This is a genomic window from Pseudoxanthomonas sp. (assembly GCF_051953815.1).
Lineage (GTDB): Bacteria > Pseudomonadota > Gammaproteobacteria > Xanthomonadales > Xanthomonadaceae > Pseudoxanthomonas_A.
On record NZ_JBQCIJ010000014.1, the window covers coordinates 1 to 56005 of the forward strand.

The following is a 56005-nucleotide window of genomic DNA, read 5'->3' on the forward strand; positions in this document are numbered from 1 at the left end:
TTGCGCAGGAAGACCGGCAGCGGCGCGGAACCGGACGCCATCGAGATCGGGACCGCGGGCGTGTCCACGGTGACGTGCGCGATCGGTTCGAGCAGGTATGGTCCGGCACCAGCCAGCGCCTCGAACATCGCCATGCGTCCGGCAATCCGGAAGGCGAGTTCGGAACTGTCGACCGAATGGAACGAGCCATCGGTCAGCGTCACCGCCACGTCGACCACCGGGAAGCCCAGTGGTCCCCGCGCCAAGGCATCGCGCACGCCCATCTCGACCGCCGGGATATATTGCTTGGGAATCGCCCCTCCGGTGATCCGGTCGATGAACCGGAAGCCCTCGCCGCGGGCTAGCGGACGGATCTCGATCACGCAGTCGCCATACTGCCCGTGACCGCCCGACTGCTTCTTGTGCCGGCCGCGCTGCATCGCCGGCCTGCGGATGGACTCGCGGTAGGCGATGCGCGGCGGCCGGGTCTTCACCTCGACGCCGTGGCGATCCTTGAGCCGTTCCAGCATCACCCGCAGGTGCAGGTCGGACAGGCCGCGGATGACGGTTTCGTTGAGTTCGGCGGCATGCTCGACCGTGAAGGCCGGATCTTCCTCGGCCAGTTTCTGCAGCGCGGTGGACAGCTTCTGTTCCTGGCCCTTGCTGGCGGCCTCGATTGCCAGGCCGAACATCGGCCGGGGGAAATCCACCGGCGCCAGGTGGATGTGGTCCTCGTCGTGGCTGTCGTGCAGCACGGCGTCGAAATGCAGATCCTCGATCTTGGGAATGGCGGCGATGTCGCCGGGGACCGCCTGTTCGATCTCGGCGTGATCCTTGCCTTTGAGCTTGAACAGGTGCGCGACCTTGAACGCCTTCCTGCCGTCGTCGACGAACAGCGCGCCGTCCTTCTTCACCGTGCCCTGGTAGACCCGGAAGATGCCCAGCTTGCCGACGAAGGGGTCGTTGACGATCTTGAACACGTCGGCGATGACGTGGGCCTGCGGATCCGGGCGTGCCAGCACCGCCTCGGTGCCGGCGCCATTGGTGCGCTGGAACGGGGGAGGGTTGCCTTCGCCCGGATGCGGGAACAGGCGTTCGGCCACGTCCAGCAGTTCGGCGACGCCGGCGCCGGTGCGCGCGGAGACGAAGCAGACCGGCACCAGGTGGCCTTCGCGCAGGCATTGCTCGAAGGCGTCGTGCAGCTCGCTGCCGGACAGGCCGTTTTCGCCGACGTCCAGGAAGCGCTCCATGACGGTTTCATTGATCTCCACCACCTGGTCGATGATTTTCTGGTGCCATCCGGCGACCGGCCCCAGGTCGGATTCGCCCTGCGCCTGGCCGAAGCAGTCGACCACCCGGCGCCCGCCTTCGGCCGGCAGGTTCAGCGGCAGCACTTCCGGACCGAAGGATTCGCGCAGGTCGGCCAGCACGCGCGCGCAGTCGGCGCCGTCATGGTCGATCTTGTTCACCACGATGGCCCGGCACAGGTTGCGCTGGCGGGCACGTTCCATCAGCCGGCGGGTGCCATGGGCCACGCCGGTGTCGGCGTCGACCACGATCAGCGCGGTTTCCACCGCGGACAGCGCGGACAGCGCCTGACCCCGGAATTCCGGATAGCCGGGCGTATCGATGAGATTGAGGTGGATACGCTCGCCGGAGCTGGCCAGATGATCGGTGCTGGCGATGGCGGTATCGATGGAATGACCGCGGGTCTTTTCGATCGGGTCGTGATCGGACACGGTGGTGCCGCGTTCGATGGTGCCTGCCGTCTGGAGGGTGCCGCCGGCATGCAGCAGGGCTTCGAAGAGCGTTGTTTTGCCGGCGCCGGGGTGGCCTGCCAGGGCCACGTTGCGGATTTGGGGTGTGCTGTAGGACATGAGGCCGTTCCTCCCGGAAGTTGGGGTCGAAGGGCCGTCATGGCTGTCCGGGCCGGCGCGACCCGTGAGCGTGCGCTCGGCGGGCGGTCATGGCGGGGAGCCAGCATCGGTCGCGCTGGCGGCGGGGTCAAGTCGCATCGCGCAACCGGCGCTACACATGCCGGGGTGTAAGCTGCCGTTCCCCTGGACGAGGAGCGACAGCCATGGCTTTGAAACGTTACGCGGACGCGGTGTGGAAAGGCGACCTGCAGGCCGGAAAGGGCAACATCAGCACGCCGCAGAGCGGTCTGTTCGACGCCCAGAACTATTCGTTCAAGACCCGCTTCGGCGACGAGAAGGGCACCAATCCGGAAGAGCTGCTGGCGGCGGCGCATGCCGGCTGTTTCAGCATGGCGCTGTCGGCGGTGCTCGGAAAGGCCGGCTTCACTCCGGACATCATCCAGACGCGGGCCGAGGCGACGATGGAGCCGGGCATGGATCCCGGTCCGACGATCACCGGCATCAAGTTGATCGTGTCGGCCCGGGTGCCGGGCATCGCCGCCGCCCAGTTCGATGAAATCGCGCACCAGGCCAAGGCGGGTTGCCTGATCTCGCGCGCGCTGTCGGTGCCGGTTTCGCTGGAAGCGACCCTGCTTGCCTGAGGAGCGCGTGCCGGATGGGAGCGCGCGGGATTGGAACGCGTTGTTCCTGCACGGCGCCGGTGGCGGTGGCTGGGAATGGAACCGCTGGTGCGGGATCTGGCGCGCGCGCGGAGTCGCGGTGCATGCGCCGGATCTACGGCACGCACCGGCCGGTGCCGAGGCGACGGAATGGGAGGACTACCGTCGCCAGGTGACCGGATGGCTGCGGGCGCTGCCACGTCCGCGCGTGCTGGTCGGCGCCAGCCTGGGCGGTCTGCTCGCGCTGCAGGCCGCCGAGGGCGCGGATGCGCTGGTCGTGGTGAATCCGTTGCCGCCGGCCCCATGGCATCGCCAATTGCCGGCGCGCGAATGGCCGGAGCGGGTGCGCTGGCGGAGCGACGCGCGCCTGGCTTCGACCCGCCGGTCGATGCCGGAAGCCGACGCCGCGTCGGCGCTGTACGCATTGCGCCGGTGGCGCGACGAGTCCGGCGCAGTGCTGCGCGCGGCCCAGGCCGGCATCGCTGTCGACGCACCCCGATGTCCGGCCTTGTTCATCGCCTCGAGGGAGGACGAGGATGTGCCCGCCGATGCGGTCCGCGGGCTGGCCGGACGGACGGGAGGCGCGTTCGTGGAGGTGGCTGGCGGTCATCTGGCGCCGCTGCTGGGACGGGATGCGCAGCGCGTTGCCCGGTTAGCTGTCGAATGGTTAAACACCCCGGTCGGGGCCGTTTGAGTTCAGTCTGTTTTCACCCGTCCGACTCGACGATGCGCGCACGCCATCCCGGCGTGGGGAGCTCCACATGAACCGCCTGTCCACCTCTCTGCTTGCCTTCGGTCTGCTGGCGTCCGGCGCCGCTTCCGCGCAGTCCTACTCCGGTGGCTACGGCGACCGGGGCGATCGCTACGCCAATGGCGATTACGACTACGCGCGGGTGATCCGGGTGGATCCCATCATCGAAGGCGATCGCTACGGTGGCCGCACCGTCAGCACCGCGCAGCGCTGCTATTACCGCGATGCCGATGATCAGTACGTTTCCGACGACTACTATCGCGATGACGGCAGTTACCGCGACGACCGCTACGGTGATCGCTACGGCGACGATCGCTACCGTGGCAACGACACCGGGCGGACGGTGGCCACGGTGATCGGTGGCATCGCCGGCGCCGTGATCGGCAGCAAGATCGGCGACGGCAGCGGTCGCTACGTGGGTACCGCGGTGGGCTCGATGGTGGGCGGCATGGCGGGACGTTCGATCTACGACAATTCGCAGCGCAATCGCCAGGTCCGGCGTGGCACCGTGCGGGTCTGCGATCCGGAGCCGGTCAACGGTGGTTACAGCGGCTACGGCGGCGACGGCCGCGTGACCGGTTATGACGTGACCTACGAGTACGCCAACCGGACCTACCACACCCGGACCAGCTACCACCCCGGCGACCGCATCCGGGTGCGGGTGGACGTACGACCGGAGTAAGCGAGCGATACCGTGTAAAGGGGCCCGAAAGGGCCCCTTTCCGTTTTGCGACGCTTGAATGCACCGGCCATCGAACGCATAGTCGCCCGGTTCATTCACACGGGAGCGGGGAATGCGCGGGACTTTGCTGGCGATGGCGCTGGGCGCGATGGCGGTTTCGGGAGCGGTGCGGGCGAGCGAGGTCACCGTCCTGACCGCCGATCGGATCCATACCTCCGATCCGCAGCGGCCACAGGCGCAGGCGATGGCGTGGGATGAGGACGGACGGCTGCTCGCATTGGGCGATGCGTCCACGTTGCTGGCGAAGTATCCGCGGGCCGCGCGCATCGACGCTGCCGGCAAGACCGTGATTCCCGGACTCATCGACGCGCACGGGCACCTGATGGGCCTGGGCTTCGCGCTGATGCGCGTGGATTTGACCGGCACGCGCGGCAAGCAGGAGATCCTGGAGCGTCTGCGCGGCTATGCCGCCCAGTTGCCTGCGGAGGCATGGCTGCTCGGCGGTGGCTGGGACCAGAACGATTGGCCGGAAAAAGTGTTTCCTACGGCCGCGGATCTGGATGCCGCGTTTCCGGATCGACCGGTCTGGCTCGAACGCGTCGACGGTCACGCCGGCTGGGCGAATTCGGCGGCGTTGCGGGCGGTGGCGGCGAAATCGGGCAAGCCCCTGGCGGGGGACTGGCAGCCGGCCGGCGGCCGCATCGAGCGCGCCGGCGGCAAGCCCACGGGCGTGTTCGTCGACGGCGCGATGGCGCTGGTGTACGAGGTGATACCGCCGGCGGACGACGCGACCCGTGAGCAGGCCGCCGCCAAGGCGTTCGAGGCGGCGGTGCGGCACGGATTGACCGGTGTGCACGACATGGGCGTGTCGCGCGAGGATCTGGCGCTGTTCAAGCGCTTCGCCGATGCCGGCAAGTTGCCGCTGCGCGTGGACGCCTACGCCGATGGCGATGGCAACGCGCTGGCGGATCTGTGCGCGAACGGACTCTACCGCCACCCCGGCGGTCGCCTTGAGATGCGCGGGGTGAAGCTGTACATCGACGGCGCGCTGGGCAGCCGCGGCGCGGCCATGCTGGCGGACTACAGCGATGATCACGGCAACCGTGGATTGCTGGTCACCGATCCCGCCACCTATGAAGCATCGGTGCGCAAGGCATTGGGCTGCGGCGTGCAGGTGGCGACGCACGCGATCGGTGATCGCGGCAATCGCATCGTGCTGGACACCTACGCGAAGGTGCTGGGCGACAAGGCCGGCTCGGATCATCGCTGGCGGATCGAGCACTCGCAGATCGTGGCGCTGGAGGACATTCCGCGTTTCGCCCAACTGGGCGTGATCGCCTCGATGCAGCCCACCCATGCCACGTCCGACATGCCCTGGGCGGAGGACCGCGTGGGGCCGCAGCGGATTCTCGGCGCCTACGCCTGGCAGCGTTTCCTGCACAGTGGCGCGCGGCTGGCGCTGGGCTCGGATTTCCCGGTGGAATCGGTGGACCCGCGGCTAGGCCTGTACGCGGCGGTCACCCGCCAGGATCGCGAGGGCCAGCCGCCGGGCGGCTGGCAACCGGAGCAGCGGCTCAGCGCGGCCGAGGCCGTGCGCGGGTTCACCGCCGACGCGGCATGGGCGGGGCGCGATGAAAAGGACGTGGGCCGATTGGTGCCCGGCCTGCACGCCGATTTCGTGATCCTGGACGAGGACCCGCTGGCCGTGCCGGCCGCGCAGCTGGATGATCTGCACATCCGGTCGACCTGGGTGGACGGCAAGCCGGTCTACGAAACACGCTGAGCGTCGCCGGGGCCCGCGTTCGATGCACGCGGCGCCTCGGTCCCAGCGATGTCGGCGTCCGGCGCCACGACATCGCCCGCGGAACCTCACCAGTCCAGCGTGCCGCTCACCACGGTGCGCACGTGCCCGCCGGACCAGACATCGCCATCGGCATCGATATGCAACTGCAGGCGGGCGTCATGGCCGACTTCGCGGCCCTGGCTGACGGTGTAGCGGTCGCGATCGCCGGGCAGCGCGCCACGTTCGGCGAGCCAGGCGGCCAGGGTCGCGTTGGCGGCGCCGGAGGCGGCGTCCTCGAACACGGCGGGCGCGCCGACGAAGGCACGCACCACGAGATCGTAAGGCTGTCCCGCGTCCGCGCGGGCGAACGCGCACACGCCCATGCTGTCGGTGGCCTTCGCCAGCGCGGCGATGGCGTTCCAGTCGGGCGCGGCGGCGCGCAGCGCCTGTTCGTCGCGGATTTCCGCCAGCCACCAGCGACGCCCACCATCGACCAGGGCCGGCGGCAGGTCGCCCGTCGGCAGGCCGGAGAGGGCGGCCGACAGCGCGGTGTCGGCATCCGGCACGCCGATGCGCAGCACGCGGGCACGCGGCGTGCGCACGGCGATGCTGCGCGCCGCGCCTTCGCCATCCACCCGCAGCGGCAGACGGCCGGCGATGCCTTCCTGCACCAGCAGGCCATCGCGTGGCGCGGCCAGTCCCGCCTCCAGCACGACGTGCGCGGTGCCGACGCTGGGATGACCGGCGAACGGCACCTCGCGGCGCGGGCTGAAGATGCGCAGGCCGTAGCTGGCTTCCGGCGAGGGCGCGGGGAACACGAACGTGGTTTCCGGCAGGCGGGTCCAGCGGGCGATCGCCTGCATGGCGTCGTCGTCGAGGCCATCGGCATCCAGGACCACGGCGAGCGGATTGCCGGCGCCGGGGCGGTCGGCAAAGACGTCCAGTTGGACGTAGCGGCGAAGGGTCATCGTGGGAATCTCGGTGGGGGCGCGCAGCTTACCAAGTCGCGCTGCCGGCGATGACCGGCTGGACGCGTCCGCCGATCCAGATCGCGCCGGCTTCGTCGCGCTCGACCACGACCCTGCCATCGCGCCCGAGTTCGCGCCCCTGGCTGGCGACATACCGGCCCTGGCCGGGAAAGCGGCCGACGGCGTGCAGGGCGGCGCCGATGGCCGCGTTGGCGCTGCCGGTGACCGGGTCTTCCGGAACATCGTCGGCGGGGCAGAACGCACGCACCGCGAGCGCGTGGTCAGTCGCCGCCCCGGCCATGCCGAACACGGCCAGCCCGACCGCGCCGGTGGCCCGGGAGAGTGCGGCGATGGCGGCCAGATCCGGCACGAGCGCGCGCACGGCGGCAGCGTCCTCCAGTTCCACCAGCCACCAGCCGGGGCCGTTGTTCCAGAGCGCGGCGGGCAGGCAACCTTGTGGCAGCGTGGCGAGCACGCGCGCGAGCAATTCGCGGGCGTCCGTCGGTACCGGCTGCGGCCTAGCGTCGGGTGCGCGCAGGCACAGCAGGCGATCCGCGCCCCGACCCTCCACCCGCGCCGGCAGCAGGCCGGCCGCGCATTCCTGCACCAGCGCGCCGGTGTCGGGCGCCAGACCGGTCTCCAGCGCCGCCCAGGCCGCGCCGATGCTGGGATGTCCGGCGAAGGGCAGTTCCTGGCGAGGAGTGAAGATGCGGATGCGGTAGTCGGCCCCGGCCGAGGTCGGCGGCAGGAAGAAGATGGTTTCCGAGAGCCGGGTCCAGGCTGCGAAAGCCTGCATGGAGGCGGTATCCAGGTCTGCGGCGTCCAGCACCACGCCCAGTGGATTGCCGGCGCCGGGGCGGTCGGCGAAGACGTCGAGCTGCAGATAGCGGCGAGGGCGCATGGGTTGTCGTCCGGCGATGCCGGGCCGGGCCAATTCCGGCGGGGCGTTCGGCTAGAATCGAGGGTTCACGCCCGAATGTTTCGGGCATCTCCCCGCCATTCTATCCATGCCTTCCGCCCCTATCGCGCCTGATCCCTGGATCGTCCTCAAGTTCGGTGGCACTTCGGTGTCCCGTCGTCATCGCTGGGACACGATTGGTCGATTGGCGAAAAAACGGGCGGACGAGCAGGGCGCCCGCGTGCTGGTGGTGGTGTCGGCGCTCTCGGGCGTCACCAACGAACTGACCGCGATCGCCGACGGCGCGGCCGACAGCGCCGAGCGTGTCGCCAAACTGGAGCAGCGCCACCGCGAGTTCGTCGCCGAACTGGAATTGGACGCCGACGCGGTGCTCGGCACCCGGCTGGCGGCGCTGCGCGATCTGTTGACCGACCCGCGCGCGGCCACCCGCACGCTGGACTGGCAGGCCGAAGTGCTGGCGCAGGGCGAACTGCTGTCGTCCACGCTGGGCGCGGCCTACCTGAAATCGCAGGGTCTGGATTTCGGCTGGATGGACGCGCGCCACTGGCTGCAGGCCAGCATCCTGCCCAACCAGAGCGCGTGGGCGCAGCGGCTGTCGGTGTCCTGCGCGACCGCGCCGGACCAGGACTGGCGGCGCGCGTTCGCCGCGCAGGACAGCACGATGCTGCTGACCCAGGGCTTCATTGCCCGTCACGGCGACGGCGGCACCGCGATCCTGGGCCGTGGCGGCTCGGATACTTCCGCGGCGTACTTCGGCGCCCTGCTGGGCGCGCGCCGGGTGGAAATCTGGACCGACGTGCCCGGCATGTTCAGCGCCAATCCGCGCGAAGTGCCGGACGCGCGCCTGCTGACCCGGCTGGACTATTACGAAGCCCAGGAAATCGCCACCACCGGCGCCAAGGTGCTGCATCCGCGCTCGATCAAGCCGTGCCGCAACGCCGGCGTGCCGATGGCGATCCTGGACACCGAGCGTCCGGATCTGCCGGGCACCAGCATCGACGACAAGGCCGCGACGGTGCCCGGCGTCAAGGCGGTCAGCCGGCGCAACGGCATCGTGCTGGTGTCGATGGAAGGCATCGGCATGTGGCAGCAGGTCGGCTTCCTGGCCGACGTGTTCGCCCGCTTCAAGAAGCACGGCCTGTCGGTGGACCTGATCGGTTCGTCGGAAACCAACGTCACCGTGTCGCTGGATCCCAGCGAGAACCTGGTCAGCACCGACGTGCTGGCGGCACTGTCGGCGGATCTGGCCGAGGTGTGCCGGGTCAAGGTGATCGCGCCGTGCACCGCGATCACGCTGGTCGGCCGCGGCATGCGCTCGCTGCTGCACAAGCTGTCGGACGTATGGGCGATGTTCGGCCGCGAGCGCGTGCACCTGATCTCGCAGTCGTCGAACGACCTCAACCTGACCTTCGTCATCGACGAGGCCGCCGCCGACGGCATGCTGCCGGTGCTGCATGCCGCGCTGATCGACAGCGGCGCGATGCCGACCGACGAGACCAGCGTGTTCGGTCCCAGCTGGCGCGAGATCAATGGCGCCATCCGCCGTCGCGGCACGCAGTGGTGGCAGGGGCCCGGGGAGCGCGAGCGCCTGCTGTCGCTCGCGCAGGTGGGCACGCCGCGCTACGTCTACCACCTGCCGACTGTGCGGGCGCGCGCCCGCGCGCTGGCCGGGATTGCCGCCATCGATCGCCGCTTCTACGCGATCAAGGCCAATTCGCACCCGGCCGTGCTGCGCGCGATCGCCGGCGAAGGCTTCGGCCTGGAATGCGTCTCGCAGGGCGAACTGGAACGCGTGTTCGACGCGGTGCCGTCGCTCGCGCCCGCGAACGTGCTGTTCACCCCCAGCTTCGCGCCGCGTGGCGAGTACGAATTCGCCTTGTCGCGTGGCGTCATCGTCACCCTCGACAACGTGGAAGCGCTGCGGAACTGGCCCGAGGTATTCCGTGGCCGCAAGCTGTGGGTGCGCATCGACCTGGGCCGCGGCGATGGCCACCACGACAAGGTCAAGACTGGCGGCAAGACCTCCAAGTTCGGCCTGCCGCTGGCGCGCCTGGAGGAGTTCCTGGCCACCGCGCGCGCGCTCGACATCCGCATCGTCGGCCTGCATGCGCACCTGGGCAGCGGCGTGGAGACGCCGCTGCACTGGAAGCAGGTCAGCGACGAGCTGGGCGGGCTGGCGGACCAGATCGGCACCATCGAGAGCATCGACATCGGCGGTGGCCTGCCGATTCCCTACGCGGCCGAGGACGAGCCTTTCGATCTGGACGCGTGGGCGACCGGCCTGGCCGAGATCAAGGCCGCCTATCCGGCCTACCAGTTGATCATCGAGCCGGGTCGCTACCTGGTGGCCGAGTCGGGCGCGCTGCTCACCCATGTCACCCAGGTGGTGGAGAAGCAGGGCATCCGCCGGGTCGGTGCGGACGCGGGCATGAACGCGTTGATCCGTCCGGCGCTGTACGACGCCTGGCATGACGTGGCCAACCTGAGCCGGCTGGGCGATACGCTGGAGGACAGCTTCGACGTGGTCGGTCCGATCTGCGAATCCAGCGACGTGTTCGGCAAGCGCCGGCGCCTGCCGGCGGCGACCGCCGAAGGCGACGTGCTGGTGTTCGCCGATGCCGGCGCATACGGCTACTCGATGGCCAATACCTACAACCTCCGCGATCTGCCGGCGGAGGAAGTGCTCGACGAGGCCGTGGGCGATGAAACCGCGCGCTGAGTTCGTACTGACCAGCGCGATCATCGCACTGGTCCTGGCCATCGGTGCCTTCGTGGCGATGCTGCATCAGTGGAACGTTTCGCAGTGGCCCGCCGGTGCGCTGGAGGCGCTCAAATGGGCGCCGGCGGCGTTCCTGGCGGCGCTGCTGGGCGCGTGGGGAGCGACTGGCTGGCATCGCCGCGCGCAGGCGCGCCAGCGGCGCTGGTCGGCCGGCGGCATGACCCTGCGTACGCTGTTGTTGTCCTACCTGGCTTTCCCCCTTCTGCTGGGCGCCTGGGTCGCTGTCGTTTCCCGCAGCGATCAGCTCTGGGCCGCGAGCCCCGCGCCGGTGGAAGACAGCCTGTCCTGGCTGCCGTTGACCGTTCTGCTGTTCACCGCGTTCGCCATCGTGCTGGGCGCGGTGCCCGCTTTCATCCTCGAATACTTCGTCAGCCGCCGCTATCTGCGCCGGTTGGCCGCCGTCACCACAGGTTCCGCATGAGCAATTTCGATCGTTCCTCCATCCGCTGTTTCCGGTTCGTCCGTTGCACGCTCGATCCGGAAACCGGCATCGCGCGCCTGGTCTACGCTTTCGACGACGGCCCGGAACTGACCGAGACCGTCACCTTTCCCGGCGCGCCCTTCGCCCTGGACGCGCCGCGCGCGCAGGCGGCGGAACAGGCGCTGCGGCTGCTGCACCTGCTGACCGGCGTGAGCTACTACAAGGCGGCGGTGCCACCGGAAATCCGCATCGACGACTACGCCATCGACGCCGATACCACGGCGATGATGGAAGAAATCTATGTCAACGGCCTGGGCGAGTTCGCCTACCGCAACGGACTGGATCTGCGCGGCCGGGTGCGCTTCCCGGTCGGCAAGGCCACGGCCGATGCGCCCGCGCCGATGCTGGGCCTGCGCCGGCATGCACTGGTCGCCATCGGTGGCGGCAAGGACTCGCTGGTGAGCATCGAGGCGCTGCGCGGCGCAGGCGTCGCGCAGACCGTCACCTGGGTGGGTGGTTCGCAGCTGATCGCCGCGTGCGCCGCCCGCACGGGCCTGCCGACGTTCAACCTGGGCCGCGCGCTGGCGCCGGAACTGTTCGAATACAACCGCCAGGGGGCCTGGAACGGACATATCCCGGTCACCGCGATCAACTCGGCGATCATGGTGCTGGCGGCGCTCCTGCTGGACGCCGATCAGGTGGTGTTCTCCAACGAGCGTTCGGCCAGCTATGGCAGCGTGATTCCCGGCACCGGCGAAGTGAACCATCAGTGGTCCAAGGGGTGGCGCTGCGAGCAGTTGCTGGGCGAGCACGTGCAACGGCACATCGCCGCGGATCTGCACTACTACTCGCTGCTGCGGCCACTGTCGGAACTGGCTGTGGCGCGCCAGTTCGCCCGCACCGATCATTACGACGCGCATTTCTCCAGCTGCAACCGCAACTTCCACATCCTCGGCGAGCGGCCGGTGAACCGCTGGTGCGGTGTCTGCCCGAAGTGCCACTTCGTGTTCCTGGCGCTGGCGCCGTTCATGCCAAAACCACGCCTGGTCGGCATTTTCGGCCGTAACCTGCTCGACGATCCGGGCCAGATCGGTGGCTTCGACGCATTGCTGGAATACCAGGATCACAAGCCGTTCGAGTGCGTCGGCGAAGGCCAGGAGTCGCGCGCGGCGATGGCCGCGCTGGGGGAACGCCCGGAATGGCGCGAGGACGCGCTGGTGGCTCGCTTCAACCGCGAGATCCGGCCACAGCTCGACCCGGCGGAACTGGCGATCGCGCCGTTGCTGGAAGTCGGTGGCGAGCACCGCATCCCGGCCGCGCTGTGGGAGCGCCTGCGTGCGAATTTCGCAGCTTGAGGGACGCCGTGTCGCGCTGTGGGGCTGGGGCCGCGAAGGCCGTGCCGCCCACGGCGCGATCCGCGCGCGCCTGCCCGCGCTGCCGCTGACGCTGTTCTGCAATCAGACCGAGGCCGATGACGCCGTCGCGCTCGGCGACGGGCACCTGCGCATCGTCACCACCGTCGACGGGGATGCATTGTCCGCCTTCGAGGTCGTGGTGAAGTCGCCGGGCATCAGCCCCAACAAGCCCGAAGCCCTTGCGGCGGCCGAGAATGGAACCTGCTTCATCGGCGGTACCGCGCTGTGGTTCGCCGAGCATGCGGGAGCCGACGGCATCGCGGCGCGCACCCTCTGCGTGACCGGCACCAAGGGCAAGAGCACCACCACGTCGTTGCTGGCGCACCTGCTGCGCGCCGCCGGCCACCGCACCGCGCTGGCCGGCAACATCGGTTTGCCGCTGCTGGAAATACTCGATCCACATCCGGCGCCGGAGTATTGGGCCATCGAGCTGTCGAGCTACCAGACCGGTGATGTGGCCGCCAGCGGCGCGCGCCCGGATGTTGCGGTGGTGCTGAACCTGTTTCCCGAACACCTGGACTGGCATGGCAGTCAGGCCCGCTATGTCGAGGACAAGCTGGCGCTGGTGACGCGCGCCCATCCGCGCGTGGCCGTGCTCAACGCCGCCGATCCCGTGCTCGCGGCGTTGTCGCTGCCGCACAGCGAAATCCATTGGTTCAACACGCCGCGGGGTTGGCATTTGCGCGGCGACGAGCTGTATCGCGGCGAACAACGGGTGATGGACACCACCTCGGTTCCGGTGCCCGGACGGCACAACCGCAGCAATCTGTGCGCGGTCCTCACCGCGCTGGAAGCGGTGGGCATCGACGGCATCGCGGTCGCCTCCGCCGCGCGTGATTTCCGGCCGTTGCCCAATCGACTGCAGACGCTGGGCGAGCGGAAGGGCCATACCTACGTCAACGATTCGATCAGCACCACGCCGCATGCCAGCCTGGCGGCATTGGAGTGCTTCGCCGGGCGGCCCATCGCACTGCTGGTCGGCGGACATGACCGCGGGCTGGACTGGGCCGGTTTCGCCGAGCGGATGGCGACAGGGGCGCCCGAGGTGATCGTCACCATGGGCGCCAACGGACCGCGCATCCATGCCTTGCTGGCGCCCCTGGCGGCCGCGGGCAGGTTCGTGCTGCTCGCTGCGACCGATCTTGCGCAAGCGATCGAACAGGCCCGCACGCATCTTCCAGCCCCGGGGGTGATCCTGCTGTCGCCGGGCGCGCCGAGCTACGGGCCGTATCGTGATTACGTCGCGCGCGGGCGCCATTTCGCCGAGCTGGCCGGCTTCGATCCGGCGGTGATTTCCGCCATTCCCGGCATCGGCATCGCCTGATCCGCCGGGCGTGCGCGCCCGTGACGCCCGCAGTGCCCGGACCGGCGTACACTCCGCCGGTCTCCCGTCGCGAGGAAACGCCATGCGCCCGTTATCCGTGTTGGTGGCCCTGCTGGCCGCACTGTGGATGTCGCCGTTGTTCGCCGCCCCCCAGGCCAAACCCGTGGAGTGGAAGGTGGGCAAGCAGACCTTCTCCGGTTTCCTGGTGTATGACGATGCCAGCCGGGAAAAGCGGCCCGGTCTGTTGATGGTCCCGGACTGGCTGGGCGTGACCGATGACGCGGTCGCCAAGGCCAAGCAGATCGCCAGCGATGACTACGTGGTCCTGGTGGTCGACATGTACGGCAAGGGAGTGCGTCCCCAGAATCCGGACCAGGCGCTGGCGCAGGTGAAGCCGCTGTACGCGGATCCGGCGTTGATGCGCACGCGCATGGGCGCGGCGCTGGACGCTTTGAAGGCACAGGCGGGCAAGGCGCCGCTGGAACCGTCGAAGATCGCCGCGTTCGGATTCTGCTTCGGCGGCTCTTCGGTGCTGGAACTGGCGCGAAGCGGCGCCGACGTGGCTGGCGTGGTGAGCTTCCACGGTGGCCTGGATACGCAGTCACCCGCGCGGGCGGGCGCGGTGAAGGCGCCGGTACTGGTCCTCAACGGCGCGGAGGATCGCGGTACCGCGCCGCATATCGCGGCGTTCGAAAAGGAAATGAACGAGGCCGGCGCCGACTGGCAGTTCGTCAACTTCAGCGGCGCGGTGCATTGCTTCGCGCTGGAAAATGCCAACCGACCGCCGGGCTGCGTCTACAACGCGCGCGCGGCCAAGCGTGCCTATCGGATGATGGACGACTTCCTCGAGGAAGTATTCGGCGACTGAGCCTGCGCGACCGCGATCGCATTGGCGATCGCGGTGCGCGCCTGCGGGCTGTTGCGCCAGCAGGTCGTGCCGAGCAGGGCGGCGATCTGCGCATTGATGTCGTCCGCCGACGCCCGCGCCAGATCGGCCAGGCGCTCGAACCCGATCTGCTCCAGCCGCGCGATCACGGTCGGGCCCACGCCGTGCGTGGCCAGCAATTGCTCCCGCTCACTGGGCGTGAACGGCATCAGTGCGTGCGCTCCACCGCGTAGCGGGCCAGTCCGCGCAGCGCGGCGACGGCTTCGTTCTCCGTCAATCCATCCAGGCAGCGTTCGGCGGCGTCCGCGTACTCGCGCGCGCGTTGCTGGCTGTATTCAAGGCCGCCGGTCTGGCGGATGGCGGCCAGCACTTCCGGCATCGCGGTGGCGTCGCCTTCCTGCACGATGGCGCGCAGACGTGCGGCCAGCGCGGCGTCCGAATGGCGGATGGCATGGATCAGCGGCAGGGTCGCCTTGCCTTCGGCAAGATCGTCGCCGAGGTTCTTGCCCAGATCGGCGGCGTCGGCGGTGTAGTCCAGCACGTCGTCGGCGATCTGGAAGGCATAGCCCAGGTTCATGCCGTAGTCGTGGAGGCGCTGCTGGGTCACGGCGTCGACCTGTGACGCCAGCGCGCCGAGTTGGGTGCCGGCTGCGAACAGCACCGCGGTCTTGCGTTCGATGACCCGCAAGTACGCGGCCTCGTCGGTATCCGGGTTGTGGACGTGCAGCAACTGCAGCACCTCGCCCTCGGCGATGCGGTTGGTGGTATCTGCCAGGATCCGCATCACGTCCATCCGATCCAGTTCCACCATCAGCTGGAAGCTGCGCGAGTACAGGAAGTCGCCGACCAGCACGCTGGGTGCGTTGCCCCACAGCGCGTTGGCGGTGCTGCGGCCGCGACGCAGGTCGGACTCGTCCACCACGTCGTCATGCAGCAGGGTGGAGGTGTGGATGAACTCGACGATCGCGGCCAACTGGTGGTGCTGCGGCCCCACGGTGCCGGCGGCCCGGCCCGCCAGCGCCACCAGCATCGGGCGCAGGCGCTTGCCGCCGGCCGAAACGATATGGTCGGCAATCTGGTTGATCAGCACCACGTCCGACGCGAGCCGGCGCCGGATCAGGGCGTCGATGGCGGCCATGTCCCCGGCGGCGAGGGACTGGATCTGGGGCAGGGCCAGGGCAGGGCGCGGGGATTCGACGACGGACATGGGAAATCAGGCAGGGAAGTGCCTGAATTATAAGGCGGACGGGACGGGGAATTCCTACAGGATGTCACGAAGCCACCTGATGGTCAGGCGGGCGCGGGTATACTTCACTGGTCCATGCCCGCGTCCGGCGGGCGCTCACCTACGGAAATCAGCGCTATGGCCCGCGGCATCAACAAAGTCATCCTGGTCGGCAATCTCGGCAACGACCCTGAAACCAAGTACACCCAGGGAGGCATGGCCATCACCCGCATCAGCCTCGCCACCACCAGCGTCCGCAAGGATCGCGATGGCAACCAGCAGGAACGCACCGAATGGCACCGGGTGGTGTTCTTCGGCAAGCTGGGCGAGATCGCCGGGGAGTACCTGCGCAAGGGCAGCCAGGTGTATGTGGAAGGCTCGCTCCGTTACGACAAGTACACCGGCCAGGACGGCGTGGAGAAGTACTCCACGGACATCATCGCCGACGAGATGCAGATGCTGGGCGGCCGCGGTGAAGGCGGCGGCGGCGGTGGCATGGAGCGTTCGCAGCGCCCGCAGCGGCAGGAGTATTCCCAGCAGGCCCCGCGCCGGCAGGCACCGGCCCAGCAGCCCGCGCCGATGGACGACTTCGCCGACGACGACATTCCGTTCTGAGGCTCGTCCCGGATACCGGTTTCGCATGGAAACCCGCCGGCTGGCGGGTTTCTGGTTTTCCGGCGACCTTCATGGCCGGCACACGTTGATTCAGGCACTTTTCGCGCTTCTGGCCGTTACAATCAGCCTGTCACCGCCTTGGACGGTGGATGGCATGGTATTTCCCTGTTCGGTTGGCAGATGACGGATTGCAGGCCCGCTCCCGCGCAACACCTGACAGAACAACAAATATAGGACGAGGTGAGATGTGACAACTTGGCTAGTAACCGGCGGCGCCGGCTTCATCGGCGGAAACTTCGTATTGCGTGCCGTTGCCGATGGCATCAAGGTCATCAACCTGGATGCGCTGACCTACGCCGGCAATCTGGACACGTTGTCATCGCTGGAGGAAAACCCGAACCACATTTTCGTCCAAGGCGACATCGGTGATGCATCGCGCGTGTCCTCGCTGCTGGCGCAGCATCGTCCGGATGCCGTGGTGAATTTCGCCGCCGAAAGCCATGTGGATCGTTCCATCGACGGCCCGGGTGCCTTCATCCAGACCAACGTGGTGGGAACGCTGGGCCTGCTGGAAGCCGTCCGTGATCACTGGAAGTCGCTGCCACCCACGGAAAAGGAGCGCTTCCGCTTCCTTCATGTGTCCACCGACGAGGTCTATGGTTCGCTGGGGGACACGGGCAAGTTCACGGAAACCACCCCGTATGCCCCCAACTCCCCTTATTCGGCTTCCAAGGCAGCTTCCGATCATCTGGTGCGCGCTTTCCATCACACCTATGGACTGCCGACGCTGACCACCAACTGCTCCAACAACTATGGTCCTTTCCATTTCCCCGAAAAGCTGATTCCGCTGATCATCCAGCGCGCCCTGGCTGGCGAGGCACTGCCGGTATACGGCGACGGGAAGAATGTCCGGGACTGGTTGTTTGTCGGCGACCATTGCGCGGCCATCCGCAGCGTCCTGCAGAAGGGACGGGCAGGCGAAACCTACAACGTCGGTGGCAACGCGGAGCGCCAGAACATCGAGGTGGTGGAGACCATCTGCCGTCTGCTGGACGAACGCCGGCCGCGGTCCGATGGTCGGCCGCGCAGCAGCCAGATCACCTTCGTCGCCGATCGGCCCGGGCATGATCGCCGCTACGCCATCGATGCCTCCAAGCTGCGTGACGAACTGGGCTGGGAGCCGCAGTACACCTTCGAACAGGGCATCGCCGAAACCGTCGACTGGTATCTGGACAACCAGGAGTGGGTGAACCGGGTGCTGGACGGCAGCTATCGCCTGGAACGCATCGGCACGACGGTCTGAGCAGGGATTCCGCAATGAGCACACGCAAGGGCATCATCCTGGCCGGAGGCTCCGGCACGCGCCTGTACCCCATCACCCGCGCCATCAGCAAGCAGCTGTTGCCGGTCTATGACAAGCCGATGATCTACTACCCGCTCAGCGTTCTGATGCTGGCGGGGATCCGCGAGGTCCTGATCATCAATACGCCCCACGAGCAGGCACTGTTCCGCAACCTGCTGGGGGACGGTTCGCAGTGGGGCATGCGGATCGAGTACGCGGTGCAACCCAGCCCGGACGGCCTTGCCCAGGCGTTCCTGATCGGCAAGGAGTTCCTGGCCGGTGGGCCGAGCTGCCTGGTGCTGGGCGACAACATCTTCCATGGTCATGGCTTCAGCCAGACGCTCAAGCGCGCCGATCAACGTCAGGCAGGTGCGACCGTGTTCGGTTATTGGGTCAGTGATCCGGAGCGCTATGGCGTCGCCGAGTTCGATGCGCAAGGAAAGGTCATCGGCATCGAGGAAAAACCGGCAAAACCGCGATCCAACTACGCGGTGACCGGCCTGTATTTCTACGACGGTCGTGCAAGCGAGTATGCCGCGTCATTGAAGCCATCACCGCGCGGTGAACTGGAAATCACCGATCTCAATCGCCGCTATCTGGAAGACGGAAGCTTGCATCTGGAGCCACTGGGGCGCGGCTACGCCTGGCTGGACACCGGAACCCATCAGTCATTGCTGGAGGCCTCGACTTTCATCGAGACCATCGAAGCACGCCAAGGCTTGCGGGTCTGCTGTCCGGAGGAAATCGCATACGGCAACGGCTGGATTGATGGTGAACAATTGCGACGTCTGGCCGAGCCTTTGTCGAAGAACGGCTATGGCGAATATCTCCTGAGCCTCCTGCAGCGTGGAATCGTCCCTTGAAAGTAGTCGAGACCAACCTGCCAGGCTGCGCTGTGATTGAACCAGCCGTCTTCGGTGACGATCGGGGTTTCTTTTACGAAACCTGGAACGCCCAACGATTCAGCGAACGCGGTCTGCCGGCGCGATTCGTCCAGAGCAATGTCTCGTCATCCTCACGTGGTGTGCTGCGGGGTTTGCACTATCAATGGCCGAATCCGCAGGGCAAGCTGGTCAGCGTGCTGGAAGGCGAGGTGTACGACGTCGCGGTGGACATCCGTCGCGGGTCGCCGCATTTCGGGCGCTGGACGGCGGTCGTGCTGAGCGCGGAGAACAAGCGCCAGTTGTGGATTCCCGAAGGGTTCGCGCACGGTTTCGCGGTCCTGTCCGAGCGGGCCATTTTCAGCTATCTGTGCACCGCCGGCTACGACAAGGCCAGTGATGCCGGCATTCGCTGGAACGATGCCCGCATTGGCATCGACTGGCCTATCGGCGAACCCGTGCTGTCGGAGAAAGACGCGCGCGCGCCCTTCCTGGATGACGTGGATCCCGGGCGTCTGCCGACGTTCGACGCATGAAGATCCTGCTGCTGGGCGCCAATGGACAGGTTGGCCACGAACTCGGGCGCAGCCTGGCCGGACTTGGAACGGTCGTGTCCACCACCCGCACGGGGCGACTGCCGGACGGCACCTCCTGCGAGGTGGCCGATTTCGACCAGCCCCGTTCGCTGACCGGCCTGCTCGAGCGGCTACAGCCGGATCAGGTCGTGAATGCGGCCGCCTATACCGCCGTCGATCGTGCCGAGGATGATGTCGAGGCCGCGTACCGCGCCAATGCGGAGGCTCCCGCGGTGCTGGCGGCCTACTGCGCGGATCGGGGCGTCCCCCTGATTCACTACTCCACCGATTATGTCTTCGATGGTCGCGGTGAGCGCCCCTACCGCGAAGCGGATCCCACCGCTCCGTTGGGCGTGTATGGAGCGTCGAAGCGGGCGGGCGAAGAGGCCATCATCGCATCCGGCGCGCCGCACGTGATCTTCCGCACGGCATGGGTATATGGCGCGCGCGGCGGCAATTTCCTGTTGACGATGCTGCGGCTGGCGCGCGAACGCGACGAACTGCGGGTGGTGTCGGATCAGCGCGGGACGCCGACACCGGCCCACTTGATTGCCGATGTGACCGCGGAAGTGATGGCGCGGCACCCCGAAGCGCGGGGAATACTGCATCTGACAGCGGGCGGTGAAACCAGCTGGCACGGATTCGCCGAGGCGATCCTGACGGGCGCACACCGCCGCGGCCTGATTTCGAACCTGCCGCGGGTGCTCCCGATACCTTCGTCGGCCTATCCCACGCGCGCGTCGCGGCCGGCATATTCGCGCCTGGACAATGGCAGGCTGGAATCCCTGTTGGGTCATGCCATGCACACCTGGGAAGCCGGCCTGGAACAAGTACTGGATCACATTTCTCCCTAGTTTCGCTTAGACTCCCGTAATCCGGCTTATCAGCTGGAGCAACCATGGGGGATTTAATGAAAATGGGGAAACTGAAGTGGGCCGGTATCGCGGCCACGATAGGCATCTCGTGCGCGGCGCAGGCGGTTGAACTGATTCCGGTCCAGGATTTCGTCAAGCATCCGACCTACAGCAGCGTGAAGATTTCGCCGAACGGCGAGTACCTGGCGATGACCGTCGATCGCGGCGACCAGGATGTCCTGACCGTGCTGCGGACCAAGGACCTGAGCATCGTCAAGGTCAACCAGCTGCCCGAAGAGAAGAGCGTGGGCAGCTTCTACTGGACCTCGCCGGATCGCCTGCTGTTCAATTCGATCAAGAAGATTGGCAGCTACGCGCGGCCGTTCGGCACCGGCGAATGGTATGCCGTGAACGCCGATGGCTCGCAGCCGCGGCCGCTGATTTTCTACGGCACCCGCGATGCGACCCAGCGCGGCAAACAGGTCGGCAACGAGAGCTTCGGCCTGCTGGACACGCTGAAGAACGATCCCGACAACGTCATGATGACGGCCAACTACCAGCGGTCGTCGACCGGCGCGGGCACCGAAATCGTGCTCATGGACACCCTGAGTGGCCGCCGCAAGTCGCTCGCCCGCGCCCCGCGTGACGATTGCGGTATTGCACTGGATGCGAAGAAAGAACCCCGCTTCGCGGTCTGCTATGACCGTTACGACGAGGAGGGCAATTTCTCCGACGCCCACAACGAGGTTTATCGCCGCGACGACAATGGCAAGTGGACGCTGATCAACAGCTCCAAGTCCAGCGGCAAGCGCATCGACATCCTGGGGTCGGCCGAGGACGGTACCGTCTACGCCACCCAGGGCGATGGCAAGAAACCTTCGGCGTTCGGCACCCTGAACACCGCCGATGGCAGTTTCACCGTGCTGCATCAGGATCCCGTGTCGGAGATTTCGACGCTGATCCAGGCGGCCGACGGCGAGACCGTGATCGCGACGGTCACCGAAGCGGGCGCGCCGCAGGTGAAGCTGATCAACGAGGAACATCCGGACGCCGAGCTGTATGCTTCGCTGGCGGCGGCATTCCCCGGCCAGTTCGTCGATTTCGCCAGCGCGACCCAGGACGGCAAGAAGATCGTCGTCTCGGTGCGCAGCGACGCGAATCCGGGCGAGCTGTATCTGTACGACCGCGATACCGGCAAGGCGCGCTTCCTGATGAAGAATCGGCAGTGGATCGACGCCAGCAAGATGGCGTCGGTCAAGCCGATCAGCTTCAAGTCGCGCGATGGCCTGACCATCTATGGCTACCTGACCATTCCCAATGGTTCGGACGGCAAGAACCTGCCGATGATCGTCAACGTCCATGGTGGCCCGATGGGCCCGCGCGACAACTGGGGCTTCCAGTTCGAGAACCAGATGTTCGCCAATCGCGGCTACGCGGTGCTGCAGGTGAACTATCGCGGCTCGGGTGGTTTCGGCAAGGCATTCGAGGAAATGGCCTATGGCCAGTGGGCCGAGGGCATCATGAACGACGTCCTCGACGGCACGCACTGGGCCATCCAGCAGGGCTACGCCAACAAGGACCGCATCTGCATCTACGGCGGCAGCTTCGGTGGCTACGCCTCGATGATGGCGCCGGCCCGCGAGCCGGGGCTGTACAAATGCGCGTTCGGCTACGTGGGCAACTACAGCGCCGCGATCCAGATGAAACTCAGCGACACCAGCAAGCGCGAAGACGGCATGAAGTACCTGATCCGCGCCTATGGCAGCACCAAGGCCGAGCAGGACGCGATGTCGCCGATCAATCACGTCGACAAGCTGAAGCTGCCGATCTATCTGGCCGCCGGCGCGCGTGACGCCCGTTGCCCGCCGGAGCACACCGAGGCGATGGCCAAGGCGTTGACCGCCGCGGGCAATCCGCCGGTGGGCGTGATCATCCAGTCCGGCGAGGGACATGGTTTCTACAAGGAAGAGAACAACCTCAACCTATACAGCAAGATGCTCGACTTCTTCTCGCAGCACATTGGGGGCAAGGGCGCAACCCAATAGATCACGCTAGCTGGCTGCACAAATGAAACGCCGGCCTGAAGGACGGCGTTTCTTGATATCTCCCCAAAGGAAATGGAAGGCCGACATGCGTGTTCTAGTCATCGCCATTCTGTGGCTGTCCGGCATGAGTGCCGCTCTGGCCGGTCCGGACGTGGCTTCCTACATCAGGAAGGACAAGTTCCAGGACATCAAGCTGTCCCCATCGGGCGACTACCTGGCCGCCACGGTGCCATTGGAAGACAAGACCGTCCTGAGCATCATGCGGCGTTCGGACAACGCGATCACCGCACGGTTCGGGCTGGGACGGGATACCCACATATCAGATTTCTGGTGGGTCAGCCCGGAGCGGGTGGTCATTTCAATGGCGCAGAAATTCGGATCGCGGGACGAGCCCACGGCAACCGGCGAGTTGTTCGCGGTCAATGCGGATGGCTCCGAGCCGGAAATGCTGGTGGGATTCCGCGTGCAGGGGGCTGGCGCTGGCACCCGCATCCAACCCAAGAAGGTGGAGAACGCCGCGGCTTTTCTGGTCGATACGCTCGATCAGGACGATCGCAACGTCATCATCGCCGTGTGGCCGTTTGGCGATGAGCCTTATACCCGGGCCGAACGGTTGGACGTGAGGTCGGGGCGTCGATTCGTGGTGGCACGCGCTCCGGTCCAGCGCGCAGAGTTTCTCACCGACCGCGAAGGGGTGGTGCGGTTTGCTGATGGCGCCGGGACGGACAACAACAGAAAACTGTTCTACCGAGCGAGCGAAACCGACGACTGGAAACTCATCAACGACGAGAGCGTCAGCGGCAACGCGGAGCACGCGTTGGGATTCTCCGCGGATGGCCGGATTGCCTATCTGCAAGCCGAACAGACCGAGGGACCGGATGCCATCTTGGCGTTTCATGTGGAGGATGGACGGAAGGAACGAATCTTCAGCGATGAAGTCTCCGATCCCGGCGACCTGATGCGCGAGTTTGCCGCTGCCGGCAGCGAAGCCAGCGCGTTGATAGGCGTGGAGTTGCCGGCCGGAAAACCCAGGAGGACCTTCTTCGACCCGAAGTCTAAATCCGCGGCCCTGTACGCCATGCTGGACCAGGCGTTCCCGGAGGAAGTGGTGAGGGTGACGTCGACCACGGCCGACGGAAAACTGGCGCTGGTGCAGGTCAGCAGCGACAGGAATCCCGGCGACTACTACCTGTTCGAAACCGCGACCCGCAAGGCGGAGTACCTGCTGAGCCGTCGCGACTGGTTTGATCCGGCCGAAATGGCGGAAGTCAGGCCGTTCCTGCTCAAAGCCAGGGACGGGTTGTCACTGAATGGCTATCTCACAGTGCCGCCAGGCAAATCGGCCAAGGGACTGCCATTGATCGTGCTGCCACACGGTGGTCCGTTCGGAATCGTGGACCGTTGGAAGTTCGATGCCGAAACGCAGATGCTGGCCAAGGCCGGCTATGCGGTCCTGCAGGTGAACTTTCGCGGTTCGGGAGGGTACGGGCGTGCATTCCATGAGGCGGGCGCGCGCCAGTGGGGCGGGACGATGCAGGATGATCTGACCGACGCTACGCAGTGGGCCATACGCGAAGGTGTGGCCGATCCCGAGCGAATCTGTATCTACGGAGCCAGCTATGGCGCCTATGCGGCACTGATGGGAGTCGTCAGGGAACCCGATCTGTATCGCTGCGCGGCTGGATATGTCGGCGTCTATGAGCTGCCGATGCTCTACCGGACGGGAGACATCCAGGATGCCAAATCAGGGATGACCTATCTGCAGGAATGGGTCGGAGCCAAGGACGCGATCGGCGCGGTGTCACCGACCCAACTCGCCACGCGGGTCAAGGCGCCGGTTTTTCTCGCTGCCGGGGGACAGGATCGACGCGCGCCCATCGAGCACACCGAGTTGATGGAGAAAAAACTGAAGAGCGCGAATGTCCCGGTCGAGGCGCTCTACTATCCGACAGAAGGACATGGCTTCTACGACGAGGCGCACCAGCAGGAGTACTACACCCGGCTGCTTGCATTCTTCGCCAGGCATATCGGTGGGGACGTGGCGGAGCATCAGGTCAAGTCGAAGTAAGACAGACGAGAACGGCACCGCAGGTGCCATTCTTTTTCAATGCACCCCATGCATCATCCGCCGAAGCAGCGGTGAGCACAGGAAGGCGAGCAGGCCGCAGCCCACGCCGATGGCGGTCATCAGCCAGAACAGGTCGGCATAACGGGCGGCCGCATCGGCCACGACCAGGGTGCCGCCTTCGGGGATGTCGATGGCGGCGAGTTTGCCGAACAGCGCGGCCAGCGCTTCGGAGAAGGCGGTGGCCAGGAACCAGGTGCCCATCATCAGGCTGACCACGCGCGGGACCGACAACTGGGTCACCGCCGACAGTCCCACCGGCGACAGGCACATCTCGCCGATCTCCAGCACCAGGTAGGCCAGCACCAGCCACCATACGCTCGCCATTTGCCCGCTCTGGCCGGCCAGATGGGCAGCCCAGGCCAGCGGGATGAAGGACAGGCCGGCGATGACCAGGCCCAGCGACGACTTGAACGGCTTGGAGGGATCGCGGCCGCGCCGGCCCAGCCAGGCCCACAGCGCGGCGAACAGCGGTGCCAGCAGCACCAGGAACAGTGCGCCGAGATAGGTCAGGGATCCGGCGGTCTGCGGCAGTACCACGCAGTCGCGCAGCAGGAAAATCAGCATCAGCACCACCACCGCGATGAACACGGCGCGCGGCGCGGAGGAATCGGGATCGCGATCCGACAGGCGCGCGGCGATCACGAAGCCCAGCGGCGCCAGCAGCAGCGACCAGGTCGACCATGGCGCGCGCGCCAGCAGGGTGAGCGCATCGGTCCCCCACTGTCCGCTCCAGTTCACCGCGACGGGCGCCTGCACCAACGCGGGCACCACGTCCTTGGTCAACAGGCGATCGGTGAAGGTCACCCACGAGCCGTAGGTCTGCTCGTAGAGGGTGAAGAAGATCAGCGCCATGAAAATCAGCGCCATCAACGCCAGCATCTGCTGCCGCTGCACCGGCGTGCACTGGGTCGACAGGAACCAGCCGAACCAGGCCAGCACCGCCGCCAGCACCACCAGCATCAGCAGCAGCGCCAGCGAGATTTCGCCGCCCAGCGAGAACGTGCCGTTGGCGGCGGCCCACATCAGCCAGGCCACCGGCGCCACGCCCAGCAGCGCGCCGGCGTAGATCAGCCACTCGCGCGGAATGCCGGCGACGCGTTCGCGCAGGCGCTCCGGCGCGGCCGGTTCGGCATGGCCATGCAGGTACTTCTGGCCCCACAGGAACATGCACAGGCCCAGCAGCATGCCGATGCCCGCGGCGCCGAATCCGTAGCGCCAGCCCAGGGTCTCGCCCAGGTAGCCGCAGACCAGCGAGGCGAACAGCGCGCCGAGGTTGATGCCGGCGTAGAACAGGCTGAAGCCGGCGTCGCGGCGCGGATCGTTGTCGGCATACAGCCGGCCGACGATGGTGGAGATGTTGGGCTTGAGGAAACCCACGCCCATGATGATCAGCGCCAGCGACAGATAGGTGATGCGCAGCGAACCCTCGTCGCGGGCGACCACGCCGTCCACGTAGGCGGCGGCATGGCCCTCGAACGCCATGCCCGCATGCCCGGCCACCAGCAGCAGGCCGCCGAACAGCACCGCCTTGCGCATGCCCAGCCAGCGGTCCGCCAGCACGCCGCCGATGACGGGCAGGCAGTACACCAGCCCGCCGTAGGCACCCAGCAGGTCCAGGCCGGCCTTGTCGCCGAAGAGGTGGTACTTGGTCAGGTACAGCAGCAGCAGGGCCTTCATCCCGTAGAAGGAGAAGCGCTCCCACATCTCGGTGAAGAAGCAGATGTAGACGCCCTTGGGATGGCCGAGGAAGTCCTCGCGGGCGGGCAGGGGCGTGGCGAGGACGGAGGCTGTGGCCATGGGCGAGGTCGGCGATGCGGAACCGGCCGAGTATAGCCATGCCGGCCTTTCCGGCTGGACTTGCCGGGGCGTAGCCGATAGTTTGTCGGGCTTCTGTATTCCCGGAACCGCGTCATGAATCAGGCTGCGACGCCTCAACTTACTTTCCGCGCCGTACTGCTGGCCGTCGTGCTGGCGGTGGTCCTGTCCGCCGCCAATGCCTATCTGGGCCTGTTCGCCGGCCTGACCATCGCCACCGCCATCCCGGCCGCGGTGGTTTCCATGGGCGTGTTGCGGCTGCTGGGCGGCGGCTCCATCCTGGAGAACAACATCGTCCAGACCGGCGCCTCGGCCGGCTCGTCGATTGCCGCCGGCGTCATCTTCACCATCCCGGCGCTGGTCATCATGGGCTACTGGCCGGACTTCAAGTATTGGTGGGTGCTGGGCATCGCCGGCCTGGGGGGTCTGCTGGGCGTGCTGTTCTCGGTGCCGCTGCGCCGCTCGATGATCGTCGAGGATCCGCTGCCGTTCCCGGAAGGCAAGGCGGCCGCTGAAGTGCTGAAGGCCGGTGACAACCCCGGCCCGGGCCTGAAGATCCTGGCGCTGTCCGGCGTGATCGGCGCGGTGGTCAAGCTGGCCGCGGCCAGCGGCCTGCGCATGATTCCCGATACCTGGACCCAGTCGGCCTACGTCGGCAGCTCCAAGGTCACCGCCTTCCTCGGCACCAACCTGTCGCCGGCCCTGCTGGGCGTGGGCTACATCGTCGGCCTGAACGTCGGCATCGTGGTGCTGTCCGGCGCGGTGCTGTCCTGGCACATCGCCATCCCGCTGTACCAGGCGTTCTTCACCGGTTCGGATCCGGCGCTGGCCGCTTCGATCGCCAATGCCTCCTCGGCCGACGCTGCCTTCGCCATCTGGGGTGCCAAGGTCCGCTACCTGGGCGTGGGCGCGATGCTGGTCGGTGGCGTCTGGACCCTGTTCTCGCTGCGCAAGTCGCTGCTCAAGGGCATCAAGAGCGGCTTCGCCGCCGCGCGCAGCAGCAACACCGGCGGCCAGGTGCTGCTGGAGACCGAGCGCGATCTGCCGATGAAGTGGATGCTGGTGGCGCTGGTGGTGTTCACCCTGCCGTTGCTGGGCCTGTACCAGGCCATCGTCAACCAGTGGCACGTCAGCGTGCCGATGACCCTGATCATGATCGCCGCCGGCTTCCTGTTCGTGTCGGTCTCGGCCTATCTGGCCGGCCTGATCGGTTCCTCCAACAATCCGGTCTCGGGCATCACCATCTCCACCATCCTGTTCGCCTCGGCGGTGCTGGTGCTGCTGCTGGGCAAGAGCGGCATGTCGCCGGTCGGCGCCGGCGGCGCCCCGCTGGGCGCGGTCGCGGCCATCATGATTGGCGCGGTGGTGTGCTGCGCCGCAGCGGTGGGCGGCGACAACCTGCAGGATCTCAAGGCCGGCTATCTGGTCGGCGCGACCCCGTGGAAGCAGCAGCTGATGCTGGGCATCGGCGCGTTCTCATGCGCGCTGATCATGGCGCCGGTGCTGAACCTGCTGGCGCAGGCCTACGGCATCGGTGCGCCGACCCCGGAGCATCCCAATTCACTGGCCGCGCCGCAGGCCAACCTGATGGCGTCGGTCGCGCGCGGCCTGTTCGGCGGCGAACTGCCGTGGGCGATGATCGGCATCGGCGCGGTGGTCGGCGCGCTGGTGATCGCGTTCGACGAATGGCTGAAGTCGCGCAAGGCCCGCTTCCGCGTGCCGGTGCTGGCCGCGGCGATCGGCATCTACCTGCCGCTGGAACTGATGGTGCCGATTTTCCTGGGCGGCCTGCTGGCGCATCTGGTGGAACGCTTCCACAAGGTCCGCGCCGACGACGAGGAAGGCCGTGATCGCGTGCATCGTCCGGGCGTGCTGTTTTCGGCCGGCCTGATCACCGGCGAGGCGCTGATGGGCATCGCCATCGCGATTCCGATCGTGGCCTCGGCCCGCGCCGACGTGCTGGCGCTGCCGGAAGCCTGGCATTTCAGCCAGTGGATCGGCCTGGCCGTGCTGGCGGTGGTCGGCTGGCTGCTGTACCGCACCGGCAAGCGCGGCGAAAAGGCCTGAACCAGGCACCAGGCCGCGTGGCGGCGGCGCAGGGGCATGACCTCATGCCTTTGCGCCGGATCGCCGTATCGGCCTAACATCGGGGTTTTCCTGTTTGCCCGGAGCCCCGGATGAAACTGCGTCTCGCCGTACTGCCCCTCTGCCTGCTGGCGACCCTGCCGGCGTTCGCCGCCCAGCGGGGCCTCGACATCCGTGACCTGGCCGCGCTGGATCGGGTCTCCTCGCCGGCGCTTTCGCCGGATGGCCGCGTGGTGGTATTCGCCAAGCGCCAGATCGACAAGGAACTGACCAAGGCCGGCACCGGCCTTTACGTGCGCAACCTGCTGACCCGTGACATGGCGCCGCCGAAGCGGCTGACCCCGGAAGGCTGGAGCGTCAATTCCCCCTCGTTCTCCGCCGACGGCAAGACCGTCTATTTCCTCAGCGGCAAATCCGGCACCCAGCAGCTCTACGCGATTCCGGTCGCCGGCGGCGAGCCGCGCCAGCTCACCGGCTTCGCGCTGGACGTGGGCAGCTACAAGATTTCGCCGGACGGCAGCCGCATCGCGTTCAGCGCCGACACCTTCGCCGACTGCAAGGCCGATTTCGCCTGCACCCGGAAGAAGCTCGACGCCACCGCCGCCAGGAAGAACACCGGCGTGCTGTTCGACAACATGTTCGTGCGCCATTGGGATACCTGGGCCGATGGCCGCCGCAGCCGCCTGTTCTTGGCGGCGTTGCCCGGCGCCGGCGCGCAGCCGGTCGCCAGCGCGGTTTCGCTGACCGACACGCTGGATGGCGACACGCCCTCCAAGCCGTTCGGTGGCGCCGACGAGTACACCTGGGCGCCGGACGGCCAGTCGCTGGTCGCCAGCATGCGCGTGCAGCCCAAGGGCGAGCCTTGGTCGACCAATTTCGATCTTTACCGCATCGCCGCCGACGGCAGCGGCACCCCGACCAACCTCACCGCCGCCAACCCGGCCTGGGATACCGGCCCGGTGTTCAGCGCGGACGGCAAGACCCTTTACTACCGCGCGATGAAGCGCCCCGGCTTCGAGGCCGACCGCTTCGCGTTGATGGCGATGGACGCCGCCGGCGGCGCGCCGCGTGAAATCGCCGCGGCGTGGGATCGCTCCGCCGACGGCATCACCCTGTCGGCCGACGGCAAGCGCATCTACACCACCGCCCAGGACATGGGCGAGCATCCGCTGTTCGTGGTCGACATCGCCAGTGGCAAGGCCGACAAGGTGGTCGGCAACGGCAGCATCTCCGCGTTCGAGATCGCGGGCGACACGCTCGCCTTCACCCGCAACTCGCTCAAGAGCGGCGACCAGCTGTTCACGACCTCGCTGGGCGGCGCGCCGGAACGCGCGATCACCCAGAGCGCGCAGGAGATGCTGGCGGACGTGTCCTTCGGCGACTTCGAGCAGTTCAGCTTCAAGGGCTGGAACAACGAAACCGTGCACGGTTACGTGGTCAAGCCGTACAACTACCAGGAAGGCAAGAAGTATCCGGTCGCGTTCCTGATCCATGGCGGCCCGCAGGGCAGCTTCGGCAACGGCTGGAGCTATCGCTGGAACCCGCAGACCTACGCGGGCCAGGGCTACGCGGTGGTGATGATCGATTTCCACGGGTCCACCGGCTACGGCCAGGCCTTCACCGACGCGATCAGCCAGCACTGGGGCGATCGCCCGCTGGAGGATCTGCAGAAGGGCTGGGCCGCGGCGCAGCAGAAGTACACCTTCCTGGACGGCGACAAGGCCTGCGCGCTGGGCGCCAGCTACGGCGGCTTCATGGTCAACTGGATCGCCGGCAACTGGAACCAGCCGTGGAAGTGCCTGGTCAACCACGACGGCGTGTTCGACCAGCGCATGATGGGTTACTCGACCGAGGAACTGTGGTTCACCGAATGGGAACAGGGCGGCACGCCGTACGCGGTGCCGGCGAACTACGAGAAGTTCAATCCGGTCAACCACGTCAAGGACTGGAAGGTGCCGATGCTGATCGTGCACGGCCAGCTGGACTACCGCATTCCGGTCGAGCAGGGCCTGGCCGCGTTCACCGCGCTGCAGCGGCAGGGCATCAAGTCGCAGTTCCTGTACTTCCCGGACGAGAACCACTGGGTGCTGAAGCCGCAGAACAGCGTGCAGTGGCACGACACCGTCAATGCCTGGCTGAAGCAGCACATCGGCCAGTGACGCGCGCAGGGCGCGCCGCATCCGCGGCGCGCCTTTTTTCGTGCCAGGGAAACGGCTGAGCCGAAGGCACCCTTTCATCACCAGGGGAGAGATACCGGATGGCGGCAGCAGGCACCGGCGCACTCATCAACAACGACATCATCGTTTTCGGGCTGATCGCCGCCACGCTGGGCGTAATCTTCTGGACGTCCAGCAGCGAGAACCGCCATCTGCGCAAGTTCTACAGCTTCGTGCCCGCGCTGCTGCTGTGCTACTTCATTCCCGGCGTCTACAACACCGTCGGCTTGATCGACGGCGAGAACACCAAGCTCTACAACCCGGTGGCGCGCGACGTGTTCCTGCCGGCCGCGCTGGTGCTGCTCACCCTCAGCATCGATCTGAAAGGCATCCTCGGCCTTGGCTGGAAGATGCTGGTGATGTACATCGCCGCGGTGCTCAGCATCATGCTGGGCGCGGTGGTGGCGTTCCAGGTGATGGGCTGGTTCCATCCCGAAACCGTCGCCGGCGACACCTGGGCCGGCATGGCCGCGCTGGCCGGCAGCTGGATCGGCGGCGGCGCGAACATGCTGGCGATGAAGGAAATCTTCGAGGTCAACGCGACCACCTTCGGCCAGTTCGCGGTGGTCGACGTGGGCGTCGGCTACGTGTGGATGGCGGTACTGATCTTCTTCGCCGCGCGTGCGCCCGCGCTGGATCGCCATAGCGGCGCGGATACCTCGGCCATCGACGAACTGCGCGAGCGCATTGCCAGCTACCAGGCCCAGCACGCGCGCATTCCCGCGCTGTCGGATCTGATGGTGCTGGGCGGCGTGGCGTTCGGCACGGTGGGGCTGGCGCACGCGGTCGCCGCGCCGCTGGCGGACTGGTTCGCCGCCAACGTCGCCTGGTCGCCGATGGTCAGCCTGGACAAGCCATTCGTGTGGGTGGTGCTGCTGGCGACCTTCGCCGGCCTGCTGCTGAGCTTCACCCGCATGCGCACGCTGGAAGGCGTCGGCGCGTCCAAGTGGGGTTCGATGTTCCTGTACTTCCTGATTGCCTGCATCGGCATGCAGATGGATCTGCTGGCGCTGCTGGAACGTCCCTGGCTGTTCCTGCTCGGCGTGCTGTGGATCGCGGTGCATATCGCGCTGCTGTGGGGCGTCGGCAAGCTGCTGCGCACCCCGTTCTTCTATTTCGCCATCGCCTCGCAGAGCAACATCGGCGGCCCGGCCTCCGCACCGGTGCTGGCGACCGCCTTCCATCCGGCGCTGGCGCCGGTGGGCGTGCTGCTGGGTACGCTGGGTTACGCCACCGGCACCGGCGCGGCGTACGTGGTCGGCATCACCCTGCGCGCGATGGCGGGGCAGGGATGAAGGCAAACCCGATGCACGCGTGATGGAAACAAGAAGGGCGAAGCCGTGGCTTCGCCCTTTTCTTGTCAGGCAACCGATCGGATCAGCAGCAACGGAACCCGCTCTTCCCGCCATAGCGCGCTTCCTGGCGCTCGCGGAAGAAGGTCTTGTAATCCATGACCTCGCGATCCGGATGTTTCTCCAGCATGTGCCGGACGTAGTTGTCGTAGTCCGGCACGCCGCAGCACAGCCGCGCCGTCTGCACCAGCCGGCGCCACACCCGGCGGTGCATCTGGTAATGGCTGACGGGAACGAGCGCGGTGCCCATCACAGGTTCGCCAGCTGTTGCGGATCGACCTTGACGTAGGCCGTCTCGCGATCGGTCCGGACCGTGCTGCGGCGGGCAGCCAGAATGGTCTTGATCGCGTAGATCAGGATTGCGCCCACCACGAACAGGAACAGCGCGGTAAGACCTGTGTTGACGTAGGCGTTGACCACGATCTTGTGCATTTCGCCCATGGTCTTGGCCGGCGCGGTGACGGTGCCCGAGGCGATCGCGGCCTGGTACTTGTGCGCCTGCGCCAGGAAGCCCTGCGCCGGGTTGCTGTCGAAGATCTTCAGCAGGCCGGCGGTGGTCGTGCACAGCAGCAGCCAGACCGCCGGAACCGCGGTGACCCAGGCGTAGCGATCACGCTTCATCTTGAACAGCACCACCGTGCCCAGCATCAGCGCGATGCCGGCGAGCATCTGGTTGGAGATGCCGAACAGCGGCCACAGTGTCTTGATGCCGCCGAAGGGATCGGTCACGCCGGTGTAGAGCAGGTAGCCCCACAGCGCGACGCAGCCGCCGGTGGCGATGATGTTCGCTGCCCAGGATTCGGTGCGGCGCATGGCGGGGACGAAATTGCCGAGCAGATCCTGCAGCATGAAGCGGCCCGCGCGGGTGCCGGCGTCGACCGCGGTGAGGATGAACAAGGCCTCGAACAGGATCGCGAAGTGGTACCAGAACGCCATCGTGTCCTCGCCAGGAAGCACGCTGTGCAGGATCTGGGCGATGCCCACCGCCAGCGTGGGGGCGCCGCCGGCGCGGTTGAGGATGGTGCTTTCGCCGATGTCCTTGGCGGTGGCGGTGAGCACGTCGGGACTGACGCTGAAGCCCCATTCGCTGACCTTGGCGGCGACCGCGACCACGTCGCTGCCGACCGCGGCCGGCGGCGAATTCATCGCGAAGTACACGCCCGGTTCGATGATCGAGGCCGCGACCAGCGCCATCACCGCGACGAAGGATTCCATCAGCATGCCGCCGTAGCCGATATAGGGCATGTGGCCTTCGCTGGCCAGCAGCTTGGGCGTGGTGCCCGAGGAAATCAACGCGTGGAAGCCGGACACGGCGCCGCAGGCGATGGTGATGAACAGGAACGGGAACAGGCCGCCGGTCCAGACCGGGCCCATGCCGGTGCGGGCGTATTCGGTGACCGCCGGCATCTTCAGATCCGGCATCACGATCAGGATGCCGATCGCCAGGGCGACAATGGTGCCGATCTTGAGGAAGGTGGAGAGGTAATCGCGCGGCGCCAGCAACAGCCACACCGGCAGCACCGAGGCGATGAAGCCGTAGGCGACCATCATCCAGGTGATGGATTCCTTGGAGAAAGTGAAGGCCGGTCCCCAGACGGGATCCGCGGCGACCTTGCCGCCCAGCCAGATCGCGCCCAGCAGCAGGATCAGGCCGACGACGGAGATTTCGCCGATCCGGCCGGGCCGGATGTAGCGCATGTAGATGCCCATCAGGATCGCGATCGGCATCGTGGCGGCGACGGTGAACATGCCCCACGGGCTCTCGGCCAGCGCGTTGACCACCACCATCGCCAGCACCGCCAGGATGATGATCATGATCAGGAAGGCGCCGAACAGCGCGATGGTGCCGGGGATGGGCCCCATCTCCTCGCGCACCAGATCGCCGAGCGAACGCGCGTCGCGGCGGCTGGAGATGAACAGCACCATGAAATCCTGCACCGCGCCGGCCAGGACCACGCCGACCACCAGCCACAGCAGGCCGGGCAGGTAGCCCATCTGCGCGGCCAGCACCGGACCCACCAGCGGGCCGGCGCCGGCGATCGCGGCGAAGTGGTGGCCGAACAGCACGTGCCGGTTGGTGGGCACGTAATCCAGTCCGTCGTTGCGGAGCACCGCGGGGGTGGCGCGGGTGGGATCGAGCTGCATCACCTTGCCGGCGATGAACTGCGCATAGAAGCGGTAGGCGATCAGGTAGATCGAAACCGCCGCGGTGACGATCCAGATCGCGTTGATGTGCTCGCCGCGGCGGAGCGCCACCGTGCCCAGCGCGAATGCGCCGAGAACGGCCAGTGCCGCCCAGCCGAGTTTCGACAGACCTTTCATGAATCCACCCTCCACGGAGACTCCCGCTAGAGTCCTCCGATGCCGGGAGAGGGTCAATCCGTAAGCCGGATTCCCGGCTTCGACTTTGGTCGAAACCGGGCCTGCGTCACCGCCGCCGCTACAGCCAGCGGACGCGCTTGAACAGGCGGTACAGGCCGATGCAGACCGCCGCCACGCCGACCATCAGCAGGGGATAGGAGAACCGGCCGGCCAGCTCCGGCATGTGCTCGAAGTTCATGCCGTACCAACTGGTGATCAGGGTCGGCGCGGCCAGCAGCGCGGCCCAGGCGCCCAAGCGCTTGACCGTCTCGCCCTGGGCCAGCGTCACCAGCGACAGGTTGACGCTGAGCGCGGTGGTCAGCATTTCGCGCAGGGTGTCGGTGGACTCGTTGACCCGCAGCGCGTGGTCATGCACGTCGCGGAAATACAGCCGCACTTCCTCGGGAATCAGCGGGCTCTGGGTGCGCGACAGTTGCGCCAGCACATCCTGCAGCGGCGCCACCGCCAGGCGCATCTTGGTCAGCTCGCGCTTGAGTTCGTACAGCTTGACCACGGTCACCCGGCGATAGGTGTCGGCGAAGATGTCCTTCTCCAGCGTGTCCAGGGTCTGGCGGAACTCGTCGACGATCGGGCGGTAATTGTCGACGATGAAATCGAGCACCGCGTACAGGCCGTAGGAGGGTCCCAATCCCAGCAGATCCGGTTCGCGCTGGACCCGTTCGCGCACCGGCGCGTACGACAGCGACGCGCCGTGGCGCACGGTCACCAGGTAGCGCGGCCCGAGGAAGGCATGGGTCTCGCCATAGCGGATCCGATCGTCCACCACCTGCGCGGTCTGCATGACGATGAACAGCGAGTTGCCATAGGCCTCCAGCTTGGGGCGCTGGTGCGCGTTCTGTGCATCCTCCACCGCCAGATCGTGCAGGCAGAATTCCTCCTGCAGCTTTTCCAGCACCGAGTCGGCGGGCTCGTACAGGCCGACCCAGATGAAGGTGCCGTCCTCGACCGCCAGCACGTCGCTGATCTCGTCCAGGGTGATGTCCCGGCGCTTGCCGTGCTGGTCATAGACGGCGCAATTGATGACGCAACTGGGCAGGTCGTTCTGGACCGGGTTCAGCGAGGGCGATTGGTTCATGGGCCGGATCGTGCGCCAGTTGACCCTGAGCGGCAAGCGGCCGCCATTGCTCCCTGGAGCAACGTCAGTGGCGACCGCCATCCGGACGACCGGTCGATTCCCGGTGGGGGCCACGGCGCTTGGCCGTGGGGCATGGCCGCGACCGACGTCGCTCCTGCGGAGGAGAAGAAACCTACTTCGCCACGAAGCGGATCGCCTGGCCGCCGCCCGGCGCCAGCCTGAGTTCCAGCGTGTCGGCGGCACCCACTTCGCGCTCCTCGATGACGATGTCCTCGCGCGCGCCCTTCCAGTTCGCCTTCGGGCCGTCGCGGTAGATCTGCGCGGTGTAGCGGCGGCCTGGATCCAGGAACGACAGCGGCGCCTTCAGCGTGCGCGGCTCCTCGTCGGTGATCGCGCCCAGGTACCAGTTGTCGCCATGGCGATCCTTGCGGACGATGGTCACGTAGTCGCCGACCTCGCCATTGAGCACGCGGGTGTCTTCCCAGTCCACCGGCACGTCCTTGATGAACTGGAACGGGCCCGGGTTGGCCTCGTAGTTCTCAAGCAGGTCCGCTGCCATCTGGATCGGGCTGTAGATGACCACGTACAGCGCGAGCTGCTTGGCCCAGGTGGTCGCCACGCCATCCGGGGAGCGGGTCTTCATGCCGAAGATGCCGGGCGTGAAATCCATCGGTCCGGCCAGCAGCCGGGTGAACACCAGCATGGCTTCATGTTCGGGCGGATTGCCGGGGTTGCCCCAGGCGTTGTACTCCATGCCGCGCGCACCCTCGCGCGAGATCCAGTTGGGATAGGTGCGGCGCAGGCCGGTGTCCTTGATCGGTTCGTGGGCGTTGATGGCGATATGGCGCCGGGCCGCTTCGGTCACCACCTTCAGGTGATGGCGGGCCATGTCCTGGCCTTCGTGCCAGGCGTAGTGAATCCTGCCATCCCCGCCGACCACCTTGGCCTGGCCGGCGTCCGACACGTAGCCGGTCTTGACCGCCGGCACGCCGACGCGCTGGTACAGATCGAACGCCGCGCCCATCTGTGATTCGTAATGGGCGGCGTTGGCCGATGTCTCGTGGTGGCCGATCAGGACGACGCCCTTCGACTTCGCGTACGCGCCCAGTTTCTCCAGATCGAAATCGGGATACGAACGGGTGAAGCTGAAGTCCTCGCCGTTGCCGAACCAGTCGCCATCCCAGCCGACGTTCCAGCCTTCGACCAGCACGCCGCCAAAGCCGTGCTTCGCGGCGAAGTCGATGTGCTTCATCACGTTCTCGTTGGTGGCGCCGTGGCGCGGCCCCGAGGCCCAGGTCCTGGTGTCCAGATGCATTTCCCACCAGACGCCGACGTACTTCATCGGCTTGACCCACGACACCTCGCCCAGCACGTTGGGTTCGTTGAGGTTGAGGATCAGGGAAGAGGTCACCAGACCACCGGCGTCGTCGGCGATCTGCACGCTGCGCCAGGGCGTGTTGAACGGCGCTTCGCGGATCACCTTGGCACCGTCGATGCCCGGTGTCAGCAGCGCCTTCAGCCGGCGTCCTTCCACACGGGTGAGGTTCATGCCGGAATAGTCGACCAGTGCGGCCTCGTGGATCGACAGATGGGTGCCGTCGGCCAGCCTGAAGGTGATCGGCGTCTGCGCGTCGCCGACTTCCTCCACCGGGGTGCGGTGGTACAGGTACTCCTCGCGGTTCCATTCGCCAGCCGGAATCCACCAGGCGGTGGCGTCGCCGGCGAGGGCGAACTCGGTCAGCTCCTCGCGGATCTTCACCGTCGGCAGGCCATCCTGGCGGGGAAACTCGTAGCGGAAGCCCAGGCCGTCGTCGTATACGCGGAACACCAGGTCCAGGTGCCGGCGCGGCCCGGCGTTCTCGGCGAGGGTCACGCGCAGTTCGTTGTAGCGGTTGCGGATGCGGCGACGCTCGCCCCAGGGTTGTTCCCAGGTCTCGTCGAACGAGCGCATGCGCGGCGCGGTCACCGCGATGGCGCGATCCAGTTTGGGCGTGTCGACCAGCAGGAAGCCCAGCCGCGACGGCGCCAGCAGCGGCTTGCCGTCGCGCTGCACGGTGTAGGTCGGGCGGCCATCGGGATCGGCGTCCAGTTCCACCACGATGCGTCCGTCCGGCGAGCTGACGCGCGCGGCCGGCGCGGCGAGCGCGGCCAGGGGAACGGACAGGACGGCCAGTGCGAACAGTCGAATCAACATGCGGACCCTGCGTGGTGCGGCGGGAGAGTCCGCATCCTGCGTCAGCCGGCGTGAGGCGACCGTTTGAATACGTATGCGAGCGCGAGGTGGACGGGCAGCAGCAACGCGATCCAGGACTGGTTGTACTGATAGCCGAAGGCGAAAGGCAGCCACTGCACGAACCAGGCGAACAACGCGCACAGCGCGACGGCCGTCAGCACGCCGCGGAACAGCCGGCCCGGATTGCGGCGGCGCAGCACGGCGATCGCGCCGGGAACCAGCAGCAGGCAGAGCGGATTGAGCAGCAGCAGGTTGTGGTTGCGCCAGGCGGCCCAGTGTTCGCTGAAACCCCACAGATAGACCAGCAATCCGCCGGCGATCGCGCACAGCAGCCAGAACGGCAGCGCGACGGCGGCCACCGCGCGCGGATGACGACGCCCGACCAGGGTGAGCGCGACGGCGACGGCCAGGCCGATCAACAGCCACGGCCACCAGCGCCGCGGCGTCTCGGCCGGCTCCGGTGCGATCCGGTGCGGCAGCAGTTCGGCCTCGGCCTGCACCAGCGGCCGGCCGGCGGCGTTCTTCGCTTCGCGCAGGCTGTCGGCCAGGCGCATCGGGATGAAGGCTTCCTCCCAGCGCGACATGGGCAGATCCGAGGAGGGGCCGAGACCGACGTCGAAGCCCAGCCACATCCAGGTCGCCGGCGAGGCCAGCCGCACGCTCTCGCTGCGGTAGGTGTTGCCGCGCGAACGGCCGGCCAGCTGCGGCTTCAGCGCGCCCCCCATCGCCGCGTCCAGCGCGTCGCGGACCTGGGTCGAACAGTTGGCGGTGAAGTAGTCGTAGCGGTAGCGCGCGTTCTCGGGCCGCGCCCGCACCGCCAGCGTATCGGCCAGCGCCTGCGCCTGTTCCGGCGGCAGGTCCAGCCATTGCAGGCGCACCCCGCGGCCGCTCTGGCGATACTGCGCCATGTCCTCGTCCAGCGGCAGGTCGACCAGGTAGTACTGCATCACGCCGCGGGCGAAGTTGCCGACGAAATCCGGTTCACCCGGATTGAAGTAGCCGAAGTTGTAGGAGGTGGCCGCGCCGGTGGCGGGATCCACGACCACGATGGCGTTGTGGCCGAAGCGTTCGAAGAACACCTCGCCGGGTTGCATGGTCGCCACGCCGATGCGCGGCGCGGCGAAGGCCGATGCCGCCAGCAACCACAGCGCGGCGATCAGGAGCAGGCGGCGCAGCACGTCAGGCGTCGGCCAGGATGCCGACGTGGAAGGCGTGCACGCGGCGCGCGTCGGCCTTGGCCACGCGGAAGGCGAACCGGCCCAGGGTGAGTTCCTCGCCGGCTTCCGGCAGGTGGCCGATGGCGGACGTGACCAGGCCGCCGATGGTGTCGTATTCGTCATCCGGGAAGTCCGCACCGAAGCGTTCGTTGAAATCGGCGATCGGCGTCAGCGCGTCGACCACGTACTGGCCGTCGGCCTGGACCGCGATCAGCGAGGCGTCGTCCTCGGCTTCGTCGTGTTCGTCGTCGATCTCGCCGACGATCTGCTCCAGCACGTCCTCGATGGTGACCACGCCGGCGACGCCGCCGTACTCGTCGACCACGATCGCCATGTGGTTGCGCGAGAGCCGGAATTCCTTGAGCAGCAGGTTGAGCTTCTTGGACTCGGGGATCAGCACCGCCGGGCGCAGCAGTTCGCGGATGCTGCCCGGGCCATTGTCGGCCACCACGCCGCGCAGCAGGTCCTTGGCCAGCAGGATGCCGAGGATTTCGTCCTTGTTGTCGCCATGGACGGGGAAACGCGAATGGCCGGATTCGACCACCAGCTTCATCAGGTCCAGGAAGCGGCCATCCACAGGCAGCGAGATCATCTGCGCGCGCGGCACCATGACGTCGCCCACGGTCAGTTCGGCGACCGTCAGCGCGCCTTCCATCATCCGCAGGGTGTCGCCGCCGATCAGGCCGTCGCTCTGCGCATCGCGCAGGATCGCGACCAGGTCTTCGCGGGAGGTGGGTTCGCCGGAAAACGCCGAACTCAGGCGTTCCAGCCAGCTGCGCCGTTTTTCGTGGTGTTCCGGCGCGGGGGTACTGTCGTCTTCTGACATCTCTCGGAAAGGGGCGCCCGCGACGCGGGCGACGGGGCAGAGTCTAGCAGGCGTGGCGGACGCTCAGCCGCCGGCGGGCGCCTCGGCCGGCTCATCCTCAAGCGGATCAATGCTGTAGGTGCAGCCGACCAGGGTCTTGCCGGGGTGGGAAGTGACGTTGGAGACGTTCAGCACCAGCGAGCGGACCAGGGTTGCGCCGGTGGCCGGATCGCGGACTTCCTCGCTGACCAGCTCCTTGCCGAACATGGCCTTCCCGGGGGTGTCGACCGCCGTTTCCAGCGCCAGTTCCTTCGCCAGCGGGCGCGGGTCCGGCAGGTCCAGCACCGCCATCACGCTGGAGCCGGCGAAGGCGATGCGCTCGCTGCGATGGCCGAACACCGTCACCGGCGCGTTGAGCGCGTACTCGCTCAGGAACATGTTGCTCTGGGGCAGTGGCCGCCAGCCCAGCGAAACCGCCTGCAGCGGATCCTGCAGGGCGGTGGCCAGGGCCATGAATTCCTCGGGCTGGCCCTGACAGCTGATCAGCCGGGCGATGTCGACCTTGGCCGGAGGCACGGCAGGCGATGCTTCATCCGCCGCGCTCCGTGCATCCCCAACGACGGCCAGCGCCAGCAGCAACAGGACGAAGGAGGGGCGGGCAGGGCGCATTCGGGTCGATCCGCGATTTCGGGAACCCGAAGCGTAGCCGCTGGACGCGGCCGGGACTACTGTTCGGCGTAGGGATCGTCGATGCCGAGTTCGGCCAGGATCTCGCGTTCCAGCTGCTCCATGCACTCGGCTTCCTTGTCGTCCTCGTGGTCCCAGCCCAGCAGGTGCAGGGTGCCATGGACGGTCAGGTGGGCGTAGTGGGCGGCGAGCGTCTTCTTCTGCTCGCGCGCCTCGCGCGCCACCACCGGCGCGCAGATCACCAGATCGCCCAGCAGCGGCATCTTCACGCCCTTCGGCAGCTTGACGCCTTCGGCCACGTCGGCCGGAAAACTCAGCACGTTGGTCGCGTAATCGCGCCCGCGATAGTGGCGGTTGAGCGCGCGGCCTTCCTTGCTGTCGACGATGCGGATCGCCAGATCGGCCTCGCGGATGCGCCCGCGCAGCGCCGCGGCCACCCATTTGCGGAAGCTCACCGCCGCGGGCAGGCCCGCGCGCGGCAGCGCATAGCTCACCGAAACCTCCAGCCGTGTCGGACCCTGCGTCATGCCGGACCTGTCTCCGAATCCTTGCCCTCGCGCGCATCGTAAGCCTGGACGATGCGCGCCACCAGCGGATGGCGGACCACGTCGCGGCTGCTGAAGAAGGTGAAGGAAATGCCGTCCACGTTGCGCAGGACGTCCAGCGCGTCCTTCAGGCCGGACTTCTGGTGGCGCGGCAGGTCGATCTGGGTCAGATCGCCGGTAACCACGGCGGTGCTGCCGTAGCCAATGCGGGTCAGGAACATTTTCATCTGCTCGATGCTGGTGTTCTGCGCCTCGTCGAGGATGACAAACGCGTCGTTAAGCGTGCGTCCGCGCATGTAGGCCAGCGGCGCGATCTCGATCACGTTCTTTTCCAGCAGCTTGACGACCTTCTCCACGCCGAGCATCTCGTACAGGGCGTCGTACAGCGGGCGCAGATAGGGATCGACCTTCTGGGTGAGATCCCCGGGCAGGAAGCCCAGCTTCTCGCCGGCCTCCACCGCCGGACGCACCAGGATCAGGCGCTGCACCCGCGACTCGTTCAGCGCCTCGACCGCGCTGGCCACCGCCAGGAAGGTCTTGCCGGTGCCGGCCGGGCCGATGCCGAAGTTGATGTCGTGGGTGGCGATGGCATGCAGGTAGTTGGCCTGGTTGGCGCCGCGACCGCGCACGGTGCCGCGCTTGACCTTGATCGCCACTTCCTGCGGTTCGAAGCCACCGGCGGCGACATGATCGACATTGGCGTCGTTGAGGCGCAGGTGGATCGCCTCGCTGTCGAAGGTCTCGCTGGCGGTTTCCTCGTAGAGGGAACGCAGCAGCTTTTCGGCGGCAGCCACCGCCCTCTCCGGCCCGGTGACCCGGAAGATGGCGCCTCGGTTGGCGATTTCCACGCCGAGGCGCAGTTCGATCTGGCGCAGATGGGCATCGAACGGGCCGGCCAGGTTGGCCAGGCGCTCGGCGGTTTCGGGTTCCAGGGTGAATTCGCGTTTGCTGGGTACGGTCATGGATGAAAGACGGTGGCGGTGGCCCGGCCCAGCGGACGACCGCGGGGCGGCCCGCGGGTGCCGGACGGCAGGCGTAGACGAAACGGGGTTCGGCCGGTCCTATCTGGAGCGGGCGCGTGGGATTTGCAAGCGGCAGATCAGCGGTCGGGCTGGATCACGGCGGCGTTCCTCGGCCGAAGTGTCAGGCCGCGAAGGTTAAACCGCGATCCCGCGAGGCGCCAGCCGGCACGACCGCTCGTCGGCGCGCGCTTGCATTAATTAAATGATGAATTAAATAATGCGCGCCATGTCCAGACCCCCCTCCCGAACACGCGCCAGACCCACTGTCGCCGGAAGCACGACGCCGTCCCGGCGCAAGCGCACTCCCGGCCGCCCCGGCGCCGACCAGATCGATCAGCGCGAACGCCTGCTCGACGCCGCGCTCGCCTGCTTCGTCCGCCAGGGCATCGCCGCCACATCGCTGCGCGACATCGCCGGCGAGGCGGGGGTGACGCCGGCGCTGGTGCATTACTACTTCGGCGACAAGCCGCAACTGCAGCAGGCCGTGGTGGGCGAACGGCTGCTGCCGGTGGTGGCGCAACTGCGCGAGCCGGTAGCGCGGGCGCAGGGCGACGTGGCCGCCCTGATCGCCGCGTTCGTGCATGGCGTGGGTGGCCTGGTGGCGCGTCATCCGTGGCTGCCGACCCTGTGGGTGCGCGAAGTACTGTGCGAGGGCGGGGCGCTGCGCGACCTGCTCATCGAGCAGATTGGTCCGCTGCTGCCGCGGATGATGGCGACCCGCTTCGCCGAGGCGCAACAGCAGGGACGCCTGAATCCGGATCTGGATCCGCGCCTGTTGATGGTGTCGCTGGTCGGGCTGACCTTTTTCCCGTTGGCGGGAGCGCCGATCTGGCGCGCGCTGTTCGGCGCCGCCGATGTCGATTTCGATGACCTGCGCCGGCACACGCTGGTGCTGCTGGACCGCGGACTGGAGCTGGACGATGCGAAATGAGCGCAACCTGATGATGGCCGCGCTGGTGCTGGCGCTGGCCGCCTGCAAGCCCGCGGCGCCGCAGGCGCTGGGTACGCTGGAATGGGACCGGGTGACCTTGCCCGCGCCCGTCGCCGAAAGGATCGTGCGCGTCGACGTGCGCGAGGGGCAGCAGGTCGCGGCCGGCGCCCCGCTGTTGCAGCTCGAACTGGCCCGCACGCAGTCGCAACTGGAAGCGTCGCGCGCGCAGGCGCGGCAGAGCCGCGACGTGCTGGCGGAACTCCAGGCCGGGCCCCGCGTGGAAGCTATCGCGCAGGCGCGCGCCGCGCTGGCGGCGGCGCAGGCGCAGGCCAGCGACACCCGCGCCTATTTCAACCGCCTGCAACCGCTGGGCCGGCAGCAACTGGTGGCTGCGTCCGAAGTCGATCGCGCGCGCGCCGCCGCCGACAACGCCGCCGCCCAGGTGCGCTCGGCCCAGGCCGCGTTGCTGGAACTGGAGCGTGGCACCCGCCCGGAGCAACTGGCGCAGGGCGAAGCGGCGCTGGCCGCCGCCGAGGCGCAGGCGGCGGTGCAGTCGGTGACCCTGGACAAGCTCACCGTGGTGGCGCCCCGCGCCGGTCGCGTCGACAGCCTGCCGTACCGATTGGGAGATCAGGCGCCGGTCGGCGCGCCACTGGCGGTCATGCTGGTCGGGGAGACGCCCTATGCGCGCATCTATGTCCCCGAGCCGCTGCGCAGCCGGGTCAAGGTGGGCGATCCGGTGCGCGTGCACGTCGATGGCCGCGACCAGGTCTACGCCGGCAAGGTCCGCATGATGCGCAGCGAGCCGGTGTTCACGCCGTACTACGCACTGACCGGCAAGGACGCCGCGCGCCTGAGCTATCTGGCCGAAATCGACCTGGGCAGGGATGCCGCGGATCTGCCGGCAGGTTTCCCGGTACGGGTGGAGTTCGGCGATGGCCGTGACCGCTGACACCGGCGAGCTGGCGATCCAGGCGCGCGGACTGACCAAGCGTTTCGGCGAACTGGTGGCGGTGAACGCGGTGGACCTCGGGGTGCCGCGGCGCAACGTCTATGGATTCCTGGGGCCGAACGGTTCCGGCAAATCCACCACGATCCGGATGCTGTGCGGCCTGCTGACACCGAGCTCGGGCGACATCGAAGTCCTCGGCCTGAGCATTCCCGAACAGGCCGAGCAACTGCGCACCCGCATCGGCTACATGACCCAGAAGTTCTCGCTGTTCGAGGATCTGAGCGTGCGCGAGAACCTGGAATTCCTCGCCGCGGTGCAGAACCTGTCCAGGGCCGAGGCGCACACGCGCATCGACGAGCTGATCGAGCAGTACCACTTCCAGGATCGGCAGAAGCAGCTGGCCGGCACGATGAGCGGCGGACAGAAACAGCGGCTGGCGCTGGCGGGCGCGGTGATCCACCAGCCCGAACTGCTGTTCCTGGACGAGCCCACCAGCGCGGTGGATCCCGAATCGCGCCGCGACTTCTGGGAGAAGTTGTTCGAACTGGCCGACGCCGGCACCACCATCCTGGTCTCGACCCATTACATGGACGAGGCCGAGCGCTGCCATCGCATCGCCATCCTCGATCGCGGCGTCCTGGTGGCCGACGGGACGCCCGCGGACCTGACCGGGGAACTGGCCGGCCGCACGCTGGCGGTGGAAGCCGCGCAGCCGCGCCAGGCGCAGAAGATCCTGCTGTCCCTGCCGGGCGTGATCAGCGTGGCCCAGATCGGCAATACCCTGCGCGTGCTGATGGCGGGCAATGGCGATGCCGCCGCCCGGGTGGCCGATGGATTGCGCCAGGCGGGCCTGCAGGCCAAGGTCACGCCTTCGCAAAGCAATCTGGAGGACGTGTTCGTCGCGGCCACCCGTGGCCGTCCCGACCCGGACGGGCAGGAGCGTGCCGCATGATCTGGCGTCGGCTCTCGGCGGTCATGCTGAAGGAAGTACGGCAGATGCGTCGCGACCGCATCACCCTGGCGATGATCGTCGCCATCCCGGTGATGCAGCTGCTGCTGTTCGGCTATGCCATCAACACCAATCTGCGCGACCTGAAGGCGGGCGTCGCGGATCAGGCCAATACCGCCGCTTCGCGCGCGACAGTGATGGACATCATGGCGACCACGGTGGTCAAGCCGGCCCTGTCGGCGCGTACCCCGCAGGAACTGATGGAGGCCATTCGCAGCGGCGAGATCAGCCTTGGCATCGTGGTGCCGCCGGATTTCGAACGTCGTCGCGCCGAAGGGCGGGAACAGGTGCAGATCCTGGTCGATGGCAGCGACAACGCGGTGCAGAGCGCGGCGGCGCAACTGGCGCAGATGCCGGCGGATACCGCCGTCCGCGCGGTGGTGCCGGCCGAGCGTGCGATCAACGTGGTCGCGTTCTACAACCCGGAACGGCGCTCCGCCGTGAACATCGTGCCGGGCCTGATCGGCGTGATCCTGACCATGACCATGGTGCTGTTCACCGGCGTGGCCATCGTGCGCGAACGCGAGCGCGGCAACATGGAACTGCTGATCGCCACCCCGGTCAGCAGCGCGGAGCTGATGATCGGCAAGGTGCTGCCCTACATCGGCATCGGCCTGATCCAGACCACCGTGGTGCTGGCGCTGGGCATGTGGCTGTTCGAGGTGCCGCTCAACGGCAGCGTCTGGCACGTCTATGTCGCGGCGATCCTGCTGATCGCCGCCAATCTCACCCTGGGCCTGCTGATTTCGACCCGGGCGCAGTCGCAGTTCCAGGCCATGCAGATGACTTTCTTCGTGTTCCTGCCGTCGATCCTGCTGTCCGGTTTCATGTTCCCGTTCTCGGGCATGCCGAGGCCGGTGCAGTGGCTGGCGGAGGTATTGCCGCTGACCCACTTCCTGCGCCTGATCCGCGGGGTGATGCTGCGCGGGGCGAGTCTGTGGGAGTTGTGGCCGGACGTGCTCGCGCTGCTGGCCTTCATCACGGTGATGATGTCGGCCGCGATCCTGCGTTTCCGCAAGCGGCTGGATTGAACCGGAAAGTCCGGATGGGGGCGACGCAAGTTGCTCCGGAAGGACTCAGGCCGCGTGCTCGTCCACCGTGGCGATCCGTCCGCGCAGCGAGTTGGTCAGCGCTTCGGTGATCACCACATCGACGAACTGTCCAATCAGGCGCGGATGGCCCGGGAAATTCACCGAGCGCATGTTCTCGGTCTTGCCGGTCAGCTCGTTCGGATTCTTGCGCGACGGACCTTCCACCAGCACCGACTGCACGCTGCCGACCATCCGCTGCGAGATGCCGGCGGCGTAGGCGTTGATGTGCGCCTGCAGACGCTCCAGGCGGGCGTGCTTGGTCGCCTCCGGCGTGTCGTCTTCCAGATCCGCGGCCGGCGTGCCGGGGCGGCGCGAATAGATGAAGGAAAACGACTGATCGAAACCGACGTCCTCGATCAGCTTCATCGTCTTGTCGAAATCGGCATCGGTCTCGCCGGGAAAGCCGACGATGAAATCGGACGATATCGAAATGTCCGGGCGCACCGCGCGCAGCTTGCGGATCTTCTGCTTGAACTCCAGCGTGGTGTAGCCGCGCTTCATCGCCGCCAGCACGCGGTCGCTGCCGGCCTGCACCGGCAGGTGCAGGTAGTTGGCCAGTTGCGGCACGTCGCGATACGCCTCCACCAGCGAATCGCTGAACTCCAGCGGATGCGAGGTGGTGAAGCGGATGCGGCCGACGCCTTCGATCTCGGCGATGGTGCGGATCAGCAGGCCCAGGTCGGCGATTTCGCCGTCGCCATAGGGACCGCGATAGGCGTTGACGTTCTGGCCGAGCAGGTTGATTTCGCGCACGCCCTGCGCGGCCAGCTGCGCCACTTCCACCAGCACGTCCTCGAAAGGCCGGCTGACCTCCTCGCCGCGGGTGTAGGGCACCACGCAGAACGAGCAGTACTTGGAGCAGCCTTCCATGATCGAGACGAACGCGCTCGGCCCTTCGGCGCGCGGTTCGGGGAGGCGATCGAACTTCTCGATCTCCGGAAAACTGATGTCGACCTGCGGTTGGCCGGACTGGCGCCGCTCGCGGATCAGTTCCGGCAGGCGGTGCAGGGTCTGCGGGCCGAACACCAGATCCACGTAGGGCGCGCGCTTGACGATCGCTTCGCCCTCCTGCGAGGCCACGCAGCCGCCGACGCCGATCAGGACCGGTTTGCCGTCCTTCTTCAGCGACTTCCAGCGACCGAGCTGGCTGAACACCTTTTCCTGCGCCTTTTCGCGGATGGAGCAGGTATTGACCAGCACCACGTCGGCTTCTTCGGGGTTGTCGGTCAGTTCCAGGCCTTCGGCGGCGGCCAGCACGTCGGCCATCTTGGCCGAGTCGTACTCGTTCATCTGGCAGCCGTGGGTCTTGATGAACAGCTTGCCCCGGGCCGGCGACGAGGCCGGGCGGGCGGGGGAGGCGACGGGCAGGTCGCCCGTCAGGGCGGTGTCGGGGGCTTGCGTCCCGGTCATGGCGCTTATTCCAGGCGGGTGGGCGGACGGAAACCGCATAGTTTACGCGGGGTGGTCCGGTTCCGCGCCGATTCGGCGTTGAAGGGAAGGAATACACCCGTCGGCGGGACCGCGCCGGCGGCGCGCGGGCCGGATGTCCGGATCCCCGACCGACCGCACAGATTCGAGGATTCCTTTCTTGGACAAGGACTTGGCAATCACTCCCGGATCCGGGACACTGCCCCGCATGAGGGGGACGCTACTGCCATTGGGGGTGCTGGCCGCACTGGCCTGCACGGCACCGGCCGCGATCGCGGGCACGTTGTACAAGTGCACCGGCGCCGACGGCGTGCCCGCCTATGTCAGCAAGCGCGTCAGCGGCGCCCAGTGCGAGGTGATCAGCCGCTACACGCCCGAGCGCGGCAATTCGCGGGTGTCCAGCGTGTCCCGTCCGGCCGATGCCTCCAGCCTGTCCACGCCGGCGGCGCCGCCGACCCGGCCCGGCACCGCCGCGGTGGGCGCGGCGACCACCGCCAGCGTGCCGGTCACCACGGCCGCGTCGGTGGCCCCGGCCGCCATCACCCCCGCGCCGTTGCCCGCAGCCACCGGCAGTGCTGCGGGAACCCGTCGGGTGGTCAGCGGGCAGGTCTATTCCTACATCAAGGATGGCGTGCGCCACTACACCAGCACCCGTCCCCGCGGCGGGGACGGCGCGGTGGCCAGCCTGCGGACCATCAAGTACAGCTTCATCGAAACCTGCTTCGCCTGCGGCAACCCCGGCCTGAATTTCGGCACCCTGCGCCTGAACACCGCCGCCTACCAGGCCGAGATCGCGTCGGCCTCGCGCGAGTTCGGGGTCGACGAGGCGGTGATCCGCGCGATCATGCACGCCGAATCCTCGTACAACCCGATGGCGCTGTCCCATGCCGGGGCCCAGGGCCTGATGCAGCTGATGCCGGCGACCGCGCGCCGGTTCGGCGTCAGCGATGCCTTCAATGCAAGCCAGAACATCCGGGGCGGCGTGCAGTACCTGTCCTGGCTGCTCAAGCGGTTCAACGGCGACCTGCGCCTGGCCGCGGCCGGCTACAACGCCGGCGAGGGCGCGGTGGACCGCCACGGCGGTGTTCCGCCGTACCGGGAAACCCAGCGCTACGTCGAGCGCGTGGCGGTCCTGGCCGATCGCTACCGCGGCAACATCGCCGCCGCACGCTGACGCGGAATCCCGCCATCCGGCGGGTCCAAGACGACCGCAAACCCTTGATCCACGGCAAAACGTTGTCGGTCGGTTAAGGCATCCGCTACACTTTGCTGTCTTTGCGGCCCGCCCCGAGCTCTGGGCGCGGGTGCTGGCAGCCTTTTAGCTACCTGATTGTTTTGCGGAGTGCCGGAATGGCCAACGATGGGGTCAATGGGCCTGTGAATACAGGCCGACGCCGGTTTCTGACTGCGACCACGGCTGTGGTTGGTGCGGTCGGTGCCGGTTTCGCAGCAGTACCGTTTATCAAGTCGTGGAATCCGAGCGCGAGGGCCAAACTGGCCGGCGCCCCGGTGACCGCCGACCTCACCGGCCTGCAGGAAGGGCAACGCCTGATCCTGGAGTGGCGCGGCCAGCCGATCTGGATCGTCAAGCGGTCCAAGGCGATCCTGGACGCGCTGCCGACCCTGGACAGCCGCCTGCGGGATCCGGAGTCCAAGAACACGGACCAGCAGCCGGCCTACATCAAGGGCGAAACCCGCTCCCTGAAGCCGGAAATCTCCGTGCTGGTCGGCCTGTGCACCCACCTGGGCTGCTCGCCGGAAATGGTGGCCGAAATCCGGCCCGAACCGTATGACCCGGACTGGAAGGGTGGCTATTTCTGCCCCTGCCACAAGTCGCGCTTCGACATGGCCGGCCGCGTGTTCCAGGGCGTTCCGGCGCCGACCAACCTGGTCGTGCCGCCGCACTACTACGAGAACGACACGACGATCGTGATCGGCGTCGATCCGAAGGGAGCCGCGTAAGCCATGTCGAACATCTTCAACCGTACCGCCGATGGCGTGATGGATTGGTTCACTGCGCGTGCGCCGAGCTTCATGCCGTTCTACCGGAAGCACATGTCGGAGTACTACGCTCCGAAGAACTTCAACATCTGGTACATCTTCGGCGTCCTGTCCTCGATCGTGCTGGTCAACCAGATCCTGACCGGCATCTTCCTGACGATGCACTTCAAGCCGAGCGCCGCGGAAGCGTTCGCCTCGGTCGAGTACATCATGCGCGACGTGGAGTGGGGCTGGCTGATCCGGTACATGCACAGCACCGGCGCCTCGCTGTTCTTCATCGTCGTCTACCTGCACATGTTCCGCGGGTTGATGTACGGCAGCTACCAGAAGCCGCGCGAGCTGGTCTGGATCCTGGGCATGCTCATCTACCTCGTGCTGATGGCCGAAGCCTTCATGGGCTACGTGCTGCCGTGGGGCCAGATGTCGTTCTGGGGCGCCAAGGTCATCATCTCGCTGTTCGGCGCCATCCCGGTGATCGGCAACGGCCTGACCGAGTGGATCATGGGCGACTACCTGCCCGGCGACGCCACCCTCAACCGCTTCTTCGCCCTGCACGTGATCGCGCTGCCGCTGGTGCTGCTGCTGCTGGTGGTGCTGCACATCTTCGCCCTGCACGAAGTCGGCTCCAACAACCCCGACGGCGTGGAAATCAAGAAGGGCCCGAAGGGCAACCGCTGGTCGCCGACCGCGCCGGCCGACGGCATCCCGTTCCATCCGTACTACACGGTCGGCAAGGACCTGTTCTACGTGTGCATGCTGGTGATGATCGCCGCGTTCATCATCTTCTTCGCGCCGGCCTTCGGTGGCTGGTTCCTGGAGCATGACAACTTCACCGAGGCCAACCGCCTGGTGACGCCCGAGCACATCAAGCCGGTGTGGTACTACACCCCGTACTACGCGATGCTGCGCGTGGTGCCGCACAAGCTGAGCGGCGTGCTGGTCATGTTCGGCGCCATCGCCATCCTGTTCCTGGTGCCGTGGCTGGATCGCGCCAAGGTCAAGTCGTACCGCTACCGCGGCAAGCTGTCGTGGGCGCTGCTGCTGACCTTCGCGGTGAGCTTCCTGTGGCTGGGCAAGATCGGCGCCGGTCCGGGTACCGACATCGTCGAGACCTACATCGGCCGCGTGCTGACCGTTTACTACTTCCTTTTCTTCCTGACCATGCCGCTGTGGACCAAGTGGGACAAGACCAAGCCGGTGCCGGAACGGGTGACGACGCATGACTAAGACCTTGACTTCCCGCCTAGCTGTCTTCGCCAGCGGGTTGCTGATCTCGTTCTCCGCGCTGGCCGCCGAGGGCGGCGACAAGCTGCAGGCCGGCAACGACCTGAGCGACCGCGCGTCGCTGCAGCGGGGCGCCCAGCTGTACATGAACTACTGCTCGGGCTGCCATTCGCTCAAGTACCTGCGCTATTCGCGCATGGCCGAGGACCTGGGCCTGACCGAAGACGAGGTGATGAACAACCTCAACTTCACCGGCGCCAAGTTCGGCGAGCAGATCCAGGTGGCGATGCCGCACGATCCGGCCGGCAAGTGGTTCGGCAAGATGCCGCCGGATCTGAGCACCATCTCCCGCGTCCGTGGCAGCGACTGGATCTACACCTATCTCAAGTCGTTCTACCTGGACGAGTCCCGCCCGCTGGGCTGGAACAACAAGCTGTTCCCGAACGCGTCCATGCCGAACCCGTTCTGGGAGCTGCAGGGTCTGCAGCACGCCGAATACGGCAAGCCCGACGCGGCGACCGGCGATCGCCACGTCGAATCGCTGAAGCTGGCCCAGCCCGGTCGCCTGAGCCCGCAGGAGTTCGATCAGGTCGCGCGCGACGTGACCAACTTCCTCGAGTACGCCGGCGAACCGGCGGCCCTCAAGCGCCAGAGCCTGGGCGTGTGGGTCGTGCTGTTCCTGGCGGCGCTGTCGTTCCTGGCCTATCTGCTCAAGCAGGAGTACTGGAAGGACGTGCACTGACACGTCCGGCGCTCCCTCGTGCCGTCCGGCTGCATACGCCGGGCGGCAGGGCGGTGCCCGGTGGCATGGCGGCCGCTTGGCATTTTCCTGAAGGGATTGCACACTCGGGGACCGTGGCGACCGCTGGCAAGGGGCTGGCGGCGTCGGTGCGATCGGCGGATTCCGATCGTCGGAGAGCCTGATGGCTGCGAGTCCACGTATGCGCAATACACTGACTTTGTTTTCCTCCATCGATGACGTGCTGTGCCACCGCGTACGGTTGGTGCTGGCCGCCAAGGGCGTCAGCTACGACTTCGTGCCGGTGGATCCGCAGAACCCGCCTGAAGATCTCATCGATCTGAATCCCTACCACTCCGTTCCCACCCTGGTCGAACGCGATCTGGTGCTGTACGCCGCTTCGGTGGTCAGCGAATACCTGGACGAACGCTATCCGCACCCGCCGCTGATGCCGGTGGATCCGCTCTCCCGCGCGCGCCTGCGCCTGGCGATGCTGCGCATCGAACACGACTGGGTGCCGCAGGTGCAGGCGATCCAACTGGGCAACAAGCAGCAGGCCGAAGCCGGGCGCAAGCGCCTGAAGGAACTGCTGACCGCGTCGGTGCCGCTGTTCAAGGCGAGCAAGTTCTTCCTCAATCCCGAAATGAGCCTGGCCGACTGCGCCATGGCGCCGATCATCTGGCGCCTGCCGTCGCTGGACATCCCGTTGCCCAAGGACGGCAAGGCCATCGAGGATTACGGCAACCGCATCTTCCGCAATCCCGGCTTCATCCGCAGCCTGACCGACGCGGAAAAGAAGCTGCGCGACATCCCGGCCTGACGCCGGGGCAAACGAGTGAAGTCGCTGCCGCGGCGCTGGCATGGAACCGCGGGGCGGTCGTGACTTATCCTAGACCGGCGGCGCGCGACGTCGCCGGTCCCGCCGTCCGTCCGCGGACGACTTCACCAGGCAGTACCCATGAACGATGAAAGCCCCCGCATGACCAGCCATCGCCCGTACCTGTTGCGGGCGCTGGTGGAATGGATCGCCGACAACGGCATGACCCCGCACCTGCTGGTCGATGCGACCCAGGCCGGGGTGCAGGTGCCGGCCAGCGCGGTCAAGGAGGGCAAGGTCGTGCTGAACATCGCCGAGCGCGCGGTCGTGCAACTGCACATCGACAATCACTCGGTGAGTTTCACCGCCCGCTTCGGCGGCGTGAGTTTTCCGGTGATGGTGCCCATTTCCGCCGTGCTGGCGATCTATGCGCGCGAAACCGGGCAGGGCATGGCGCTGCCCGACGACGGCCATGCGCCCGGTCCGGATGACGATGGCGACGACACGCCTGGTCCGGACAGCCCAGGCGACGACGACACGCCCGCACCGCCCAAGCGGCCGCACCTGCGGGTGGTCAAGTAGGCCGGCGCGTTCACCGCGGCGGGGGTTGATCGCGGAGTTGGTCTTGCGCCTGACTGGATATCGCGGTCATCGCGGTTGCGGGAGCGACATCAGTCGCGAACCTTGATTTCGCCTGGCAAGCCGTAGCGACTCGCGTCCGTCGCTCCCGCTGTGGAGAACAGCATCGGCGACCGGGACGTGCCCGCCGCCGCCGCTCAGTGTTCGAACGGCACCACGCTGGGACGCACCGGGCCCACGAACGACACCAGGGTGTCGCCGCGCAGGACCAGGCGGCCGGTGTGCCGATCGATGCCGTCGTAGGAGTACTCGAAGCGGAACGTCCGTTCCCAGCCCAGCCGCCCGTTTTCGTTGCGCCGCAGCCGCAGACCGTCGGCGTGCACGGTCTGGTCCAGCCAGATGACGCCGGCCGCGGAACAGGCGTTGCGGCCCAGTGCCTCGGCGCGTTCGGCGGCGGCACGCGCGGCGTTCCAGTAAGCGAATCCGGCGGCGCTGGCGATCATCAGCAGGATCAGGGTGGGCATGGCGTCGCGGAAGTTGGGCGTCAGGAGCGGTCGCCGGGCGGCGGACCGAGTTTCAGCGACAGGTCGATGGCGTGCACATGCTTGGTCAGGCCACCGATGGAAATGCAGTCCACGCCGTCCTCGGCGATGCCACGGAGGGTGGTCATGTCCACGCCTCCGGAGACTTCCAGCGGAATGCGGCCGGCGGCGATGCGCACGGCCTCGCGCCGCGTCGGCGCGTCGAAATCATCGATGAGGATGCGATCGCAGCCTTCGCGCAATGCTTCCTCCAACTGCGCCAGCGTCTCGACTTCCACGATCAGCGGCAGCGCTGGCTGCGCGGCGCGCGCCGTGCGGATGGCGCCCGCGAGCGAGCCGGCGGCACGGATGTGGTTCTCCTTCAGCATCACCGTGTCGTACAGGCCGATGCGATGGTTGTGTCCGCCGCCGCAGCGCACCGCGTACTTCTGGGCCAGGCGCAGGCCGGGCAAGGTCTTGCGGGTATCGAGGATTCGCGCCCGGGTGCCGGCGACGGCCTCCACGTAACGCGCGGTGGTGGTGGCGGTGCCGGAAAGCGTCTGCAGGAAATTGAGCGAAGTGCGCTCGGCGGTGACCAGGGCGCGCGAGCGCCCCTGCAGGGTCGCCAGAACCGTGCCGGCGCGGATGCGGTCGCCTTCCGCGACCCGCCAGTCGATGCGTACCTGCGGGTCCAGCAATCGATGAGTGGTGTCGAACCAGGGGCGCCCGGCGATGACGCCGTCTTCCTTGCACAACAGATAGGCGCTGTCCGGGCTGTCGGGCAACAGCGCGGCGGTGACGTCGCCGCTGCCGACATCCTCGGCGAGCGCGCGCCTGACATCGGCTTCGACGACTTCGGCGGATGGCGGCGTCAGAAGGCTCATCGGGCGGGGAAGTCGACCAGCTGCGATGTCGCGATGGCTTCCTCGGCCAGCAGCACCGGAATGCCGTCGTCGACCCGATACAGCGTCTTCCGATCCTGGGTGACCAGTGCCTCGCGCAGCACCTCGGCCTGCGCCGAGCCATCCGCGCGGGTCACCCCGCCGGCGGAGATCGCGCGATTGGCGGCGTCCAGGCCGCGGCTGTCGAGCAGCGACAGCGACTGGCGGGTGGTCGGGCAGCAGAGGATGTCCAGCAGTTTGCGGTCCATGGGTCCAACGTCATTCGGCAAGGAGGGTAGAATACGTCTTTGCGACAGAGGACGGCCATGACCGCCACCGGTGACAGCCCCGTCGTGGGCATCGTGATGGGTTCCCGCTCGGACTGGGAAACCATGCAGCACGCCGCCCAGAAGCTCGATGCGCTGGGGGTTCCCTACGAGGTGAAGGTGGTGTCCGCGCACCGGACCCCCGACGTGCTGTTCTCCTACGCCGAGACCGCCGGTCCGCGCGGCCTGCGCGCGATCATCGCCGGGGCCGGTGGCGCCGCCCACCTGCCGGGCATGCTGGCAGCCAAGACCGCGGTGCCGGTGCTGGGCGTGCCGGTGCAGTCCAAGGCGCTGAACGGGATGGATTCGCTGCTGTCGATCGTGCAGATGCCGGCCGGGATTCCGGTGGCCACTTTCGCCATAGGCAACGCCGGCGCCGCCAATGCGGGCCTGTTCGCCGCGGCGCTGCTGTCGCCCGAGTACCCCGCGATCGGCGCCGCGCTGGCGACGTTCCGCGCGCGCCAGACCGACGACGTGATGGCGCACGACGATCCGCGCCTGCCGGCATGACCACCGTCGGCATCCTTGGCGGCGGGCAGCTCGCCCGCATGCTCGCCCTTTCCGGCGCGCCCCTGGGCCTGCGCTTCCTGGTGATGGACACCGAAGCCGATGCCTGCGCGGGCCAGTTCGCCCCGCTGCTGGTCGGCGATTACCGTGACGAGGCCGCGCTGGCGGAATTCGCCGGCAAGGTCGATGTCGCCACGTTCGATTTCGAGAACGTGCCGGCCGAGAGCGCCGAATGGCTGGCGGCGCGCGTGCCGGTGTTTCCGAATCCGCGCGCGCTCGCCATCGCCCAGGATCGCCTGGCCGAGAAGACCCTGTTCCGCGAACTGGACATTCCGGTGCCGGATTTCTCGCCGGTGGCCACTCGCGCTGAACTGGACGCCGCGTTGGCGCAGGTCGGCGCGCCCTGCATCCTCAAAACCCGTCGCCTGGGCTACGACGGCAAGGGCCAGTTCCGCATCCGCACGCTGGCCGACGCCGACGCCGCCTGGGAAGCGCTGGGCGCGCAGGCCGCCAAGGTGGGACTGATCGTCGAAGCCTTCGTGCCGTTCGAGCGCGAATTGTCGGTGGTCGCGGTGCGCGGCCGCGACGGTGAATTCAGGACCTGGCCGCTGACCGAGAACTGGCACGTCGACGGCGTGCTGTCGGCCAGCCTGGCGCCGGCCAGGGCCGACGACGCGGTCGCACGCACGGCGATCGACTATGCACGCCGGCTGGCGGAACGCACCGACTACGTGGGTGTGTTCGCGCTGGAATTGTTCTATCGCGATGGCCAACTGCTGGCCAACGAGATGGCGCCACGCGTGCACAACTCCGGGCACTGGACCATCGAGGGCGCCGAAACGTCCCAGTTCCAGAACCACCTGCGCGCGGTGCTGGGATTGCCGTTGGGCGACACCCGCATGCTGGGCCATGCCTGCATGCTCAACTGGATCGGACAGATGCCGGATGCGCTGCCGCTGCTGGCCGAGCCGGGCGGACATTGGCACGACTACGGCAAGCAGCCGCGGGCGGGCCGCAAGGTCGGACACGCCACTGTGCGCGCCGATCGGGCGGAAAAACTGGCGCTGGCGCTGGAACGCGCGGGGCGTGCGCTCGGCCGGGATGCGCAGGTCGCGCCGGTGATCGCGCGCCTGCGCGGCTAGCGCAACCGCCATTCGCCGGAAAGCAGAAGGCCGGGACATGCCCCGGCCTTCCTTTTCGTGGTGATGCTAAGACGAGTGGCTCAGCGCAGGTTGGCGGCCACGAAGTCCCAGTTCACCAGCGCCCAGAACGATTCCACGTACTTCGGACGCGCGTTGCGGTAGTCGATGTAGTAGGCGTGTTCCCACACGTCGATGGTCAGCAGCGGCTTGTCCTCGCCGGTCAGCGGGGTGGCGGCGTTGGAGGTGCTGGCCAGCGCCAGCGAACCGTCCGGACGCTGCACCAGCCAGCCCCAGCCGGAACCGAAGGTGCCGATG

At 67.3% G+C, this 56005-nt stretch carries 51 protein-coding genes (1 of these 51 cut by a window edge); 31 read left to right on the forward strand and 20 right to left on the reverse strand.

The features are described from left to right. The coding region (fusA, locus tag ACTHN1_RS03430; protein ID WP_440469572.1) for an elongation factor G at nt 1–1856 on the reverse strand (1856 nt) is incomplete at its 3' end. A 203-nt stretch (nt 1857–2059) separates the two neighbouring features. Here fusA and ACTHN1_RS03435 point away from each other — a divergent pair. The 4 genes from ACTHN1_RS03435 to ACTHN1_RS03450 all read left to right on the forward strand — a co-directional run bounded on the left by ACTHN1_RS03435 (nt 2060) and on the right by ACTHN1_RS03450 (nt 5731). Further along, a complete protein-coding gene (locus ACTHN1_RS03435) occupies nt 2060–2497 on the forward strand; it encodes an OsmC family protein (RefSeq protein WP_440469573.1) in 438 nt (145 codons plus the stop codon). Nucleotides 2498–2537: 40 nt separating this feature from the next. After that, nucleotides 2538–3209 carry an alpha/beta hydrolase gene (locus ACTHN1_RS03440; RefSeq protein ID WP_440469574.1) on the forward strand — a complete coding sequence of 224 codons (672 nt, stop codon included), beginning with the start codon at nt 2538–2540 and terminating at the stop codon, nt 3207–3209. 67 nt (nt 3210–3276) lie between these two features. Beyond that, the gene (locus ACTHN1_RS03445) at nt 3277–3948 is read left to right on the forward strand and encodes a glycine zipper 2TM domain-containing protein (protein ID WP_440469575.1); all 672 of its coding nucleotides are present in this window, start codon (nt 3277–3279) and stop codon (nt 3946–3948) included. Nucleotides 3949–4060: 112 nt separating this feature from the next. Then, nucleotides 4061–5731, forward strand: coding sequence for an amidohydrolase (locus tag ACTHN1_RS03450; protein WP_440469576.1), 1671 nt, complete (start codon nt 4061–4063; stop codon nt 5729–5731). 86 nt (nt 5732–5817) lie between these two features. Here ACTHN1_RS03450 and ACTHN1_RS03455 read toward each other — a convergent pair whose 3' ends face one another. Then, nucleotides 5818–6699: a PhzF family phenazine biosynthesis protein gene (locus ACTHN1_RS03455; protein WP_440469577.1), complete on the reverse strand. Its 882-nt coding sequence runs from the start codon at nt 6697–6699 to the stop codon at nt 5818–5820. A 28-nt stretch (nt 6700–6727) separates the two neighbouring features. Further along, entirely contained in the window at nt 6728–7600 is an 873-nt protein-coding gene (locus tag ACTHN1_RS03460) for a PhzF family phenazine biosynthesis protein (RefSeq protein ID WP_440469578.1), read from the reverse strand. Nucleotides 7601–7706: 106 nt separating this feature from the next. Between ACTHN1_RS03460 and ACTHN1_RS03465 the strand changes: the two genes are divergently transcribed. The 5 genes from ACTHN1_RS03465 (at nt 7707) to ACTHN1_RS03485 (ending at nt 14425) form a co-directional block, all read left to right on the forward strand. Then, a complete protein-coding gene (locus tag ACTHN1_RS03465) occupies nt 7707–10337 on the forward strand; it encodes a bifunctional aspartate kinase/diaminopimelate decarboxylase (protein ID WP_440469579.1) in 2631 nt (876 codons plus the stop codon). Beyond that, on the forward strand, nt 10321–10818 hold the full coding sequence (locus ACTHN1_RS03470) for a hypothetical protein (RefSeq protein WP_440469580.1): 498 nt from the start codon (nt 10321–10323) through the stop codon (nt 10816–10818). The genes ACTHN1_RS03465 and ACTHN1_RS03470 overlap by 17 nt, the downstream gene beginning before the upstream one ends. Next, the gene (gene murL / locus ACTHN1_RS03475; RefSeq protein WP_440469581.1) at nt 10815–12173 is read left to right on the forward strand and encodes a UDP-N-acetyl-alpha-D-muramoyl-L-alanyl-L-glutamate epimerase; all 1359 of its coding nucleotides are present in this window, start codon (nt 10815–10817) and stop codon (nt 12171–12173) included. Before ACTHN1_RS03470 ends, murL begins: the two co-directional genes overlap by 4 nt. Then, the gene (gene murD, locus ACTHN1_RS03480) at nt 12154–13557 is read left to right on the forward strand and encodes a UDP-N-acetylmuramoyl-L-alanine--D-glutamate ligase (RefSeq protein WP_440469582.1); all 1404 of its coding nucleotides are present in this window, start codon (nt 12154–12156) and stop codon (nt 13555–13557) included. Before murL ends, murD begins: the two co-directional genes overlap by 20 nt. A gap of 82 nt (nt 13558–13639) precedes the next feature. After that, a complete protein-coding gene (locus ACTHN1_RS03485) occupies nt 13640–14425 on the forward strand; it encodes a dienelactone hydrolase family protein (protein ID WP_440469583.1) in 786 nt (261 codons plus the stop codon). On the opposite strand, the gene ACTHN1_RS03490 is transcribed toward ACTHN1_RS03485, so the two are convergent. Together ACTHN1_RS03490 and ACTHN1_RS03495 are read right to left on the reverse strand one after the other, a co-directional pair. Beyond that, the gene (locus ACTHN1_RS03490) at nt 14380–14652 is read right to left on the reverse strand and encodes a helix-hairpin-helix domain-containing protein (protein WP_440469584.1); all 273 of its coding nucleotides are present in this window, start codon (nt 14650–14652) and stop codon (nt 14380–14382) included. The two genes, ACTHN1_RS03485 and ACTHN1_RS03490, sit on opposite strands and share 46 nt — an antisense overlap. Next, entirely contained in the window at nt 14652–15650 is a 999-nt protein-coding gene (locus tag ACTHN1_RS03495; RefSeq protein WP_440469585.1) for a polyprenyl synthetase family protein, read from the reverse strand. The genes ACTHN1_RS03490 and ACTHN1_RS03495 overlap by 1 nt, the downstream gene beginning before the upstream one ends. A gap of 156 nt (nt 15651–15806) precedes the next feature. Here ACTHN1_RS03495 and ACTHN1_RS03500 point away from each other — a divergent pair, with 156 nt between their 5' ends. The 7 genes from ACTHN1_RS03500 to ACTHN1_RS03530 all read left to right on the forward strand — a co-directional run bounded on the left by ACTHN1_RS03500 (nt 15807) and on the right by ACTHN1_RS03530 (nt 24048). Beyond that, nucleotides 15807–16283, forward strand: a complete 477-nt coding sequence (locus ACTHN1_RS03500; RefSeq protein ID WP_440469586.1) for a single-stranded DNA-binding protein — start codon at nt 15807–15809, stop codon at nt 16281–16283. A 247-nt stretch (nt 16284–16530) separates the two neighbouring features. Further along, nucleotides 16531–17586, forward strand: coding sequence for a dTDP-glucose 4,6-dehydratase (rfbB, locus tag ACTHN1_RS03505; protein WP_440469587.1), 1056 nt, complete (start codon nt 16531–16533; stop codon nt 17584–17586). Between the two features lie 14 nt (nt 17587–17600). Continuing rightward, on the forward strand, nt 17601–18488 hold the full coding sequence (gene rfbA, locus ACTHN1_RS03510; RefSeq protein ID WP_440469588.1) for a glucose-1-phosphate thymidylyltransferase RfbA: 888 nt from the start codon (nt 17601–17603) through the stop codon (nt 18486–18488). Continuing rightward, nucleotides 18485–19042, forward strand: coding sequence for a dTDP-4-dehydrorhamnose 3,5-epimerase (rfbC, locus tag ACTHN1_RS03515; protein ID WP_440469589.1), 558 nt, complete (start codon nt 18485–18487; stop codon nt 19040–19042). Before rfbA ends, rfbC begins: the two co-directional genes overlap by 4 nt. Beyond that, on the forward strand, nt 19039–19935 hold the full coding sequence (gene rfbD / locus ACTHN1_RS03520) for a dTDP-4-dehydrorhamnose reductase (RefSeq protein WP_440469590.1): 897 nt from the start codon (nt 19039–19041) through the stop codon (nt 19933–19935). The genes rfbC and rfbD overlap by 4 nt, the downstream gene beginning before the upstream one ends. Nucleotides 19936–19997: 62 nt before the next feature. Then, entirely contained in the window at nt 19998–21980 is a 1983-nt protein-coding gene (locus ACTHN1_RS03525; protein WP_440469591.1) for an alpha/beta hydrolase family protein, read from the forward strand. Between the two features lie 85 nt (nt 21981–22065). Further along, nucleotides 22066–24048 (forward strand): alpha/beta hydrolase family protein, encoded by a 1983-nt coding sequence (locus ACTHN1_RS03530; protein ID WP_440469592.1) that lies wholly within the window; start codon nt 22066–22068, stop codon nt 24046–24048. 36 nt (nt 24049–24084) lie between these two features. On the opposite strand, the gene ACTHN1_RS03535 is transcribed toward ACTHN1_RS03530, so the two are convergent. After that, on the reverse strand, nt 24085–25905 hold the full coding sequence (locus tag ACTHN1_RS03535; protein WP_440469593.1) for a peptide MFS transporter: 1821 nt from the start codon (nt 25903–25905) through the stop codon (nt 24085–24087). Between the two features lie 114 nt (nt 25906–26019). On the opposite strand from ACTHN1_RS03535, the gene ACTHN1_RS03540 reads away from it, so the two are divergent. The 3 genes from ACTHN1_RS03540 (at nt 26020) to ACTHN1_RS03550 (ending at nt 31519) form a co-directional block, all read left to right on the forward strand. After that, nucleotides 26020–27990, forward strand: coding sequence for an OPT family oligopeptide transporter (locus tag ACTHN1_RS03540; protein WP_440469594.1), 1971 nt, complete (start codon nt 26020–26022; stop codon nt 27988–27990). 110 nt (nt 27991–28100) lie between these two features. Further along, the gene (locus tag ACTHN1_RS03545) at nt 28101–30167 is read left to right on the forward strand and encodes a prolyl oligopeptidase family serine peptidase (RefSeq protein WP_440469595.1); all 2067 of its coding nucleotides are present in this window, start codon (nt 28101–28103) and stop codon (nt 30165–30167) included. 98 nt (nt 30168–30265) lie between these two features. Next, nucleotides 30266–31519 carry a DUF819 family protein gene (locus ACTHN1_RS03550; protein ID WP_440469596.1) on the forward strand — a complete coding sequence of 418 codons (1254 nt, stop codon included), beginning with the start codon at nt 30266–30268 and terminating at the stop codon, nt 31517–31519. Nucleotides 31520–31601: 82 nt separating this feature from the next. Here the strand turns inward: ACTHN1_RS03550 and ACTHN1_RS03555 are convergent, their stop codons facing one another. The 9 genes from ACTHN1_RS03555 to ACTHN1_RS03595 all read right to left on the reverse strand — a co-directional run bounded on the left by ACTHN1_RS03555 (nt 31602) and on the right by ACTHN1_RS03595 (nt 41482). Next, entirely contained in the window at nt 31602–31826 is a 225-nt protein-coding gene (locus tag ACTHN1_RS03555; protein WP_440469597.1) for a YbdD/YjiX family protein, read from the reverse strand. Continuing rightward, a complete protein-coding gene (locus ACTHN1_RS03560; RefSeq protein WP_440469598.1) occupies nt 31826–33898 on the reverse strand; it encodes a carbon starvation CstA family protein in 2073 nt (690 codons plus the stop codon). Before ACTHN1_RS03560 ends, ACTHN1_RS03555 begins: the two co-directional genes overlap by 1 nt. A 118-nt stretch (nt 33899–34016) precedes the next feature. Beyond that, complete coding sequence (locus ACTHN1_RS03565) at nt 34017–35033, reverse strand: magnesium and cobalt transport protein CorA (RefSeq protein ID WP_440469599.1); 1017 nt, start codon at nt 35031–35033, stop codon at nt 34017–34019. Between the two features lie 172 nt (nt 35034–35205). After that, on the reverse strand, nt 35206–37227 hold the full coding sequence (locus ACTHN1_RS03570; protein WP_440469600.1) for a glycoside hydrolase family 97 protein: 2022 nt from the start codon (nt 37225–37227) through the stop codon (nt 35206–35208). A 41-nt stretch (nt 37228–37268) separates the two neighbouring features. Next, entirely contained in the window at nt 37269–38444 is a 1176-nt protein-coding gene (locus ACTHN1_RS03575; protein ID WP_440469601.1) for a lipoprotein N-acyltransferase Lnb domain-containing protein, read from the reverse strand. A 1-nt stretch (nt 38445) separates the two neighbouring features. Beyond that, a complete protein-coding gene (locus ACTHN1_RS03580) occupies nt 38446–39309 on the reverse strand; it encodes an HlyC/CorC family transporter (RefSeq protein WP_440469602.1) in 864 nt (287 codons plus the stop codon). Between the two features lie 63 nt (nt 39310–39372). Next, the gene (locus ACTHN1_RS03585; protein ID WP_440469603.1) at nt 39373–39957 is read right to left on the reverse strand and encodes a hypothetical protein; all 585 of its coding nucleotides are present in this window, start codon (nt 39955–39957) and stop codon (nt 39373–39375) included. Nucleotides 39958–40013: 56 nt separating this feature from the next. Next, the gene (gene ybeY, locus ACTHN1_RS03590; protein ID WP_295378698.1) at nt 40014–40502 is read right to left on the reverse strand and encodes an rRNA maturation RNase YbeY; all 489 of its coding nucleotides are present in this window, start codon (nt 40500–40502) and stop codon (nt 40014–40016) included. Continuing rightward, a complete protein-coding gene (locus ACTHN1_RS03595; RefSeq protein ID WP_440469604.1) occupies nt 40499–41482 on the reverse strand; it encodes a PhoH family protein in 984 nt (327 codons plus the stop codon). The genes ybeY and ACTHN1_RS03595 overlap by 4 nt, the downstream gene beginning before the upstream one ends. Before the next feature lie 286 nt (nt 41483–41768). Between ACTHN1_RS03595 and ACTHN1_RS03600 the strand changes: the two genes are divergently transcribed. Genes ACTHN1_RS03600 through ACTHN1_RS03615 form a run of 4 tightly spaced genes read left to right on the forward strand, consistent with a single transcriptional unit; the run spans nt 41769 to nt 45465 of the window. Next, on the forward strand, nt 41769–42473 hold the full coding sequence (locus ACTHN1_RS03600) for a TetR/AcrR family transcriptional regulator (RefSeq protein WP_440469605.1): 705 nt from the start codon (nt 41769–41771) through the stop codon (nt 42471–42473). Then, nucleotides 42463–43425 (forward strand): HlyD family secretion protein, encoded by a 963-nt coding sequence (locus tag ACTHN1_RS03605; protein ID WP_440469606.1) that lies wholly within the window; start codon nt 42463–42465, stop codon nt 43423–43425. The genes ACTHN1_RS03600 and ACTHN1_RS03605 overlap by 11 nt, the downstream gene beginning before the upstream one ends. 16 nt (nt 43426–43441) lie before the next feature. Next, nucleotides 43442–44377 (forward strand): ABC transporter ATP-binding protein, encoded by a 936-nt coding sequence (locus ACTHN1_RS03610; RefSeq protein ID WP_440469664.1) that lies wholly within the window; start codon nt 43442–43444, stop codon nt 44375–44377. Then, nucleotides 44374–45465: an ABC transporter permease gene (locus ACTHN1_RS03615; protein ID WP_440469607.1), complete on the forward strand. Its 1092-nt coding sequence runs from the start codon at nt 44374–44376 to the stop codon at nt 45463–45465. The genes ACTHN1_RS03610 and ACTHN1_RS03615 overlap by 4 nt, the downstream gene beginning before the upstream one ends. Before the next feature lie 45 nt (nt 45466–45510). Here ACTHN1_RS03615 and miaB read toward each other — a convergent pair whose 3' ends face one another. After that, the gene (gene miaB / locus ACTHN1_RS03620) at nt 45511–46935 is read right to left on the reverse strand and encodes a tRNA (N6-isopentenyl adenosine(37)-C2)-methylthiotransferase MiaB (protein WP_440469608.1); all 1425 of its coding nucleotides are present in this window, start codon (nt 46933–46935) and stop codon (nt 45511–45513) included. Nucleotides 46936–47161: 226 nt separating this feature from the next. Between miaB and ACTHN1_RS03625 the strand changes: the two genes are divergently transcribed. The 6 genes from ACTHN1_RS03625 to ACTHN1_RS03650 all read left to right on the forward strand — a co-directional run bounded on the left by ACTHN1_RS03625 (nt 47162) and on the right by ACTHN1_RS03650 (nt 52316). Then, on the forward strand, nt 47162–48127 hold the full coding sequence (locus ACTHN1_RS03625) for a lytic transglycosylase domain-containing protein (RefSeq protein ID WP_440469609.1): 966 nt from the start codon (nt 47162–47164) through the stop codon (nt 48125–48127). Nucleotides 48128–48303: 176 nt separating this feature from the next. Continuing rightward, on the forward strand, nt 48304–48915 hold the full coding sequence (gene petA, locus ACTHN1_RS03630; RefSeq protein WP_141453682.1) for a ubiquinol-cytochrome c reductase iron-sulfur subunit: 612 nt from the start codon (nt 48304–48306) through the stop codon (nt 48913–48915). A 3-nt stretch (nt 48916–48918) separates the two neighbouring features. After that, nucleotides 48919–50181, forward strand: coding sequence for a cytochrome b (locus tag ACTHN1_RS03635; protein ID WP_440469610.1), 1263 nt, complete (start codon nt 48919–48921; stop codon nt 50179–50181). Further along, nucleotides 50174–50920, forward strand: coding sequence for a cytochrome c1 (locus tag ACTHN1_RS03640; protein WP_440469611.1), 747 nt, complete (start codon nt 50174–50176; stop codon nt 50918–50920). Before ACTHN1_RS03635 ends, ACTHN1_RS03640 begins: the two co-directional genes overlap by 8 nt. A 181-nt stretch (nt 50921–51101) precedes the next feature. Further along, nucleotides 51102–51737: a glutathione S-transferase N-terminal domain-containing protein gene (locus ACTHN1_RS03645; RefSeq protein WP_295378719.1), complete on the forward strand. Its 636-nt coding sequence runs from the start codon at nt 51102–51104 to the stop codon at nt 51735–51737. 138 nt (nt 51738–51875) lie between these two features. Beyond that, nucleotides 51876–52316 carry a ClpXP protease specificity-enhancing factor gene (locus ACTHN1_RS03650; protein ID WP_440469612.1) on the forward strand — a complete coding sequence of 147 codons (441 nt, stop codon included), beginning with the start codon at nt 51876–51878 and terminating at the stop codon, nt 52314–52316. A gap of 194 nt (nt 52317–52510) precedes the next feature. Here ACTHN1_RS03650 and ACTHN1_RS03655 read toward each other — a convergent pair whose 3' ends face one another. Genes ACTHN1_RS03655 through ACTHN1_RS03665 form a run of 3 tightly spaced genes read right to left on the reverse strand, consistent with a single transcriptional unit; the run spans nt 52511 to nt 53984 of the window. Continuing rightward, complete coding sequence (locus tag ACTHN1_RS03655; protein ID WP_440469613.1) at nt 52511–52837, reverse strand: DUF3301 domain-containing protein; 327 nt, start codon at nt 52835–52837, stop codon at nt 52511–52513. A 20-nt stretch (nt 52838–52857) separates the two neighbouring features. Next, nucleotides 52858–53718 (reverse strand): carboxylating nicotinate-nucleotide diphosphorylase, encoded by an 861-nt coding sequence (gene nadC, locus ACTHN1_RS03660; protein WP_440469614.1) that lies wholly within the window; start codon nt 53716–53718, stop codon nt 52858–52860. Continuing rightward, nucleotides 53715–53984: a Trm112 family protein gene (locus tag ACTHN1_RS03665; RefSeq protein ID WP_440469615.1), complete on the reverse strand. Its 270-nt coding sequence runs from the start codon at nt 53982–53984 to the stop codon at nt 53715–53717. Before ACTHN1_RS03665 ends, nadC begins: the two co-directional genes overlap by 4 nt. Nucleotides 53985–54041: 57 nt before the next feature. Here ACTHN1_RS03665 and purE point away from each other — a divergent pair, with 57 nt between their 5' ends. Next, complete coding sequence (gene purE, locus ACTHN1_RS03670; protein ID WP_440469616.1) at nt 54042–54551, forward strand: 5-(carboxyamino)imidazole ribonucleotide mutase; 510 nt, start codon at nt 54042–54044, stop codon at nt 54549–54551. Then, nucleotides 54548–55690: a 5-(carboxyamino)imidazole ribonucleotide synthase gene (locus tag ACTHN1_RS03675; RefSeq protein WP_440469617.1), complete on the forward strand. Its 1143-nt coding sequence runs from the start codon at nt 54548–54550 to the stop codon at nt 55688–55690. Before purE ends, ACTHN1_RS03675 begins: the two co-directional genes overlap by 4 nt. An 80-nt stretch (nt 55691–55770) precedes the next feature. Here the strand turns inward: ACTHN1_RS03675 and ACTHN1_RS03680 are convergent, their stop codons facing one another. Continuing rightward, nucleotides 55771–56005, reverse strand: the 3' end of a protein-coding gene (locus ACTHN1_RS03680) for a superoxide dismutase (protein ID WP_440469618.1). Its footprint extends 344 nt past the window's final position; 235 of the gene's 579 nt are visible here — the last part of the coding sequence; its start codon lies beyond the right edge, outside the window — the gene reads right to left on this strand; its stop codon occupies nt 55771–55773.

Bases quoted from the DNA above. Each gene is read 5' to 3' on its own strand.
- ACTHN1_RS03615 (WP_440469607.1), top strand. From the start codon at position 44,374: ATGATCTGGCGTCGGCTCTCGGCGGTCATGCTGAAGGAAGTACGGCAG.
- ACTHN1_RS03530 (WP_440469592.1), top strand. From the start codon at position 22,066: ATGCGTGTTCTAGTCATCGCCATTCTGTGGCTGTCCGGCATGAGTGCC.
- ACTHN1_RS03625 (WP_440469609.1), top strand. From the start codon at position 47,162: ATGAGGGGGACGCTACTGCCATTGGGGGTGCTGGCCGCACTGGCCTGC.
- ACTHN1_RS03550 (WP_440469596.1), top strand. From the start codon at position 30,266: ATGGCGGCAGCAGGCACCGGCGCACTCATCAACAACGACATCATCGTT.
- ACTHN1_RS03465 (WP_440469579.1), top strand. From the start codon at position 7,707: ATGCCTTCCGCCCCTATCGCGCCTGATCCCTGGATCGTCCTCAAGTTC.
- murL (WP_440469581.1), top strand. From the start codon at position 10,815: ATGAGCAATTTCGATCGTTCCTCCATCCGCTGTTTCCGGTTCGTCCGT.
- ACTHN1_RS03645 (WP_295378719.1), top strand. From the start codon at position 51,102: ATGGCTGCGAGTCCACGTATGCGCAATACACTGACTTTGTTTTCCTCC.
- ACTHN1_RS03570 (WP_440469600.1), bottom strand. From the start codon at position 37,227: ATGTTGATTCGACTGTTCGCACTGGCCGTCCTGTCCGTTCCCCTGGCC.
- rfbA (WP_440469588.1), top strand. From the start codon at position 17,601: ATGAGCACACGCAAGGGCATCATCCTGGCCGGAGGCTCCGGCACGCGC.
- ACTHN1_RS03455 (WP_440469577.1), bottom strand. From the start codon at position 6,699: ATGACCCTTCGCCGCTACGTCCAACTGGACGTCTTTGCCGACCGCCCC.
- ACTHN1_RS03525 (WP_440469591.1), top strand. From the start codon at position 19,998: ATGGGGAAACTGAAGTGGGCCGGTATCGCGGCCACGATAGGCATCTCG.
- ACTHN1_RS03675 (WP_440469617.1), top strand. From the start codon at position 54,548: ATGACCACCGTCGGCATCCTTGGCGGCGGGCAGCTCGCCCGCATGCTC.
- miaB (WP_440469608.1), bottom strand. From the start codon at position 46,935: ATGACCGGGACGCAAGCCCCCGACACCGCCCTGACGGGCGACCTGCCC.
- nadC (WP_440469614.1), bottom strand. From the start codon at position 53,718: ATGAGCCTTCTGACGCCGCCATCCGCCGAAGTCGTCGAAGCCGATGTC.
- petA (WP_141453682.1), top strand. From the start codon at position 48,304: ATGGCCAACGATGGGGTCAATGGGCCTGTGAATACAGGCCGACGCCGG.
- ACTHN1_RS03555 (WP_440469597.1), bottom strand. From the start codon at position 31,826: ATGGGCACCGCGCTCGTTCCCGTCAGCCATTACCAGATGCACCGCCGG.
- ACTHN1_RS03535 (WP_440469593.1), bottom strand. From the start codon at position 25,905: ATGGCCACAGCCTCCGTCCTCGCCACGCCCCTGCCCGCCCGCGAGGAC.
- rfbD (WP_440469590.1), top strand. From the start codon at position 19,039: ATGAAGATCCTGCTGCTGGGCGCCAATGGACAGGTTGGCCACGAACTC.
- ACTHN1_RS03605 (WP_440469606.1), top strand. From the start codon at position 42,463: ATGCGAAATGAGCGCAACCTGATGATGGCCGCGCTGGTGCTGGCGCTG.
- ACTHN1_RS03500 (WP_440469586.1), top strand. From the start codon at position 15,807: ATGGCCCGCGGCATCAACAAAGTCATCCTGGTCGGCAATCTCGGCAAC.
- ACTHN1_RS03445 (WP_440469575.1), top strand. From the start codon at position 3,277: ATGAACCGCCTGTCCACCTCTCTGCTTGCCTTCGGTCTGCTGGCGTCC.
- ybeY (WP_295378698.1), bottom strand. From the start codon at position 40,502: ATGACGCAGGGTCCGACACGGCTGGAGGTTTCGGTGAGCTATGCGCTG.
- purE (WP_440469616.1), top strand. From the start codon at position 54,042: ATGACCGCCACCGGTGACAGCCCCGTCGTGGGCATCGTGATGGGTTCC.
- ACTHN1_RS03640 (WP_440469611.1), top strand. From the start codon at position 50,174: ATGACTAAGACCTTGACTTCCCGCCTAGCTGTCTTCGCCAGCGGGTTG.
- ACTHN1_RS03560 (WP_440469598.1), bottom strand. From the start codon at position 33,898: ATGAAAGGTCTGTCGAAACTCGGCTGGGCGGCACTGGCCGTTCTCGGC.
- ACTHN1_RS03585 (WP_440469603.1), bottom strand. From the start codon at position 39,957: ATGCGCCCTGCCCGCCCCTCCTTCGTCCTGTTGCTGCTGGCGCTGGCC.
- ACTHN1_RS03595 (WP_440469604.1), bottom strand. From the start codon at position 41,482: ATGACCGTACCCAGCAAACGCGAATTCACCCTGGAACCCGAAACCGCC.
- ACTHN1_RS03580 (WP_440469602.1), bottom strand. From the start codon at position 39,309: ATGTCAGAAGACGACAGTACCCCCGCGCCGGAACACCACGAAAAACGG.
- ACTHN1_RS03565 (WP_440469599.1), bottom strand. From the start codon at position 35,033: ATGAACCAATCGCCCTCGCTGAACCCGGTCCAGAACGACCTGCCCAGT.
- ACTHN1_RS03435 (WP_440469573.1), top strand. From the start codon at position 2,060: ATGGCTTTGAAACGTTACGCGGACGCGGTGTGGAAAGGCGACCTGCAG.
- ACTHN1_RS03635 (WP_440469610.1), top strand. From the start codon at position 48,919: ATGTCGAACATCTTCAACCGTACCGCCGATGGCGTGATGGATTGGTTC.
- ACTHN1_RS03450 (WP_440469576.1), top strand. From the start codon at position 4,061: ATGCGCGGGACTTTGCTGGCGATGGCGCTGGGCGCGATGGCGGTTTCG.
- ACTHN1_RS03485 (WP_440469583.1), top strand. From the start codon at position 13,640: ATGCGCCCGTTATCCGTGTTGGTGGCCCTGCTGGCCGCACTGTGGATG.
- ACTHN1_RS03460 (WP_440469578.1), bottom strand. From the start codon at position 7,600: ATGCGCCCTCGCCGCTATCTGCAGCTCGACGTCTTCGCCGACCGCCCC.
- ACTHN1_RS03665 (WP_440469615.1), bottom strand. From the start codon at position 53,984: ATGGACCGCAAACTGCTGGACATCCTCTGCTGCCCGACCACCCGCCAG.
- ACTHN1_RS03490 (WP_440469584.1), bottom strand. From the start codon at position 14,652: ATGCCGTTCACGCCCAGTGAGCGGGAGCAATTGCTGGCCACGCACGGC.
- ACTHN1_RS03495 (WP_440469585.1), bottom strand. From the start codon at position 15,650: ATGTCCGTCGTCGAATCCCCGCGCCCTGCCCTGGCCCTGCCCCAGATC.
- ACTHN1_RS03540 (WP_440469594.1), top strand. From the start codon at position 26,020: ATGAATCAGGCTGCGACGCCTCAACTTACTTTCCGCGCCGTACTGCTG.
- ACTHN1_RS03545 (WP_440469595.1), top strand. From the start codon at position 28,101: ATGAAACTGCGTCTCGCCGTACTGCCCCTCTGCCTGCTGGCGACCCTG.
- ACTHN1_RS03470 (WP_440469580.1), top strand. From the start codon at position 10,321: ATGAAACCGCGCGCTGAGTTCGTACTGACCAGCGCGATCATCGCACTG.
- ACTHN1_RS03650 (WP_440469612.1), top strand. From the start codon at position 51,876: ATGAACGATGAAAGCCCCCGCATGACCAGCCATCGCCCGTACCTGTTG.
- ACTHN1_RS03600 (WP_440469605.1), top strand. From the start codon at position 41,769: ATGTCCAGACCCCCCTCCCGAACACGCGCCAGACCCACTGTCGCCGGA.
- ACTHN1_RS03655 (WP_440469613.1), bottom strand. From the start codon at position 52,837: ATGCCCACCCTGATCCTGCTGATGATCGCCAGCGCCGCCGGATTCGCT.